The sequence below is a fragment of the uncultured Ruminococcus sp. genome, assembly GCF_946415235.1.
GTDB lineage: Bacteria > Bacillota > Clostridia > Oscillospirales > Ruminococcaceae > Ruminococcus.
In genome coordinates this window covers 1-57,671 of sequence record NZ_CAMKRR010000009.1, presented here as the reverse complement: position 1 = coordinate 57,671, position 57,671 = coordinate 1, and the positions used below count along the sequence as shown (strand labels likewise).

Annotated in this window: 40 protein-coding genes (1 of these 40 running past the window's edge); 19 read left to right on the top strand and 21 right to left on the bottom strand. The window is 42.8% G+C overall.

Annotated features, from left to right (window positions below; all coding sequences use genetic code 11):
* Positions 1-2,428, bottom strand: partial view of a glutamate synthase large subunit gene (gene gltB / locus Q0R37_RS04035; protein WP_294751576.1) — the 5' portion only. It extends 2,108 nt beyond the left edge of the window; 2,428 of the gene's 4,536 nt are visible here — the first part of the coding sequence; it begins with the start codon at positions 2,426-2,428; its stop codon lies off the left edge, out of view.
* A 547-nt stretch (positions 2,429-2,975) separates the two neighbouring features.
* Between gltB and Q0R37_RS04030 the strand changes: the two genes are divergently transcribed.
* From Q0R37_RS04030 to Q0R37_RS04015, 4 genes are read left to right on the top strand one after another with little or no spacing between them, the layout of a single operon-like run.
* Positions 2,976-4,571, top strand: a complete 1,596-nt coding sequence (locus Q0R37_RS04030; RefSeq protein WP_294751574.1) for a CTP synthase — start codon at positions 2,976-2,978, stop codon at positions 4,569-4,571.
* Positions 4,572-4,586: 15 nt separating this feature from the next.
* Positions 4,587-6,674, top strand: a complete 2,088-nt coding sequence (locus tag Q0R37_RS04025; protein WP_294751571.1) for a glutamine synthetase III — start codon at positions 4,587-4,589, stop codon at positions 6,672-6,674.
* Between the two features lie 5 nt (positions 6,675-6,679).
* Entirely contained in the window at positions 6,680-7,528 is an 849-nt protein-coding gene (dapF, locus tag Q0R37_RS04020; RefSeq protein WP_294751568.1) for a diaminopimelate epimerase, read from the top strand.
* Positions 7,515-8,714, top strand: coding sequence for an LL-diaminopimelate aminotransferase (locus Q0R37_RS04015; RefSeq protein ID WP_294751565.1), 1,200 nt, complete (start codon positions 7,515-7,517; stop codon positions 8,712-8,714). Before dapF ends, Q0R37_RS04015 begins: the two co-directional genes overlap by 14 nt.
* Positions 8,715-8,751: 37 nt before the next feature.
* Here the strand turns inward: Q0R37_RS04015 and Q0R37_RS04010 are convergent, their stop codons facing one another.
* Both Q0R37_RS04010 and Q0R37_RS04005 read right to left on the bottom strand, forming a co-directional pair.
* A complete protein-coding gene (locus Q0R37_RS04010; protein WP_294751562.1) occupies positions 8,752-11,574 on the bottom strand; it encodes a glycoside hydrolase family 11 protein in 2,823 nt (940 codons plus the stop codon).
* A 258-nt stretch (positions 11,575-11,832) separates the two neighbouring features.
* Entirely contained in the window at positions 11,833-13,527 is a 1,695-nt protein-coding gene (locus Q0R37_RS04005; RefSeq protein WP_294751559.1) for a hypothetical protein, read from the bottom strand.
* 686 nt (positions 13,528-14,213) lie between these two features.
* On the opposite strand from Q0R37_RS04005, the gene Q0R37_RS04000 reads away from it, so the two are divergent.
* The gene (locus Q0R37_RS04000) at positions 14,214-16,466 is read left to right on the top strand and encodes an immunity 26/phosphotriesterase HocA family protein (RefSeq protein WP_294751557.1); all 2,253 of its coding nucleotides are present in this window, start codon (positions 14,214-14,216) and stop codon (positions 16,464-16,466) included.
* Positions 16,467-16,606: 140 nt separating this feature from the next.
* Here the strand turns inward: Q0R37_RS04000 and Q0R37_RS03995 are convergent, their stop codons facing one another.
* Entirely contained in the window at positions 16,607-17,347 is a 741-nt protein-coding gene (locus Q0R37_RS03995; protein ID WP_294751554.1) for a GNAT family N-acetyltransferase, read from the bottom strand.
* 182 nt (positions 17,348-17,529) lie between these two features.
* Here Q0R37_RS03995 and Q0R37_RS03990 point away from each other — a divergent pair, with 182 nt between their 5' ends.
* From Q0R37_RS03990 to Q0R37_RS03970, 5 genes are all read left to right on the top strand, one after another.
* Positions 17,530-18,189, top strand: a complete 660-nt coding sequence (locus Q0R37_RS03990; protein ID WP_294751551.1) for a response regulator transcription factor — start codon at positions 17,530-17,532, stop codon at positions 18,187-18,189.
* Positions 18,190-18,270: 81 nt separating this feature from the next.
* Entirely contained in the window at positions 18,271-19,185 is a 915-nt protein-coding gene (locus Q0R37_RS03985; protein ID WP_294751548.1) for an ATP-binding cassette domain-containing protein, read from the top strand.
* Complete coding sequence (locus Q0R37_RS03980; RefSeq protein ID WP_294751546.1) at positions 19,178-19,921, top strand: hypothetical protein; 744 nt, start codon at positions 19,178-19,180, stop codon at positions 19,919-19,921. Before Q0R37_RS03985 ends, Q0R37_RS03980 begins: the two co-directional genes overlap by 8 nt.
* Positions 19,922-19,934: 13 nt before the next feature.
* Positions 19,935-20,801 (top strand): HAMP domain-containing sensor histidine kinase, encoded by an 867-nt coding sequence (locus tag Q0R37_RS03975; RefSeq protein ID WP_294751543.1) that lies wholly within the window; start codon positions 19,935-19,937, stop codon positions 20,799-20,801.
* A 297-nt stretch (positions 20,802-21,098) separates the two neighbouring features.
* Positions 21,099-23,339 (top strand): GGDEF domain-containing protein, encoded by a 2,241-nt coding sequence (locus tag Q0R37_RS03970; RefSeq protein WP_294751540.1) that lies wholly within the window; start codon positions 21,099-21,101, stop codon positions 23,337-23,339.
* Between the two features lie 120 nt (positions 23,340-23,459).
* Here Q0R37_RS03970 and Q0R37_RS03965 read toward each other — a convergent pair whose 3' ends face one another.
* From Q0R37_RS03965 to Q0R37_RS03950, 4 genes are all read right to left on the bottom strand, one after another.
* Positions 23,460-27,134: a glycoside hydrolase family 9 protein gene (locus Q0R37_RS03965; protein WP_294751538.1), complete on the bottom strand. Its 3,675-nt coding sequence runs from the start codon at positions 27,132-27,134 to the stop codon at positions 23,460-23,462.
* A gap of 289 nt (positions 27,135-27,423) precedes the next feature.
* The gene (locus Q0R37_RS03960) at positions 27,424-27,759 is read right to left on the bottom strand and encodes a hypothetical protein (protein WP_294751535.1); all 336 of its coding nucleotides are present in this window, start codon (positions 27,757-27,759) and stop codon (positions 27,424-27,426) included.
* A gap of 384 nt (positions 27,760-28,143) precedes the next feature.
* Positions 28,144-29,298, bottom strand: coding sequence for a hypothetical protein (locus Q0R37_RS03955; protein WP_294751532.1), 1,155 nt, complete (start codon positions 29,296-29,298; stop codon positions 28,144-28,146).
* Positions 29,295-29,870 (bottom strand): sigma-70 family RNA polymerase sigma factor, encoded by a 576-nt coding sequence (locus Q0R37_RS03950; protein ID WP_294751529.1) that lies wholly within the window; start codon positions 29,868-29,870, stop codon positions 29,295-29,297. Before Q0R37_RS03950 ends, Q0R37_RS03955 begins: the two co-directional genes overlap by 4 nt.
* 332 nt (positions 29,871-30,202) lie before the next feature.
* Here Q0R37_RS03950 and Q0R37_RS03945 point away from each other — a divergent pair, with 332 nt between their 5' ends.
* Complete coding sequence (locus tag Q0R37_RS03945) at positions 30,203-30,757, top strand: sigma-70 family RNA polymerase sigma factor (RefSeq protein ID WP_294751526.1); 555 nt, start codon at positions 30,203-30,205, stop codon at positions 30,755-30,757.
* Positions 30,744-33,050, top strand: coding sequence for a dockerin type I domain-containing protein (locus tag Q0R37_RS03940; protein ID WP_294751523.1), 2,307 nt, complete (start codon positions 30,744-30,746; stop codon positions 33,048-33,050). Before Q0R37_RS03945 ends, Q0R37_RS03940 begins: the two co-directional genes overlap by 14 nt.
* 66 nt (positions 33,051-33,116) lie before the next feature.
* Here Q0R37_RS03940 and Q0R37_RS03935 read toward each other — a convergent pair whose 3' ends face one another.
* The 4 genes from Q0R37_RS03935 to Q0R37_RS03920 form a co-directional block, all read right to left on the bottom strand.
* Entirely contained in the window at positions 33,117-36,023 is a 2,907-nt protein-coding gene (locus Q0R37_RS03935; RefSeq protein ID WP_294751520.1) for a carbohydrate-binding domain-containing protein, read from the bottom strand.
* A 209-nt stretch (positions 36,024-36,232) separates the two neighbouring features.
* A complete protein-coding gene (locus Q0R37_RS03930; protein ID WP_294751517.1) occupies positions 36,233-36,700 on the bottom strand; it encodes a GNAT family N-acetyltransferase in 468 nt (155 codons plus the stop codon).
* Positions 36,701-36,736: 36 nt separating this feature from the next.
* Entirely contained in the window at positions 36,737-37,249 is a 513-nt protein-coding gene (locus Q0R37_RS03925; protein WP_294751514.1) for an ankyrin repeat domain-containing protein, read from the bottom strand.
* A 17-nt stretch (positions 37,250-37,266) separates the two neighbouring features.
* Entirely contained in the window at positions 37,267-37,662 is a 396-nt protein-coding gene (locus tag Q0R37_RS03920; RefSeq protein ID WP_294751511.1) for a DUF3795 domain-containing protein, read from the bottom strand.
* A 161-nt stretch (positions 37,663-37,823) separates the two neighbouring features.
* Between Q0R37_RS03920 and Q0R37_RS03915 the strand changes: the two genes are divergently transcribed.
* Together Q0R37_RS03915 and Q0R37_RS03910 are read left to right on the top strand one after the other, a co-directional pair.
* On the top strand, positions 37,824-40,364 hold the full coding sequence (locus tag Q0R37_RS03915) for a LamG-like jellyroll fold domain-containing protein (protein ID WP_294751508.1): 2,541 nt from the start codon (positions 37,824-37,826) through the stop codon (positions 40,362-40,364).
* A gap of 110 nt (positions 40,365-40,474) precedes the next feature.
* The gene (locus tag Q0R37_RS03910; protein ID WP_294751506.1) at positions 40,475-41,083 is read left to right on the top strand and encodes a helix-turn-helix domain-containing protein; all 609 of its coding nucleotides are present in this window, start codon (positions 40,475-40,477) and stop codon (positions 41,081-41,083) included.
* Between the two features lie 85 nt (positions 41,084-41,168).
* Here Q0R37_RS03910 and Q0R37_RS03905 read toward each other — a convergent pair whose 3' ends face one another.
* The 3 genes from Q0R37_RS03905 to Q0R37_RS03895 form a co-directional block, all read right to left on the bottom strand.
* Complete coding sequence (locus Q0R37_RS03905; RefSeq protein WP_294751503.1) at positions 41,169-43,058, bottom strand: GGDEF domain-containing protein; 1,890 nt, start codon at positions 43,056-43,058, stop codon at positions 41,169-41,171.
* 164 nt (positions 43,059-43,222) lie between these two features.
* The gene (locus Q0R37_RS03900) at positions 43,223-44,413 is read right to left on the bottom strand and encodes an EAL domain-containing protein (RefSeq protein WP_294751500.1); all 1,191 of its coding nucleotides are present in this window, start codon (positions 44,411-44,413) and stop codon (positions 43,223-43,225) included.
* Positions 44,414-44,645: 232 nt separating this feature from the next.
* Positions 44,646-46,775, bottom strand: a complete 2,130-nt coding sequence (locus tag Q0R37_RS03895) for a cellulase family glycosylhydrolase (protein WP_294751497.1) — start codon at positions 46,773-46,775, stop codon at positions 44,646-44,648.
* A 195-nt stretch (positions 46,776-46,970) separates the two neighbouring features.
* Between Q0R37_RS03895 and Q0R37_RS03890 the strand changes: the two genes are divergently transcribed.
* From Q0R37_RS03890 to Q0R37_RS03870, 5 genes are all read left to right on the top strand, one after another.
* A complete protein-coding gene (locus Q0R37_RS03890) occupies positions 46,971-49,169 on the top strand; it encodes a substrate-binding domain-containing protein (protein WP_294751494.1) in 2,199 nt (732 codons plus the stop codon).
* A gap of 145 nt (positions 49,170-49,314) precedes the next feature.
* Positions 49,315-50,334, top strand: a complete 1,020-nt coding sequence (locus tag Q0R37_RS03885; RefSeq protein ID WP_294751491.1) for a lysylphosphatidylglycerol synthase transmembrane domain-containing protein — start codon at positions 49,315-49,317, stop codon at positions 50,332-50,334.
* A 99-nt stretch (positions 50,335-50,433) separates the two neighbouring features.
* Positions 50,434-50,955, top strand: coding sequence for a MotA/TolQ/ExbB proton channel family protein (locus Q0R37_RS03880; RefSeq protein ID WP_294751489.1), 522 nt, complete (start codon positions 50,434-50,436; stop codon positions 50,953-50,955).
* Positions 50,952-51,542, top strand: coding sequence for a hypothetical protein (locus tag Q0R37_RS03875; protein ID WP_294751486.1), 591 nt, complete (start codon positions 50,952-50,954; stop codon positions 51,540-51,542). Before Q0R37_RS03880 ends, Q0R37_RS03875 begins: the two co-directional genes overlap by 4 nt.
* A gap of 10 nt (positions 51,543-51,552) precedes the next feature.
* Positions 51,553-51,978: a hypothetical protein gene (locus tag Q0R37_RS03870; RefSeq protein ID WP_294751483.1), complete on the top strand. Its 426-nt coding sequence runs from the start codon at positions 51,553-51,555 to the stop codon at positions 51,976-51,978.
* A 39-nt stretch (positions 51,979-52,017) separates the two neighbouring features.
* On the opposite strand, the gene Q0R37_RS03865 is transcribed toward Q0R37_RS03870, so the two are convergent.
* The 6 genes from Q0R37_RS03865 to thyX are packed head-to-tail and all read right to left on the bottom strand — an operon-like array spanning position 52,018 to position 57,550.
* Complete coding sequence (locus tag Q0R37_RS03865; protein ID WP_294751482.1) at positions 52,018-53,241, bottom strand: U32 family peptidase; 1,224 nt, start codon at positions 53,239-53,241, stop codon at positions 52,018-52,020.
* Positions 53,228-54,766, bottom strand: a complete 1,539-nt coding sequence (gene mltG / locus Q0R37_RS03860; protein ID WP_294751479.1) for an endolytic transglycosylase MltG — start codon at positions 54,764-54,766, stop codon at positions 53,228-53,230. Before mltG ends, Q0R37_RS03865 begins: the two co-directional genes overlap by 14 nt.
* Positions 54,759-55,319 (bottom strand): 5-formyltetrahydrofolate cyclo-ligase, encoded by a 561-nt coding sequence (locus tag Q0R37_RS03855; RefSeq protein WP_294751477.1) that lies wholly within the window; start codon positions 55,317-55,319, stop codon positions 54,759-54,761. The genes mltG and Q0R37_RS03855 overlap by 8 nt, the downstream gene beginning before the upstream one ends.
* Before the next feature lie 2 nt (positions 55,320-55,321).
* Positions 55,322-55,864 (bottom strand): DJ-1 family glyoxalase III, encoded by a 543-nt coding sequence (locus tag Q0R37_RS03850; protein WP_294751475.1) that lies wholly within the window; start codon positions 55,862-55,864, stop codon positions 55,322-55,324.
* A 13-nt stretch (positions 55,865-55,877) separates the two neighbouring features.
* Positions 55,878-56,768, bottom strand: a complete 891-nt coding sequence (locus Q0R37_RS03845) for a phosphatidylglycerol lysyltransferase domain-containing protein (RefSeq protein WP_294751472.1) — start codon at positions 56,766-56,768, stop codon at positions 55,878-55,880.
* Positions 56,769-56,773: 5 nt separating this feature from the next.
* The gene (gene thyX, locus Q0R37_RS03840) at positions 56,774-57,550 is read right to left on the bottom strand and encodes an FAD-dependent thymidylate synthase (RefSeq protein ID WP_294751469.1); all 777 of its coding nucleotides are present in this window, start codon (positions 57,548-57,550) and stop codon (positions 56,774-56,776) included.
* Positions 57,551-57,671 lie beyond the last annotated feature (121 nt).

The following is a 57,671-nucleotide window of genomic DNA, read 5'->3' as shown; positions in this document are numbered from 1 at the left end:
AAAGGTGATCGCTCTTTCCGCTGCGGAGCTTGTGACTGCCTGCGCTCTTTACTTCGCTGCTCACATGGAGTCCCAGCGGATCATAAGCAGCTGTGTGGAGAGCCTCTGTGCGGCGGCTTATATCAGCAAGTCCGATACCGCCTATACGGCTTACAGTACCTGCAAAGCAGCTGTCGATAAGCTCCTGTGAGATACCAACTGCCTCAAAAAGCTTGCTGCCCTGATAGGACTGTATAGTGGAGATTCCCATTTTTGAAGCTATTTTTACTATACCGTGGAGTATAGCACTGTTGTAGTCGTCCTCGGCAGCATAGAAATCCTTGTCGAGAGAACCTTCTTCGATAAGTGAACGGATAGTTTCGTGTGCAAGGTACGGATTTACAGCACACGCACCATAGCCGAGAAGTGCAGCAAAATGGTGTACCTCTCTTGGCTCAGCCGATTCAAGGATCATGGCAACTGCCGTGCGCTTCTTTGTGGAAACGAGATGCTGCTGGAGTGCTGAAACTGCAAGGAGTGATGGTATCGGGCAGTGGTACTCGTCAACACCGCGGTCCGAAAGGATAAGAATGGATGCACCGTCGCGGTAAGCCTTGTCAGCTTCGATGAAAAGACGCTCGATAGCCTTGTCAAGAGATGTTCCGATGTAGTAGGTTATCGGGATAACTGCGCTTTTCAGCCCTTTACGGTCAAGGGCTTTTATCTTGAGCATATCCGTCTCTGTAAGGATTGGGTTTTCGATCTTGAGTACATGGCAGTTTTCGGGACATTCTTCGAGGATATTTCCGTCCTTGCCTATGTATACGCTGGTGTCGGTAACTATCTCTTCACGGATAGCGTCAAAGGGCGGATTTGTTACCTGTGCGAATAGCTGACGGAAGTAGTTGAAAAGGGGAGGAGACTGCTTATCAAGCGGAGGGAGCGGTATATCGCTTCCCATGGAAGCAATGGGCTCAGCTCCTTTTTCAGCCATTGGCAGAATAGATGTGCGGATATCCTCGTAGGAGTAGCCGAAAGCCTTGTGGAGCTTCGCAAGCTCGTCTTTGGAGTAGGTCTGAACTCCCTTGTTCGGGATATGCAGATCATGGAGACGTACAAGGTTTGCATCGAGCCATTCGCCGTATGGCTGACGTGATGCATAAGTATTCTTGATCTCGTCGTCCTCTATGATACGTCCCTGCTTTGTGTCTGCAAGGAGCATTTTTCCCGGACGGAGACGGTCTTTTTTCACAATATTCTCAGGTGCGATATCTATGCAGCCCGTCTCTGATGAAAGAATAAGAAACCCGTCGCTTGTTATGCAGTATCTTGAAGGACGGAGGCCGTTCCTGTCGAGAACGGCTCCCATAACGTCACCGTCGGAGAAAAGAATGGAAGCAGGACCGTCCCATGGCTCCATCATTGTAGCATAGTACTGGTAGAAGTCATACTTTGCCTTGGATATGGTCTTGTCATTTTTCCACGGCTCGGGTATAGTTATCATAACCGCAAGAGGAAGCGGCATACCCGACATTACCATAAATTCGAGAGCATTGTCAAGTCTCGCGGAGTCGGAACCGTTTACATTTATAGCAGGAAGTATCCTGTGCATATCGTTTTTCAGCGTTTCACAGGTCATTGTCTCCTCACGGGCGAGCATTTTGTCTGCATTGCCTGTAATCGTATTGATCTCACCGTTGTGAACGATAAAGCGGTTCGGGTGAGCCTTCTGCCAGCTTGGATTAGTATTCGTCGAGAAACGCGAGTGCACCATTGCTATAGCAGATGTGAAGTCCTCACTGCGGAGATCGGCATAGAACCTTCTCAGCTCGTCAACGAGGAACATACCCTTATAAACTATAGTACGGCTTGAAAGGGAACATACATAAGTATCCTCGTTTGACTGCTCGAACTCACGTCTTGCAATGAAGAGCCTGCGGTCAAAATCGAGACCTCTTTTGCAGTTTTCTGGACGCCTTAGAAAAGCCTGCATGATACACGGCATACTGCTGAGCGCTTTATGACCGAGTATTGAAGGAGAAGTAGGCACTTCTCTCCAGCATATAAAGTCCATGCCGTTATTGTCGGTTATTTTTTCAAAAAGCTTCTTTGCACGGTCGCGTCTGAGTTCATTCTGCGGGAAGAAAAACATACCTACACCGAAGTCACCGTTTTCACCGAGTTCGGCACCCAGTTTTTTTATCTCTTCTGTAAAAAAGCTGTAGGGCATCTGCACAAGTATTCCCACGCCGTCACCGGTTTTGCCCTCAGCATCCTTGCCTGCACGGTGCTCAAGCTTTTCAACTATAGTAAGAGCACTGTCAACGACATATCTTGATGCCTCGCCCTTGATGTTTACAACTGCACCTATTCCGCAGTTATCATGTTCAAATCTCGGGTCGTAAAGGCCCTGCTGCACATATGGAGCTTCCCTCCTGAAATTATCCATATCATTCACTTGCCTTTCCGATACGGAGCGCCATTGATCCGCATCGCATAATAAAAAAGACGTCCATACAGACAGTAAGCCTGTACGAACGTCTTTGTTGCTAAAAATATCTTATCACGTTAAAGTGGAAATGTCAATAGGAAAATTGGTTATTTCGGCGCTTTCGTGAAATTTATACAGTTATTATATGCTAACTATTAAATAAAAATATGCGATACGTCAAATTTCAGAAAAGCTATTGACAAATCTCCCACAAAGGTCTATAATGGCATTGTAAACAGCAAGGGAGCTGCGGATATGGTATCCGTAGCTCTCTTTTTTGGTTTAAGCGCTAATTCCATACACAAAGGGGTGTATGAAGTCTCAGGACTTCTGCACCCATTTGTTTTTTATCAAGCCATGCATGATACTTACATCGTTCCGCAATTCGAAGGAGCATGAACGTTCATAAGCTGTTAAGGGCGTCTGCGGATATTATTAAACCTGAATCTCCCATACTCCGCAGACTGCCTTTATCATAAATGTATTTCAAGGAGCATAAGTAAAAATGTCAAAGTTCATTTTTGTAACAGGCGGAGTTGTTTCGGGACTCGGAAAAGGTATTACGGCAGCTTCGCTCGGAAGACTTCTCAAGCAGCGCGGCTACAAGGTCACCATTCAGAAGTTTGATCCTTACATCAATGTTGACCCGGGTACAATGTCGCCTTTCCAGCACGGTGAGGTTTTTGTCACGGACGACGGTGCCGAGACCGACCTTGATCTCGGTCACTATGAGCGTTTTGTTGACGAAAATCTCTCTGTTCACTCCAATGTAACAACAGGAAAGATTTACTGGAACGTCATTACAAAGGAGCGCCGCGGCGACTATCTCGGGGGAACGGTGCAGGTCATACCGCACATCACCAACGAGATAAAGGACAGAGTTTACAGTGCTGCAAATGAAGCGAACGCAGACGTTGTCATCACAGAGATCGGCGGTACTGTCGGAGATATCGAATCTACGCCGTTCCTTGAAGCTATAAGACAGGTCGGTACAGAACAGGGACGTGAGAATGTATGCTACATACACGTAACACTTGTACCATATATAGCAGGCTCTGAGGAGCTTAAATCCAAGCCCACACAGCACTCCACCAAGGAGCTCCTCTCAATCGGAATACAGCCCGATATAATTGTATGCCGAACAGAAAAGCGCATCCCTGATGATATGGCTGAAAAGATCGCTCTTTTCTGTAATATACGCAAGGAGGACGTAATACAGAACCTTACTGCTCCGTCGCTTTATGAAGTGCCATTGTGGCTCGAGGATGAGGGACTTGCACATTCTGTATGCCGCCACCTCGGTATATCAGACAATGCTCCCGACCTCACGGAATGGACAGAAATGGTCCGCAGGGCTGAAAACGCTCACAAGACAGTTACAATAGGACTTGTAGGCAAATATGTTGAGCTCCACGACGCATATCTCTCGGTCGCAGAGGCGCTGAGGCACGGCGGTATTATAAATGACGCAGCAGTTGAGATAAAGTGGATAGACTCTGAAAACGTCACCGCCGAAAACGCCGCCGAGATCTTCAGGGACTGCAACGGAATCATCGTTCCGGGCGGTTTCGGTCACAGAGGTATCGAGGGTATGGTGGAGTCCATACGCTACGCACGAGAGAACAAAGTTCCGTTTTTCGGAATATGTCTCGGTATGCAGATGACGGTCATCGAATATGCACGAAATGTATGCGGACTTGCAGGTGCTGATTCTGCCGAGTTCGGTGAAACTCCGTACCCTGTGATTGACATCATGGACGAGCAGAGGAACATTTCCGAAAAAGGCGGCACGATGCGTCTCGGACTTTATCCATGCAGGCTTGCAGAGGGTTCACGCTGCCGTAAGATCTACGGCGAGGAGCTGATATACGAGCGGCACCGCCACCGCTATGAATTCAACAACGCATACCGTAAAGTACTTACTCAGAACGGACTTCACATCGCGGGAATGTCACCCGATGAAAAGCTTGTTGAGATAGTGGAGCTTCCTGATCACCCGTGGTTCGTCGGAGTGCAGTTCCACCCCGAATTCAAATCACGTCCGAATAAACCACAGAAGCTCTTTGCTGACTTTATAAGAGCTTCTCTCGAAAATAAATAAATGGAGGAAATAAAAATGGAAAAGGTAACAGATTATTTTGGTTCAATGGTATTCGATGAGAGAGTCATGAAAGCAACCCTCTCAGAGAAGGTCTACAAGTCTCTGAAAAGGACGATTGACAGGGGAACGCCCCTTGATCTGTCCGTTGCAAATGTTGTTGCGGCAGCCATGAAGGACTGGGCTATCGAGAAAGGTGCAACTCACTATACTCACTGGTTCCAGCCAATGACAGGCGTTACAGCCGAGAAGCACGACAGCTTTATCACTCCTGCACCCGACGGAAGAGTTATCATGGAATTCTCGGGCAAGGAGCTTGTAAAGGGCGAGCCTGATGCTTCGTCATTCCCTTCGGGCGGACTCCGCGCTACCTTTGAAGCACGTGGATATACTGCATGGGATCCGACTTCATATGCATTCATCAAGGACGGAACACTTTACATACCTACCGCTTTCTGCTCATATACAGGTGAGGCTCTCGACAAGAAGGTTCCGCTTCTCCGCTCAATGGAAGCACTCAACAAGCAGGCACTTCGTGTTCTTAAGCTGTTCGGAAACGAAAGCGTCAGAAGCGTCCGCACATCGGTAGGTCCCGAGCAGGAATACTTCCTCGTTGACCGTGACATGTACAAGAAGAGGAAAGACCTCATAATGACAGGACGTACCCTTTTCGGTGCAATGCCTCCGAAGGGACAGGAAATGGAAGATCACTATTTCGGTTCCATAAAGTCGAGAGTATCCGAATTTATGGCTGATCTTGACAAGGAGCTCTGGAAGCTCGGTATCCTTGCAAAGACAAAGCACAATGAAGTCGCTCCCGCACAGCACGAGCTTGCTCCTATTTACAAAACTACAAATATTGCTGCCGACCACAATCAGCTCACAATGGAGGTTATGAAGAAGGTAGCCGAGCGTCACGGGCTTGTTTGCCTGCTTCACGAAAAGCCATTCGAGGGCGTAAATGGCTCGGGCAAGCACAACAACTGGTCCATCTCCACAGATACGGGCGTAAATCTTCTTTCTCCCGGAGAAACACCTTATGAGAATGCACAGTTCCTGCTCTTCCTTGCTGCTGTTATCAAGGCAGTTGACGACTATCAGGATCTACTGAGACTTTCAGTTGCTACAGCAGGCAATGACCACCGTCTCGGTGCAAACGAAGCTCCTCCCGCTATTATTTCAATATTCCTTGGTGATGAGCTTACAGCTATACTTGAGGCTATCGAGAATGACAAGCCCTACGGCGGTACAGCCAAGGAGAAAATGAAACTGGGTGTTGATGTGCTTCCTCAGTTCAGCAAGGACACAACAGACCGTAACCGTACATCTCCTTTTGCATTCACAGGCAATAAGTTTGAGTTCCGTATGCTTGGATCGTCCAACAGCATATCATGCGCCAATATCCATCTGAACGGTGCAGTTGCGGAGGTATTAAAGCAGTTCGCTGACAAGCTCGAAGGAGCAAAGGACTTCAACAAGGCTCTCCACGAACTCATAAAGAATACCATCAAGGAACACAAGCGCATAATCTTCAACGGAAACGGCTATGATGACAAGTGGGTCAAGGAAGCCGAAAAGCGCGGACTTTCCAACCTGAGGACTACTGCCGACTGTATGCCTAAGATATGTGACAAAAAGAATATTGAAATGCTCACATCACACGGTATCTTTACGGAGGCAGAGATCTATTCACGCCGCGATATCATGCTTGAAAACTATGTCAAGTCTGTAAATATCGAGGCACAGACCATGGTCGATATGGCTCGCAAGGAGATAATCCCTGCTGTAGCAAAGTTTGCTGCTGATACGGCTTCTGCTGTTGCAGTCAAGAAGAGCGTATCAAAGGCAGCCTGCAAGTACGAGACCAAGCTCGTTGAGGAGCTGTCAGTCCGCATTGATGAAATGGACGATGCAGCTGTAAAGCTTGAAGCAGCTGTTGCAAAGCTGAAAACCATCGGAGATATAATCAAGGAATCAGAGTTTGTACGTGACAAGATGATCCCTGCAATGGATAAGCTCCGTGCAGCAGCCGACAAAGCCGAGACAATAACTGCGGAGGACTATTATCCATTCCCTGCATACGACAAACTTCTTTTCGGAGTGTGATATAAATGAAATTCAACAAAATGCACGGCTGCGGCAATGACTATGTTTATGTCAACTGTTTCGAGGAGAGCGTAAGCTCTCCCGAGCAGCTTTCAAGAGCAGTAAGTGACCGCCATTTCGGAATTGGCTCCGACGGTCTTGTACTGATACTTCCGAGTGACACAGCCGACTGCCGTATGCGTATGTTCAATCCCGACGGCAGCGAATCGGAGATGTGCGGCAACGCCATACGCTGCGTTGCAAAATACGTTTACGACAAGGGCATCATTCATAAGCCTGTTGTAACTGTTGAGACTCTTGCGGGAATAAAGACTATCGAAGTCCATACCGATGAGAACGACATGGCACGTACTCTTACCGTTGATATGGGAGCTCCTGTCACTGAAGCGTCGGAGGTTCCTGTTATAGCCGAAGCATCGCCTGTTACCGATCTTTCACTTTCAGCATACGGCAGGGAGTTTAGGTTTACCTGTGTTTCTATGGGAAATCCCCATGCTGTAACATTTATCGGTGAGAACGTCAGCGGCTTTGAAGTTGAAAAATTCGGAAAAGTTTTTGAATGTGACGATCATTTCCCTCACAAGGCAAATATCGAGTTTGCGGAAGTTGTTTCTCCCAATCACCTGAAAATGCGTGTATGGGAGAGAGGTACAGGAGAGACGTTTGCCTGTGGAACAGGCACCTGTGCAACAGTCGCTGCGGCTTGTCTTAAAGGGATATGCCCGCGCAAGCCTGTGAGAGTAGAGCTTCTCGGCGGTGAGCTGGTGATTGAATGGAAGGAAGCGGACGGACATATTTATATGACAGGTCCTGCTGAATATACATTTGAGGGAGAGTACTATGGCAAGGTTTAATGAGAGATTTCTTGATCTGAAAGAAAGCTATCTGTTCAGTGAGGTGGCAAAGAGAGTAAGCACTTTTAAAGAAAAGCATCCCGAAAGGGATGTTATCAGGCTTGGTATCGGCGATGTTACACTGCCTCTGGGCAAGTCGGTAGTTCAGGCTATGCACGCAGCTGCCGATGAAATGGGCAAAGCCGAAACATTCCGCGGCTACGGTCCCGAGCAGGGATATGACTTCCTCAGAAAGGCTATAGCAGGACATTACAGGGAACTCGGCGCGGACGTTGACGAGGACGAGATATTCGTATCAGACGGTGCAAAGTCCGATACAGGAAACATAACTGATCTGTTTTCGGCTGACAATACCGTACTCATACCCGATCCGGTTTATCCTGTTTATGTTGACACGAATACCATGAACGGCAGAAACATCGTCTACATTAACGGTTCAGCGGAGAATGAATTCCTTCCCATGCCCGACAGGAGCATCCATACGGATATCATTTATCTCTGCTCTCCAAACAATCCAACAGGCGCCTGCTATAACAAGCAGCAGCTGCGTGAATGGGTGGATTATGCTCTTGAAAATGACGCCGTTATCCTCTTTGATTCAGCCTATGAGAGCTTCATATCTGACGATGAGCTCCCGAGGACGATATACTGCATCGAAGGTGCAAAGAAGTGCGCGGTGGAGTTCTGTTCGCTTTCAAAGACAGCGGGCTTTACAGGTACTCGCTGCGGATATACAATAGTTCCAAAGGCTATAAAGTCACTTTCACCTGACGGAAGGGAAATGAGCCTCAACAAGATGTGGAACAGACGTCAGACTACAAAATTCAATGGCGTTCCCTACATCGTTCAGAGAGCTGCAGAGGCTGTTTTCAGCGAAGAGGGTCAAAAAGAAACAAAGGCTATGACTGCCTGCTATATGGAAAATGCCCGTATTATATCCGACACCATGAGTGAACTTGGCATCAGGTTTACAGGCGGGATAAATTCGCCGTATATATGGTTCGAGTGTCCCTTCGGTATGGACAGCTGGACTTTCTTCGATCATATGCTCGAAAAGGCAGGAGTGGTAGGTACTCCTGGTGTGGGCTTCGGCAAGAACGGTGATCACTGGTTCAGATTAACAGCTTTCAACAATAAAGAAAATACCATTGAAGCAATGAAAAGGTTCAGAAAGCTGTTTGAATAGCATAAAAAATGTGCCTCCGTAGGGAGGCACTGTTTTTTTACCATAATTCTATTTCGGGGTTATATTTCGCAAAAAGCTTATCGAGTATTATAACGATATCATACATATCTGCTTTCGTCGTCTTTTCGGTACCGTCTTTGTAGGTGATAACCGACTTGAAATTGTATCCGTCCATAACCTGATAATAAGGGGGATTTAATTCGTAGTCCTGAGCCATTATCAAACCGTATTCTTCTTCGGTTATTTCAGTGATGATCGGATCTGCGCCTTTTAAGCCCTTTAAATCATCATAATACATGAAGAATTTGCCTTTATCCTCATATACCTTCCATGTCTTGTTTACTCCTTTGTATCCGCCTGTTTCGTTGATACTTACAGCAGCAGGCGTTTTTATCATCAGGAGAACTTCTTTCCTCATCTGACAAAGGTCGAACACATCAAGCTTATCATCGTTATTAAGGTCAGCAGCTTTCCAGTTTGCGATCATAGCATTTTTTGCACTGAGCAGCCATCTCTGCAATGTAACAACATCTGACAGACTGAATACTCCGTCATCGTTGGCATCACCTTTGATTACTTCATCTGTATCGGATGAAGTATTATACGGTTTATATTTTTTTACGGTTCCGTCCTTGTATGTCACGGTTATATCAAATTTTTCAACAGAAACAGTACCTGCCGAGTGGTTTACTTCCGCACAGATAGCAAGATCACTGAGAATATCCCATGTATCGCTGCCGAAAGCTTTACTGTATTCGGCGATATGCTTTGTGATATCAATTGAACCGCTGAATGAAGCAGTCTCTTCGCCGTTAACGGGAGGATCGTTATCAAGGCTCCAGAACTGATTTATGAGAGCATCTTCGTTGCTTATGAAGCCCAAAACAGTAAATCCGTTCAATTCATCCTTTGAATTAACGTAAAGATCATAGATATTGCCGTGATCTTCGATGGAGTTATCGGACGAAATAGGTTTTATTCTTTTTTTCAGGTTAGGTGTGTTTGCGAAGTAAGCAATGTCGATGTATAATTCATTCCTCGAAGCGTCAGGTATCGGGAGCTTTCCGCGCAAATATACCGCTGTCTCGTCGTAAGTCTGTCCGTATACCTCAACAGAATCGACAGTTACGCTGTAATCCGCAACGATACTTTTGACCTCTGAGAGATCAAGACCGCTGCCGTCAAAATGCTTTTCCGCTAAAGCTGTGCAGCCTCCGAATTCCGTATTATTCCAGCTGAAGTCAAACAGACCGTTTTTGTTGGACTTAATGGTAAAATCATTCTGACCGTAGAATTCGGGAGAGTAATTATACGGTCCGTCGGGGAAGTGAGTAATATCCAGTTTAAGAGAGTTTACGGAAAGAGAACCTCCGAAGCCTTCGGAATTAAATGTGTAGGAAGCTTTTTTTATTGTATCGGCTGAAAGGCCGTATTCCTCAAGATAATTTAATAAATCAGATATTTTGATGATATTATAGCATTTATATGGTATATTGCAGGCTATCTTTTCTCCGCAGATTTTAAAAGTGTAATTATTGTAGAAATAAAAATCATTTTGATAATTTGTTATCCAGTAATCGGTGTGTTTTTCTTCGATGCTTCCGTTCTTTACTGTATATGAATAAACTCTCATTTCCTGCTTGCGGGCGTCATATATAGTATCGGGAAGGTCTAAAATATTTTTGTTTGTAAGTGAAGCAATAAGCTTTGGCTCTATGCCTTTTTTACTGTATAAAGCAGCTATCTTATCTTCGCCGAAGTCTGTGGCTGTATCAGCAAGATACAGCTTCTGAGAGTTGTTCATCTCGAGCTCGAGTATACCGTCGAAGCTTTTGCTGTCTGTATCATCGCCTTTCAACTCAAATGAAAAGTCGTTTTTGAAAATAATAAGATCACTTCTACCTATTTTTTCAGGCTCATCAAGAAATGTCTTTGTGATCGTATTTGTACCATCCTGCCATCTGTAGTCAAATTCCTTGTTGATGGAGGATTGATCCGGGCGTATATCTATTTTGGACGGCCTGCACGAAGAGCTGTAGGTGTAAGTATAGCCGTCTTTTTCAAAGGTGCCTGATACCCGAGGGTGGTCATTCTGTGTCTGATATTCAGTTATCTCGCAGCTGTTGAGCTTTGCTGTGCCGCTGCACCTGTAGGATTCCACATTCAGGGAGAGCCTGTCAAGGTCACCTACTGCCTGTCCGAGTTCTTCAAGAGCGTAAAAATGTGCACCAACGTCTATCTGACCTGAATAGCTGTTTTTTTCGCTGTCAGGATCGGAACTGCATTTCATTTCTCCGCCTCTGCGGACGCTTAAGTATACAGGATATGAAAAGGAACCGTCAATAGTGTGTCCATATCTTTTCTGAGTGTAAAGATCATAAGTCTTGCCGTCAATATCAACGCTGCCTAATGAAGTACAATTCTCCATGGTTCCGTAGCTCGGCAAATTATAACCACAGTCCATAAAGAAGAATTCAGCGGCAGGGTCTTTAAGGTAACCATAAGCACATACATATGTGGAGGCAACGTCTGAAGCTTCATTCTGTACAGGAGCAAAATTCACCGATAAGTCGTAGTCTATTTTGTAATTGTTTGAAATCGGCTTTTGATATATCAGGCCTTTAGCAAAGAAGCAGTTGCCATTTGCGTCCCATTCCGCATCAAAACCGCCCTTTTTATCAATATCGAATGAAACAGCATTATCATTCGAGTCGGTCCAGTATTCATAATCGTAGCCTTCGTATGAAGTGATTTTATTATTTACGGCATTTGCCGTGAGCGGTACTGTTGGTACAGCAGCCGCAAAGCATATGGCAGCAGTTCCCGCAGAAATAATGCGTTTAAATACACTGAATGTCATAAATACACCTCCGAGGTAAAATAAAATGTCAGGATACAATTATCCACTATAATAATTTTACATCATTAAATATAACAAAGCAAGCCAATTATTGTTGGTATTTGACATTGTGAGTCTGAAATTGCTTTCTGTAGAGTGTCGGTGTGTCAAATATACTGTAATAAAAAGATGTATGAAGTTCTTATGAAAAGAAAGGCTGCGTGACCTTAATGGTCACGCAGCCGAAATTTTTAGCAACATTCTGAATGTTTACCTTTTTCAGTTAACCTTTACTTCTGTCTCAAATGAACCGTTATTGTCTGTATCTACAGCAACTCCGATAGTATTCTCGTCTTTTTCATACAGGAATACCTTAGGATAATCGGTAGAAAATGTTACGTTAGCTTTGGCATCGTCATTAAATGCGTTTGCGGAAACATTTTTAAGATTTGTAGCTTCGAGTATATAACCGTTTTCTGCTTTTCTGAGAGCTGCATCATTTACTCCGCAGCCCTTGACTGTAAAGCTGTACCAGTCTGTGACCTTGTATCCTTCATTGAGAACGATACCGAGCTCATAATCTGTGTTTTTACCGTTGACAGCAACACAGTCTTTAGGTGAGAACTTAGCAGCTGCTCCTGAAGAAGAAGCTGCGCTGAGCAAGCTGTTTTCATACGATAAAGCAAGATCAATTTTCTCAGGCTCCTGAAGCTTTAATACATAGCTTGCGGCAGAATCTCTCAACGCAAACATGAGCGAGCTGTTTTTGAAATTGTTATCTCCCAAAGCAGGCATAACCTTGATATCATCATCTGATGCGATATTATCGGAATATCCGACGCGAATATTTGATGACTTGGATATATTATATTTGCTCTTTATAGGTGCGGATTGTAGTGTGGGGATAAATTTGCCGATCACACCATCTTCTGTTCCGTCGATATATCCGTGATGATTTATAAAATCAATATCGTTTGTTATTAATCCGAGATAATCACCGTATTTTGAGCTTAACTGATAACCTGGGATAGCCCATGAGCCGTCTGAAGTGTCGAAATACAAGCAATAATCTTCATTGAAATCTATGAAGTTATTATCATATATTTTTATTCTTCCGTTGTAAGTGATACCCTCCTTAACGAATGTATCATATTCAACGTCATATGCCACAACGGCATGACCTGCCTGATAAAGTCCGTCAAAATAACCATAGAAACACAAAAGTGTAGAAGCTCCGCCTTCTACGCTGCGGATAAGCTTATTGAGCTTGTATGGCTCGGATAAATAAAGAGCAAGTGTCATTTTCTGATTATCATAATCAGTAAGCTGCAGTGAGAAATAATAATTGATGAGAGACTTGACTTCATCTGAAGGAGGACCTGCGATATCGTGGAGGAAATCAGCATTGTCCTGCCATTTCTCAGGCTTAAGGATTCCGCTGCTTGCAAGTACGGAAGTAGCTGCCATACCATAGCATGAACCTGCCCATGTACCGTTCTGGACATTTTTTATTATACGTGTCTTCTCAGTATATTTTAATCCATCCATGAGCTTGTTCCAGTAGTCTTCCCTCATGTAGTATGTTTCGCCGAAGTTATCGGGGGAGTTTCTGAAAGACCAGTTATCTGCTCCGTCAACGAACTTATACTTTATATTATTGTTTGGATCAAGGCGGCGAAGCTTGTCGATAAGCTTGCTCAGATCCGATTTCAGTAAACCGTTTTCGTCAAACTGACATAACAGACCATTGATATATTCATAGCCGTTTTTGGTGTAAGAGCCGTCAAGATGCTTGTACATCCATTTTCCTGTTGCTTCGTCCTTGAGCCACTTGCCGCGGATGCTTTCGTTATAGGCATACGCAGTCAGCTTACCGTCAGCGTTTTTTGAAGCACTTTTTGGAATACCCCCCATTGTTTGTGATGCAACAACAGCTAATGCCATTACTGCACTGATGATTTTCCTTTTTTCCATACCAATTCTCCTTTGAAAATATTATTAAAGCTGTAATAAAAATATTTATCAAGCTTTTAACCGTTAGTTATGAAGTCCTTTCAGCCTTACCCGCATAAAAAACACTTTTGATATAACTGCATGAAAGAAAGCAAAGCCGAAAAAGTACAACAGTTTTTACGATAATATTCATATTGTTCTAAGTAATTCGATTTGTTGATTTTTATATCTGTCTTAAGTATGAATACATCTTCATATTGACATTATGTAAAGAATGCCATATAAAATCTTTATATATATATTATCACATTTGTTCATTCAAGTCAATATTAAAGTAAAAAGTTCCTACAAAAAATAAAGAAATTAAACAGCCTGAGCCTGAAATATTACAAAAGGACTTTCTAAATACAAAAAATACGTTAGGATGTGTTAACAACTTTACAAACATTAAAAATAATATGATTTGTATATTTCTTTAATATGTTTATATATAAAATTATACATAGCTCTGTCTGTACTTTAATATGTTTTTAACAACCGTTCATCTTTCATCAGAAACTATACGGGGTTAGAGGAGCTATCCTTGACATTACAGCACTCATATGCTATAATTCAGATAAATTATAAAAGCATTTTATTATTTTGCAAAGTTGTGTCAGATAAACAGTATAATTAAGTAATAAAAAAAGTCAAGGGAGGCTGCGGTTATGATCGACAAGAAAGCATTGGCATTTCTGAAAAAATACTACCTTTCATATATGCGTGAGGGACAGCCGTCGGAATGTGAAAAGGCAAATGCTGTAAAAAGCGGCGTCCTTGTACCTGATTCTGCTGTGACACACAGTGAGATCATAGCAGAGATCAAAGCACTTTCAAAACAAATATCACTTGAAGCTGCTGCAAAGGCTTTCCTGTACAGTCTTTCGAGCGGAGATATGAGATACCGTTCTGCACTTTCAAGTCTTGTGTGGTCGAAAGCCCTCCCAGAGCATGAAATGATATCTGACGGTGGGAAAAAGACAGAATGGAGCTCTCCTGTTTGTGTTGTCTGCGGGTGCAGCCACGGACTTGATACCAAGGAAAATGTTGACTGGAACGATTATAATGTTTTTCGTTATCTTCCGCCAAAGCAGTATGGCAGGGAGCCTGATTATACCTGTGCCGAATATGTGCTTAATGATCTGCGTGAGTTTGTAAAATTGCCTGCTGTTGAGCCCTGTGATGAGGACTACCGCATACTGAACGGTATATTTGCCTGCGTTAAGGGAATGAAGCCTCATAACATGGATACTGCCTTGCTGGCAGAAATACGCAAGAGAAAATTCTTCGATGCTACGGGTAACGCTATCCACTGTATATTGGGCATACTTTCCGTCTGCGGTATATTGGAGGGGGCTGAGAACAAGGGATTTCTCCGCGGCTATGTAAATTATACCGAACACGGCATGGGCAGGGACGGTCTGACCTTCTATCCACTTAATTTCTGGCGAGGAAAAGACGGCGTGAACTATCAGGCGGTAAAAGAGATATTCGGCAGCTTCAGCGGCAGCAGACTTGATCCCCGGAACGCTGTTGTTTCTGTAAGTGAAAGCATAAAAGCTCACGAAAAGAAAACGGAGTCAAAAGCGGAGCAGTATTTTAACGATGGAGTTTACTGCATAATGCTCAGTGATGAAGAACGGCGTTATCTTGCGCTTGATCCTGTTGATCCGAGCTGGGAAAAAGTGTCCGTGTACAGCGTGACAGGCTGCCTGAAAAAGCGAACAGTTCTGTTTTATGAGGGCAATATCATCGTCAAGGTGATATATGAAGAATACTCTGTAAAAGATGATGGTTCATATATTAGCAGAAGCTACAATGAATTTGATACACGTCTTGAAACAGATAACAGAACCATGCTGCTGCCGCTTACTTCAAGAGGCAGAGCAAAACGTGTTACGCCTACAAATGTTATGGCAGTAAAGCCGTTCGGATGTGAGTTCTTTATCTTCCTTCAGAATGAAAAGAGCTATATTATTGTAAGAAATCTGAGAAACAATCAGGAAGTCATGATCGGAGAAAAAGACCGTGTGCGTAAGATAATGTCCGATGAGGATTTCCACGAGTTTATGCGATATTATATCCCGACCTGTCCCGATGATTATTTTGAGCGTATCGCAACTGTAAGGAGCATGGAACATCAGACGGTAAAATTCAGGGCAGGAGATATATTCCGCTGCCAGGTCGACAGGCGGCATTATACATATGGTCTGATCTTAGGCAAAACAAGAGAGATCGAGAAATGGAAGGAGCTGCCCGAAGTGCACAGCTTCCGTTATATTATGATGCAGCCTGTGATAGTGAGAATGTATGACTTTGTGACGACTGATAAGGATATGACCGAAAAAGAGCTTTCAGGCATGGCACTGTGTCCACCAGAGCTTTGCTCCGACTGTGACATATTATGGGGCACACATCCCATAGTTGCACATAAAGAGCTTGTTCCCGATGATATCCAGTTTCAGCTCCAGCTTGCGAGACAGATAAAAAAGAACGAGCATTTCAATCCGTTTACGGCGGAAGTTTTGGTCAAGATGTCTCCTAAGGAACCTAAACCAAAGATGAATAACCCAAGAGCATTATATGTGGAGTGGGGATTTGTTTCGTTTGAGATACCGTGGGAGAATGTCTCTGACGATATACGTCGGTTACTTGACGAGGGAAAGTATTTTGAAGGCGGAGTGTCATTGGGTATCCGTGGTGATTTATGCGGAAGGACACTTGATGATATACTTAAAGAGTCACCTAAACATATGATAAGGCATAATCTGCTGCTGCCCGAGAACAGGGATAAATTCAACCTTGTCATGAACTTTCTCGGATTGCCGAATGATTGTACAGTTGACGATTTTGCTGATAAATACGGCGGTATAACAAGGCAGCAATATATCGGACTGATTAACAGACAAAGCAAAAAATGACGGATAAGGCAAGAATATCGTGAAGTTTAGAAGATGAGGTTAGCTCATCGTGCTGATACAAAAAACTATCATATGAATAAATGTTTTATCCCCCTCACATTATGTAGCAGAAAATTTCATAATGTGAGGGGGAGATTTTATTATCTGAATTTTTCAAGCAGATCATAGATCCCGTCTTCTGAAAGAACACCGCGTTTAAGCTCTTTCGGGAGAAGCCCTGCTTCATCTGCGGCAAAGTCTCGCTTCCATGCAGCGCTGCCGTAATAATCCGAAAGCTGCCTTAGCAGCTCGGGAGAACCATTGTCAGCCTTTTTCATTACATTTTCAAAGTAAGTGATACGCCTGATCTGCTCCTGTATTGAAGCAGGAGTTGCGGGCAGTATCTTTTCAAACGCGAACATATCATACATTCCTTCTTCATTATCGTCAGGGAAGCAGTGATGCTCATTAAAATACTCAACGATATGGAAGCCGCAGCGGTTTACATAGAAATGTATGTTGCGTTTTTCAAAATACGGAGTAACAGTTCTCCAGACCGTGACTTCGTGATACATCTCTTCCACAGCACACCATGCCGCATAGCCGATGCCCTTGCTGTGGACAGAAGGTGAAACAAAGAGAAGCTCAAGCTCTCCCTGATCGTACTCTGTTTTGACAACAACACCGCCGAAAGCAGAGCTTCCCTGCATTATACGGTACGCTTTGCCCTCATCAATGGCGTTAATTATCGTTTTACGTGAAATGATTTCGCCCTCTTCTTCAAAGTGGTCGTCACGCTTGCCGAATTCCTCAAGTGCACCGTAATTGAATGCTTCCTGATTATCCTTTATAAACTGCTCGCAATCTGATTTTTCAAGGGGCATAAGTTGAATTTCAGTCATTATCTTTATCCTTTCACTGAGTATAGAAATAAACTCATGTAATATCGCTTTATTAATGATATCAGAAGTATATCCTTTTGTCAATGCTTATGTCATATATATAAACAAAAAGCAAATTCAGCAGCTGCTTGAAATCTGAGTTAATAAATGTTATAATATTAAACACAGGAAGAGGTGTATATATGCCAAATATAATGATAATAGATGACGATCAGAGCATAGGTGATATGCTTGCCAAAGTCCTCGGTGATGAGGGCTATACCATTTCAAGAGCTTATTCGGGAACAGAGGCGGTAATGCTTTTATCGCAGAACAAACCCGATCTCATACTTCTTGACCTTATGCTGCCCGGGATATCGGGAGAAGAGGTCCTTAAGAAGATAAAGGATATCCCCGTGATCGTGGTAAGTGCAAAGGCAGATACTGCCGATAAGGTCGAACTTCTGCTCAGCGGAGCAGCTGATTATATAACCAAGCCCTTTGATATACAGGAGCTCCTTGCAAGGATAACGGTACAGCTTCGCCGAAGGAATGAAAGTGATGAGATCAGCATAACAGCAGGCGAACTCACCCTTATGTGTGATACCATGACCGTTTTGACAGGTAAGGGTGAGGTTCGGCTCACAAGAACAGAATGTGCCATACTTAAGCTGCTGATGCAGAATTCACATACAGCTGTCGGGAAAAGTACGATACTTGAAAAGATAAGTTATGACACACCTGACTGCACCGAGCGTTCATTGAAGCAGCATATCAGCAATATACGCCACAAATTGCAGGCGATCAGCGGAAAGGATCATATCGAAGCTGTATATGGTATAGGCTTCAGACTAAAAACTTGACGAAATCTTGACGATCTCTTGTCCGCTTTCTTGACTTTTGTGTGCTATACTGTTTACAGAAACACAAAAGGAGGTCTTGCAATGGATTATGTACTGAAAACAAATAATATATGCAAGCAATATAAAAAATGCAAAGCTCTTGATGGTCTGACAATGAATGTCCCGAAGGGTTCTGTCTACGGTTTTGTAGGCAGGAACGGTGCGGGAAAGACTACTCTTATCCGCATTGTCTGTGGTATGCAGATGCCTTCCGACGGTGATTTCGAGCTTTACGGAAACAAATATTCAGACGGGAATATCAACAGTTCAAGACGCAGGATCGGCTCTGTAGTTGAGACTCCGTCCATATATTCCGATATGACGGCAGAGGAGAACCTCAGGCAGCAGTATCAGGTACTCGGACTTCCCGATTACAGCGGTATTCCAGAGCTCTTGAAGCTGGTAGGACTCGGAAACACAGGAAGCAAAAAAGTGAGAAACTTTTCTCTTGGTATGCGTCAGCGCCTCGGAATAGCCGTTGCGCTCTGCGGAAGCCCCGATTTCCTTGTGCTCGATGAGCCTGTAAACGGTCTTGATCCCGAGGGTATCGTGGAGATACGAGAGCTTATACTCAAACTAAACCATGAGAAAAAGATAACTGTGCTTATTTCTTCACATATACTTGACGAGCTTTCAAAGCTTGCCACACATTACGGCTTTATAAACAACGGCAGGATGATCCGTGAGATGAGCGCTGAGGAGCTGGATGCTTCATGCCGAAAGTGTATGAGAGTTACAGTTACCGATACCTCTGTACTTTCCACTGTGCTTGACAGGATGGATACAGAGTACAGGATCAACGATGAAAAGACCGCTGATATCTATGCGAAGCCCAATATTACACAGCTTTCTCTTGCACTTGCAAATGAGGGCTGTGAGATACTGAATATGGAGGAGCATGATGAAAGCCTTGAAAGCTTCTACATCTCTCTGGTAGGAGGTGCTGACCATGTTTAAACTGTTCCATGCTTATTTCAGCAGACTTGGTAAATGGAATATTTACCGTATTCTTGCAGTTCTCATGCTTCTGGTCAGTATCGGAGCAGCGGCAGTACACAAAGACAAGCCGTCTATATTTCAGCTCCCTTACATTGCGTCATATCTTGTTTTTCCGCATTATGTCGGCATAATCATCGCACTTTTTAATTATCCGCTGTTCACAAACGGAACTATACGCAATCAGATAACAGTCGGACATAAGCGCAGCAGCGTGTATATCGCAGACTGGGCGGCATCAGTTGTATTTTCTGTGTCGCTGTATCTGATAATGGCATTGAGTCTGATAGCGATAACTGTAAAATTTGGCAATACAGAAGGCATTGTTGCGAAGAATGTAGCAGAGGGCGTTGTCCTAACGACATTCCATGTGATATTATTTGCAACTATATCACAGCTGTTCTGCGTTGTATTCAAAGGCGTGAAGAGCTTCCTCGCAATATATCTCGGCAATCAGGCACTCATACTTTTAAGTGCCGGTGCGTCCGCGATAAACGATTTTCCGCAGAAGCTCGGATATTTTCTGCCGACGCTTGTTTGTATGAATATCAAGAATTGCGATGTTCCCGAAGCTATACTTACAAACGGAGCCGCTGTAAATTACAGCTTCCTGCCCGCTTTGGGAGTTATGGTGCTTGAAACTGCACTGGTATTTACCTGCGGAATGATATATTTCAGAAAAACCGATCTTAAATGACGGAGGGATTATTATGATATACAGTCTGTTGGCAATACTGCTCATCGCGGCAGTTGTCAAGATAATATTGCTGAAAAAAACGGCAAGGGAGATAACTGATGAATTTGCTGACAGACTGAAAAATGATACCAATACACTTATAGATGTATCTTCTCATGACAAAGATATGCGTGATCTTGCTTCAAGTATAAATGATCAGCTTCGCGTACTGCGAAAAGAACATCTTCAGTATCATCAGGGCAACACCGAGCTGAAAAAGGCCGTAACGAATATTTCCCATGACCTTCGTACTCCTCTGACAGCGATCTGCGGCTATCTGTATATGATAAAGAAAACCGATGACAGAGAGCTTATCGACAGCTATCTTGAGATAATAGCCGAACGAACAGAGATTATGAAGCAGCTGACAGAGGAGCTTTTCCGTTATTCCGTAATAGTATCGGATGAAGCAAAGGTTGAAATACAGAAGGTCAACGTCAAACAAGTGCTTGAGGACTGCATTATGGGATACTGCGGAGCTCTGGACGAGAAGGGGATAGTTCCAAAGGTCGATATCACCGTAAATACAATAGATCGTATGCTGAATAAAGCTTGTCTCGAAAGAGTATTTTCAAATCTGATGAACAACGCTATGAAGTACAGTGACGGCGATCTTGAGATAACACTTTCCGATTCGGGTGAGATCGTTTTTGCGAACAAAGCACAAAATCTTTCAGCCGTCGAGGTGGAGCGGCTATTTGACAGGTTTTATACTGTTGAGGCGGCAAGGAACTCCACAGGACTCGGGCTTTCGATCGCACGAACACTTGTGGAGCATATGGGAGGAACTATTTCCGCCGTATACGAGGATCAGAGGCTGGAGATAAGGATAATACTATGAAAGAGCTTTTTATATGAAAAGCTCTTTTTTGTACCTAAGCTTATAATTGTCTTAACATACAAACCAAAGCTTCATGCTTTGTATGAAATGCCAATTATTTTTTATACTTTGTAAACTTTTATAATTTTAGATTGAATTAATTGTGCAAAAATGGTAGAATTTATATAAGAATTAATGGAATACAATATCTGTGATTGATTTAAATCGTTTAATTCAGCACATTGTTTTACAATTAATATATTTATCTGTTTTATGGATATTCTTTATAATTTTTATAAAATGGGAGGGGAAGACAATATGGATTTTCAGAAGTTTGCGGATTCGTTTTTTTCACCTACCTGTATCGTATCTGTAGAGAAGAAAGCTGAAAGGGGATACGGAGATATACGTTTTGTTGCGGGTAATGAAAAATATATCGAAATGATAGAGATGCGCCTTGAAAATGATGATTTCCATGTTGCTCCCGATGCGGGAAAAAAATTTGTCCCGAACACGTTATATTATAAGTATTTCCCGAAAAATCGCAGCTTTGAAGATGCGTGTTTTCGCGCTGCGGTGCAGAAAACGCCTGTACATACCTATGTATACCTTAATAATGTCGATATATGGCTTGATATTTACGCAATGCCGATAGACTTTGAGGACGGTAATACCTTTTATTGTACCTATACCGCCACTACAAATCAGAATGCTGATGTTGTCCTTGATACTCTTTATACAGCCCAGACATCAAACGATGTTCTCAAGACCTGTATCAAGCTTCACAGGTCCAACGACCTCGAAGAGGCGATGGAAGGAGTAATTACGGAGATACGTCAGATATGCAACGCGGAAGGCTGTACTGTGCTTTTGCTTAACGACAGTGACAGGACATTTTCTATCCTTGCAACAGACTTCAGAGCAGAAAGTCATCTGAAACGTGTTACGAATTTTTCAAACTTCTACGATATTGCGACTTCATGGAAGAGCATGATAGGGGAGGAAGGCGACTGTATCATTATCAAGAATAAAGATGATATGGATTATGTCAGCAAGATAAATAATCCATGGTATCTTACTCTTGTAGAAGCAGGCGTTGAAAGTGTAGTACTGTTTCCGCTGAGGCAGGGGCATGAAGTCCTCGGATACATATGGGCTACAAATTTTGATACGAACAAAACTATGCGTATCAAGGAAACTCTCGAACTCACTACATTTTTCATTTCTTCGCATATTGCACGTTTCAAAGTGATAAAGCGTCTTCAGTATATGAGTTATACCGATGCTCTGACAGGGCTGCCGAACCGTTTTGCGTGCACTGATTACATTGCTGATCTTATCAGGCGTGAAGAAAGGTTTACGGTTGTATCCATAGATCTTAACCATTTTAAAAGCGTAAACGTGACATTGGGGCTCGAGGCAGGAAATAAGGTGCTCATAGAGATCGCAAAACGCTGGAAAGCAGTTTCTGATAATGCAGCTTCAGGCTCTTCTGATTATGTGACACGAATAAACGGCGATGAATTCCTGCTTATAATCTTTGGATACAAGACTCAGGAAGAGGTCAGAAATACGATAATATCATATGCAGATGCACTCAGCGAACAGCTTGTCGTGGACGGCTGTGACCTGTATGTTACAGCAAGCTTCGGATATGCCGAATATCCGACTGATGCTGTTACGGCAGATTCACTTATTTCAAATGCCACTCTTGCAATGAATGCCATAAAAAAAGCCAACAGCAGCGATCATATTTTGAAGTTCTCGTCTGATGCCGTAAAAAATGAACGTACACTCGAAATAGAGAATAAGATAAGGAACGCCCTTGAGAATGACACTATTTTCTTCAACTTGCAGCCGCAGTACGATATGGCTCATAAGCTCCGCGGATTTGAAGCCCTTGCCCGCATGAAGGACTCTGACGGCAACTTTATTTCTCCTGGAGAGTTCATACCGATCGCGGAAAAAGTCGGGCTTATTGACCGCGTTGACAATATGGTGTTTAAGAAATCATCGGCTTTTTTCAGCAGTCTTATCAAAAAAACAGGACTTGACCTCACTTTGAGCCTTAATGCGTCGGTAAGACATCTTATGAAGAATGATTTTCTGGATGAAATCCATTCTCTTATTGATAAAAGCGGTATCTCTCCGGAGCATTTCGAGATCGAGATAACCGAGTCCATACTGATAGATTCGGCTGACAAGGCTCTGCAATGCATAAATAAGCTCAGGGAAATGGGCGTAAAGCTTGCGATAGATGACTTCGGAACAGGATATTCGTCGCTGAGCTATCTCAATAAGATACCTGCAAATCTTCTTAAAATAGATAAATCCTTTATAGACAAGATCAATGCCAACGAGTCCTCGAAGCAGTATGTTGCAGCTATCATATCAATGGGTCATATTATGGGGCTTGACGTGATCTCAGAGGGTGTTGAAGAAGAGGAACAGCTTGAAGCGCTCCGCAGTATAGGCTGTGACTACGTACAGGGCTATATATGGGGACGTCCCATGTCGGCAGAGGACGCCGAAAAGCTTGTAAATTCTTTGGGAGACTGACAAAAGCTTAAAGACTATTTTTCAGAGCAAATATAAGTGTATGACAAAAGGCTGTATGACCCGATCGGTCATACAGCCTTTTATATTTATTGATTTTTTGTGTTGATAACGGGATAAGTTTTATGATCTGATCTCGCTGCCGCCCCATTCAACAACTGTGAAGCCTTTTCTTTCAAAGCCTTCAAGCTGCTGAGGTTCGGTCTCGACTGCCTCTTCGAGAGGAACATAAGCCATGAATACACGAAGCACACTGTCAGGTGTCGGAGTGATGTTCAGCTTCGCAGAATTCGTATAAGCATCACCCTGGAAAGAAATGAGGTTATACTTGTTATGCTCCATTAAAGGCAGCCAGTACACGATGAATTCGTTCATTTCTTCCTCTGTTAAGCCCATATACGCGAGTTTTTCCTTGAGGAAGTTCTCTGTATCGCTTCCCGCAACACAGAATCCCTCTGAGAAGTCAAATCTTGTGCGGCAGTTTACTGCGTCCCAGAAAAGATACTTGTGATGTGTTCCGTCAGCCTTGTTGAGAAGCGAACCGTCAGGTAACGCTGTTACGTCCCAGCCGTTATTGTACTTCGGATAGGTTGTTGAGAGATCGGCTTCTGTCAGCTCCAGCTCCACATGAACATCAGTCTCCTCTTCAGGATAAAGGTAAATAACAGGCTTCTTGGCGACCGCAGCATAATATATAGTACTATGACCGTTTATTCTTGTTTGTATCCAGCCATACTGACCTTTGTATTCAGTAAACAGCCAGTCATTGTTGCCCTCCTGATAGCCTATTTCATTTAGGTGTGCATTATTAGGGATTGTAGTGATGACTTCATAGCTTTCATCAGGGCCTTTATACAGTTTCAGACCGTCCCAGTCAACAGTACACGGCGTACCGTATTCAAAGCGCTCGTCAGGCTCGATGTAGTCCTGTGTATTTTGGCTTACAAGTGCTTTTTTCATAAGTGTCAGGTCGAATACATCAAGCTTATTATCTTTGAAGAAATCAGCTGCCTTCCATTTTGTGAGCTTTGCATTCGGAGCAGCAAGCAGCCATTTTTGGAGAAGTACGACATCAGCGACATTGAATTCACCGTCAGCATTCACATCGCCTGTTGCGGCAGGCTCGTCAACTGTGTCCGAAGCCTCGTCCTGCATGAATGAAACCAGCCATGCAAGTGAAGCATTGCAGCCGAGAGAGGTCGAATTCGTAGACCATGCCTCAACAGAATCAGCATAGTACCTCTCAGACGGATCAGCGGAAGTTCTGTTGTCGTTAAATCCGAGGGCACGCATATACTGATCCATAGGCATTGCGTTAGGACCGCTTACAAGTACGCCGTCAGGCGCCTGCGGCAGATAAGGATCCAACTCATTCAGCCAGTATCTGTGAGACGGATTTTTTACATGATACGATCCGCAGCCTGTTACATAGGAGAACGCCAGAGGATTGTTTCCGAAGATATAATCCATGCCCTTTGCCACACCGTTAAGGTATTTGCTTTCTCCTGTAAGGTCGTAGGCATAAGCCATAGCCAGCATATTATTTACAGCGCGCTGATTGGAATCGGTCTCAAAACCATGATAAACTATGTCATAAAGGTCTCCGCTGTATGCCGCAAATCCGGGACCGTCATACTTATAGGGTATGCCGTAGCCCTGATAATCTTCTTCATTGATGTATTCATCTGCTGTGTCGAGCAAGGAGCCGTTCAGTGTTTTGTACTGTTCATCGGGGATCAGAGGTTTGTTGAGCAGCATGGAAAGTGAACCTGCGGATGCTGTTCCATCACTGTTGAACAGTGTAAATGAGGGCTCTCCCGCTACACCGGTATTAATACCGTTTCTTGGCTTTACCTTGAATGCGTCTGAATAGTCGGAAAGGTCCTTTAAGTAGCTCTCAGCGTCTGAGTCGTCCACTTCCTTTGCGGTGATGTAGAGCTCGCAGGCTGCCCAGTAAGCGTCGTCCTCTATATACGTGTCACCTGACGGGCCTGTTCTTTTTATTGACGATGGCTCGTACAGTGAAACTTTATTGCTTTCTTCATTAGGGCTTGCCAAATAAAACTGTTCTTTGTAAGCCCGATATGCTTCCTTGGCGCTTTTAAGAAGCTCTGCTGCGTATTCCTTGTCATAGGGCTCCCAGAGTCGTGCGCCCTGTGCCGCACAGGCAGCGTAGTTCAGAGTTGCAGCAAATGTCGGGGGCTGAACGATATAGCATGCATGGTACTCATGCTCATAATCCTTGGGGAGAGGTTCAAATTCAACGCCCTTTATGCCGTTATAATACAAACCTGCATATTTGCCCCATGTTTCTTCATCAGGCTGTACCTTCATCTTAGACATATAGTCAAGCTCATATCTGCATTCGTCCAAAATATCGGGTATTTTGTTGCCCGTTTCGGGAATAACGACTGTACCCGAGCCGTCTGCGAATTTATTTGCGCTTTTTTCGATAAGCGCTGCACGCTCATACAGATTTTGCAGTGTCCAGAGTGCGATGCCGCTCTCTTTCATGCTCTTGTCGAAATTAGCTCCCGAGAACCAGCCGCCGCTCGTATCAATTCTTGAAGAGCTGTTCTGCTCTGCCATTTTTACACTATCGAAATTGCATGACTGCCAGCTTGTCTGTACAAATCCAACGGATTCATCACGGTCGTAATTATGTGCAAGTTTGGATTTATCGCCTGATGTGATATATTTGGACTCGATCTTAATGCCGCCGCGGTTCTGATAGAAATAATTGAGTGCATTGGTCAGCAGATCATTTTCTTTATCGCTGTAGATATCATTTCCTATCCTGAACGGGAACGATCTCCATTCTTTGCCTTTAATGCGAATGTAGTATTCGCCTGTTTCGTTGAACTCAGTAAAGTCGATCTTGCACACGGTGTCGCCCGAGTCGTAATCCTTTACGGCAAATGATGTTTCGCCTGTGTAAACTACCTTATCGTCAGCTGTGCTTACGATCTCATAGACATAGTGCTCATTACTTTCAAGCTCTATGGTAGGCATATCGTGGACGATATCGCCTTTATTATCTCCGAGTGTTGCGATTTTTTCAAGTCCCTGATAGTATCCGAGCTGATTGACAGAGATGTAATTATATCCCAGACCGCTGTATTTTCGGGTTGTATAGCCGAATTTAAATGTATTCTGAGTGGATATGTCGTCTGTCAGATCTTCAATGGACATATCATCGAACCACAGTTCATCTCCTGCCTGAGCATTGCCCTGATACTGTGTACCCTTTGCATACTGGAAGCACCACTCAACAGCTTCAAGATCACTTGTAGGCTTGAATATACCCTCAAATGTCTGCCACTCTGTAGAGAGCTTTACAGCTGACATATACCATTGACCTCCCATATGAGGTCCCATATGCATAGCATTGGTTTCACCGTCAAGCTGAAAATACTCTTCATCGCCCTTGATGTTTCCGATCTTTGAGCAAAGCTCAAAGCCATTTCTGCTGCTCTTTGCCTTAAAGCTTACTTTGTACTCATGTCCTTTTTGGAAGTTAAGATTTCTGTGCCTGAACTGGAGATCCCACTTTTCCTTATCAGCTCCTTCGGGCACCTGTATAAGAATGCGGACAGTTCCCTCAGAAAGCTCGAAATACTGCTTTGCAGGACTTGCCTCTGCAGTATGCCACGGAAGGATCTTATGGTCGAATGTAGTCTCTCCCAACACTTCATAAGCGGAAGCTTGCAGGGGCTTCAACGTACCGACAGTTCCAGGCATCACCATTGCAGATGCCAGTAATCCTGCAATGATCCTTTTTGAGAAATTTTTTTGCATGAAATACCCTCCCTTGTTTCACGTAAAAATGTTACAGCCAAATCAGATACAAGCTGTAATTATATGATAGCATAATATTTCCTTAATTGCAATACCTGACTAAAATTTTTGAGCTTTTTATGTTGATTTATGTGAGATAATAATATAAAAAGCAGCTCCGTTATGAAGCTGCTTTCATTAGATACCGGTATAATGATTTTGGAATAAATGATACAAAAGAGCTTGCCATCATTCCGAACCCCATTAGACAGCAAAACCGCCTTATCAGTCATAAGGCGGTTTTTCCGATTCAATTAATTCTGCAAAACACATGAGAGAGCGCACTGCTGAGCTCATAATACTGCTCAATGAGCTCATAATGCTCGGTATATTCAGCAATTTCCTCTCTCAGATCGCGCGGCTGCTCGTCCTGATCAATCAGAATACTGTCAAGAGTATAATTGAAGTCGTGATCCATTGTAAAGATAAGAACTCCACAATCATCACACTGTTTCTCAAGTCCGTGAGTAACGAACTCCTTGCTGACCGGCAGGTAAAGGCAGTCATAGTCATCGTCGTACATATAGGTGTTTCTTCCTGTAACAACGTCGTCATAGATCTCGCCTAACATTGAAAATAATCTCATAAAAATGCCCCCTAAAAGAAATAAATTATGTATTTATAATACTCTCTATATCGTAATTTGTAAATACCTTTTTGAGAAAAGTCACATTTTGTTAATCATATTCGTGATACTGCTACAAAATCTACTAAACAAATTGTATATTTATCCTATTTGTTATGATATGTTTGACAGAGTTTTGTGGACAAATTACGGATAACTCGTAGTTTGCAGTATGTTTAATATTATCACACTTATACTATATGGATATTTTAAGAGCGAATTATACTTGTAATAAACATTTTTCAAATTTTATAAAGCTTTCTTATGTCCGTACAAATTTTTAAGGACGCATACATATTTTATGACTTATTAGAGCAATTATTCCGAAAAGCTGTTTGACCGCGGTTACTCTGCAGAATTTGTGTCGTTATAAACCGTCCAGTTCAACTTCACGCGTTCATAGGCTTTATATTCATCGCAAAAGCGCTTGAACATCAAAAGTTCTGTATCGGATAAGTTCTCTTCCGTCAATCTGCCGTTTTCATAATATCTGTAATATGTGTATTCGTGTAACGGAGTAATGGTATTATCAGAATCCATGTATATAATAAATGATTGAGCCCCTGCCTGGTGTCCGAGCATAGCTATAGTATTTGGGGCAGTTAATACATCAATATTATCAATTGTTACATCATGTACTTTCTCACTGCCGTCAATGTTATGACCGTTGAAGCGCGCCGAAACATATTCGTTTCCGTCGTATACGTACATATATTGTTCCTGGAGAACATACCTTTTTGTGATAAACAGTTCGGGTACTGAATCAGCGTTTACGTCATAGAATGCATAGCTGAATGTAAACTCCATCTGTGGATTAAGGTTTTGGAACTCCGTATTATCACGTATAAGCCCCCTGACTGCTCTGACAGCCGCAGCTTCCAGCTCTTCCTGAGAGATATCGGTGCGGTCTGTATGAGGATTTTTGTACGGTGCTGATACAGCTGTGTTTGACTGCGTCTGTTCGGCAGTAGTTTCTGTAACAGCGGCTGTTGTGGAAGCTTCTTCTGCTGTTGTGCTTTGTACTGAAATATTTGCAGTTGTTTTCGTTTCCGTGAGCTTTGATGTTTCAGCGGAATTGACCGTTGAAGCCGCCGCAGAAGTGCCTGTAACAGTAGTTGTTGATACAGTGGAAGTCATTTCAGCTACAGGGTTTTTGATATCGGGAGTAATATTTTTCTGACGACTGAACATAGCTATGCTTCCGACCGCCAGTGCGACTGCTGCTGCTGAACATAAAACGATATAAATGATATGCGGTGCTTTTCTGCGATCATACATCTCAACCCCTGTTACGGAATCAGCCGATTCGTTGTCTGCATCCGCTGCAGTCTGCGAAATACTGAGCTTTTTCTTCTCGTTTTCATATTTCTGCATTGTATTTTTGAGCATTCTGTCTCGTGCGCTTTTATCAATATTCATTTTATCTGTACCTAATTGCTCTATGGTGTTTATATCGGAGTTTTCGAGGACATCAAAGCCTATTTTTCTATTTTCGCTCATATATTTCCCTCCTTCATATCGTAGCCTTCATCAGCAAGAAGAGCCTTAAGCTTTTTCAGGGCTCTGCTGCATCTCATTCTCACTGATTCGGGGGACATTGAATGTTTATCCGCTATTTCCTTAGAATTCATATTATAATAGTACTTCTGTATTATAATGTCCGAATCGGGCTCTCCGAGGCTTTTTATAAGCTTTAAGAGCGTATTCTTCAAAACACTGCGTTCTGCATTCTCCTCGATACATTCCGTATCTGCAATTTCCGATGTCTCGTTTTCTATATATACTGTATTGCAGTTACGGACGAGCTTTCGGTACCTCTGTACAGCCGTGCGGTTTGCAATAGTTCCTATAAGGCCTTTCAGATCGCCGCTGAAGCTTCCGTTATGGTCATAGCTTATAAAAACAGCTGAAAAAACATCACCCACACATTCCTCAACATCTTCACGGCTGCCGCAGCTGCGAAGTTTGTTGTAAACTATGGCATAAACATAATTCAGGTATTCATCAAACAGTTCAGTCTGGGCTTTTTGCGGATCATTGGCGTATATTCTGCGATATTCTTTGTCAGTCATAGGACCACCCCTTTGTTTTATTAAAAAGCCTGGCGCGCTGTAAGTGCTTTCATAATATATACTTGCTGTGACGCTCAAAAGTGTAACACATTTTTTTGGGAAACTTATTTTATTATATACCATATCCGTGTATTTTTCAACCTTATGATAGGATACAGGTTTGGATGTTGATCAGTATTAAACATTTTTGAAGTATGTGTGATTGACAGTCTCTCAATATGGTGCTATTATATAATTGAGAAAAAAGGAAAATTCATGTGCGTAAATTTTACATTTCATACGTCTAATAGATATAAAGCAAATTTGCCTTAAAAAAATAAGGGGGTAATCTAATGGGAAACGATGCAGAGCGCTACCGCCGTTTCCTTGATGGTGATGATAATGGATTAATAGAAATAATTGACGAATATCATGAGGGAATGTCGCTTTACCTTAATAGTATAGTGAACAATATGAGCCTTGCTGAGGATATAATGCAGGATACCTTTGTTAAGCTTGCTATAAAGAAGCCTGCCTTCAAGGGCAAATGCTCATTTAAAACGTGGCTGTTCACTATCGCAAGGAACTGCGCTATCGACCATCTTAGGAAGAACAAGAAATTATCAGATTTGTCTCTTGATGAACAGCTTAACATATCCGATGTAACAGATACTGAAAAGGAATTTTTCATGGAAGAGCAGAAAGCAGAGCTTTATAAAGCGATGAAACGGCTTAATCCTGATTATTATCAGGTGCTCTACCTCATGTATTTTGAGGACCTTGATACTTCGGATATCGCTAAGATAATGCACAAAGCCAGACGACAGGTCAGCGATCTTATTTTCAGAGCGAGAAAGTCGTTGAAAACAGAACTGGAAAGGAAGGGCTTTATATATGAGAGATACTAAAGACATCGCCGATGCCGTATTCAGGATACGGGATGAGCATCTTGAACAAAAGAGATTAAAACATATACATATTAAAAAAGCCTGTGCGGCTGTTTCAGCTGCAGCTGCTGTCAGCGTATTAACAGCGGGAGTTGTGCACTTTTCATCGTTCGGGAACAAGCCTGCTGTAAATGATACGGATAATATACTGATAACAGACGATACGACTGTGTCAGTGTCTGAGATCATAACTACAGTAAATGATACTTCTTCTTTTCCTGTGACGACTTATACAACAACTGTTAAGGCGTCGGGAAAGGTCAAAGAAGTAACAACTGTTTCTTCCACGGCAAAAGGTACGTCCTCAATGATATCATCTGCTTTGACAAAAGCAGCTTCAGCTGCCGAAACAACAGCTGCTTCTCAGACACAAACGACAGATATGGCTGATATCAATGAAAATGATTGTATGGAGGTAATCAGAATGAAAGTAAATAATGTTAAAAAGTATCTTGCTGCTCTTTCAGCAGCAGCTCTTGCATCAAGCGGAGTTAATATGAATGCATACGCAGAAGAACTTTATACTCCGAATGAGCTTGATCCGCTGGCAGAGTCTGTCAATTACATTGATGAGAATCCGATGCTCTTTGACTTTGACGGCAGCGGCAAGACAGATCCTTTCGACGCTTATGCGCTCTTTACCTATGTGAACGAGCCTTCATCGCTGCCCGAAGGCTATGCGGAAAGATGCGAGGCAAAAGGAGATGTAAATAAGGACGGAAAGATCGACTCTGCCGACAGTGCTCTTATCAGTGAGATGTTTATTTACAAATTCTCTGAGGAGCAGTTCAAAGCTTATTATGATTCCTATAATTATTTAACTCCATGGATTAAAAATTCTTATGAATATATTACAAGAAGTGTCTCTGATGACGCTCCCGAAGACGTAAAGGAAAAGCTGAAGATCAACGAGTTTATTGACTCGTGCTATCCATACGGCTCCGAGGGAAATATTAACAGCTTTGTTGAGCTTTGCTTCAAAAAATATCTTAACGGTATAGAATGGGAAGATACCTTTAAGTACAACGACGCATACTACAAGAGATTTGCTGATGACGCCAGGAGCAGGAATTACAGCTTCGACGTGAATGAAGACGGCATAACAGACCTGAGAGATCTCTATGATATCTACATCTATGATGTAGCCTCTGCCGATGATTTCCAGACCAGCTCTATTGTGAAAGAAGAGTATTTCATGCGCTTCAATACGATAACCACGGGCGAAGGAATACTGTGTCAGACCAATTACAATTTTGATGTGAAGCTCAGAGAGCTTCTCACGCTTCCCGAAGATGAAAAGCAGAAGCTCTGGGACAAGTGCGAGCCGATCTATGACTATGTATACTCCTTTATAGATTATAAAAAGTTCGGCCCGGCTCTGGGCAATGTGACGGTATTTGACATGATAGGAAGATATATCATGAACAGTACAGAGCTGGATTATATCAATACGACAAGTGTGTATTATATGCAGTACCGCAGCAATTTAAAGCTCTGCGATATACCTGTTGCTCATCAATTCGTCAACAGTTTGCTGTCGATAGCAAACCGCTATTTTATAAAGTCAGGTGTTGATCTCACAGGCCAGAAGGAATCCCCGAAATTGTATACTGCTATCATGGACTATGAATATATGAACAATAATGATGTCCTCATAGCAGTAGACAAGAAGGCAAAGGCTGACTGTGACAGCGGCCTTACAAGTCATCTTTATGATATAAACAAGGACGGAAAGATAGACGGATTTGATTCATATTCTTTCATGCTTTATATATCAGACCTTCGCAATGGTATAACCGCTGAAAACAGTATTCTTCCTGCAGATCAGTGGAACTTTATAGATACGCAGGTCGATCTTGACAATGACGGAATCGCAGGCACGTTTGTTGATTTCATGATCTTTATGTATGTGGATGACTTGTACAATGATATACCTGATTATCAGCTGGATATATACTACCTTGAACTTGTTGAGAAGAAAGGCTTTACAGACCTCAGCGATATCAGACCATATATCGAAAAGCTCTGCAAGGACAAGGAAGCGGGAGATGTTGACTTTGACGGCAATGTTACAGCCGTTGATGCAAGCAAGGTACTTAATTACTACGCACAGTCTTCTGTAAATGCAGAGGTAAGTACTGTAACAGAAGCACAGATGCAGTATATGGCAGACCTGAATACAGACGGTATCGTAGACAGTGTAGACGCTGCTTCCATACTCAGCACTTATGCAAAAAATTCGGTTCAGGGCTGACAGAACGCTAAAGGAAAAGCCATGTAAGGAATAAACCTTACATGGCTTTTTAGTTTTTAAATCCGATTAATCTTTGAGAGCTTCAAGGATTATTTCAAATCTCTTGATAAGGAAGTCAACAACTGAAGTCTGACCGCCGCCGAACATACCGCCGCCGAAGTCCATATCACCCCAGTCCATGTCGCCCCAGTCCATGTTGCTCCAATCCATGTTTTCCCAGTCCATGTTAGCCCAGTCGAAGCTTGCGTCTCCGCCGAAGCCGCCCCAGGCACCGCCTTCACCGTTGGCATCTCCGCCGCCGAAGTCGCCCCAGGCACCGCCTTCACCGTTGGCATCTCCGCCGCCGAAGCCGCCCCAGGCCCCGCCTTCGCCGTTAGCATCACCGCCGCCGAAGCCGCCCCAGTTGCCCCAGGCATTGCCTGTATCTTCTTCACTGTACTGGAGTCCTTCTTCGCTTGCTGAGGTGTTTGTATCGAAGTCCTCGATAGTGAATTCAAAGCGCGGATCAGCTTCTACGTGTGAACGTATCTTCTTTGAATAGTCAGCAACATACTTTTCGGGATCACTGTAATAGTTGATGATGTCCTTTACTATGTCAACATACATATCATAGTACTCAGGTACCTGAAGAAGCTTGGCAAGAGGACGATCCTCAATAGTTGACTGATAAAGACTTGTCTTAATGTCGGAAGTTACCGAGTTTGCACCGCCTGTGAAGTTTCCGAGACAGAGGTTGTAATCCCAGCCTACAAAGTGCATCCTGCCTCCTGAATACATGAGGTAGTAGTTATGAGCAAGTGAGCCGTTATAGCTGTCGTAGTTGCAGAATATTGAGTTTACGGCAAAGCCCTTGAGGAAGCTTGGTACGTCGATAACGTCCTCGATAAACTTGTAGTCTGTTGGTGTGAGCTTATTGATAGCTGTTTTTACATCCTGGATATGTGAGTATTCATCGTCAGTTCCGAATTTAACATCGAATCTGTCCAGAGGCATATTCTCCGTGAATGAGCAGTAGCTGTCGCCGCCAAAGCCGCCCCAGCCGCCGTTTTCGTTTCCTGTTTTTTCTGTTGCCTTGTAGAGAACGGAGTCATCATCAACAGCATAGCGCTCTGCAAGTGTAGTACCCGGCTGCTCTGCAAGGAGATAGAAGCTGTAGAGGTTACCGTTGAGGTACATATCTGTGTGAGCTGCATGAGGAGCAACACCGCCGACCTCGTACATTGCGTTGTAGCAGATTATATCTCTGAGGCATGAAGCGTCCATGAGCATATTGTTCATGCAGAACTCTGTCAAGCCGTGATAGTTGTTTTCCTTATCATATTTGTCGAGCTTCAGACGGAAGCTGTATTTGCCGTCCTTAGCCATCATAAGAGAGCTGTTTCCCTTCGCTCTGATACCGGCGTTCCTGATAGTTTCACCGTCGATAACAACATCACAAGGAGTCCATTCTTCCTTGCTTGCTGTTTTCAGGAGATTATCCCATACAGCTTCATCTATCTGAATGTCTATCTTATGTATCTTTTCCTGGCTGAAGAGCTCCTCATAAAGCTGCTCCTCGTTATCCATATCGTTGTTTACTTCTGTGTACTTGGCAGGCTTGCCGCTCTTGAAGGTGCTGCCCTCACTGTGCTTCATCTTGATTCCGCCTGCGAATACCTTAAGCTCGCCTGAAGCGATATCAGGTGAAGAAACGATAGCATACTTATACTTCTTGAGAGTATTCTTCTCAATGAGGACCTTGTTTGATGGATCGGTTACAGAAATAGGATTGTTTTTGCTCCATTCCTTTGTAAAGTCGAGCATAAGTGCTGCCTGTTCCGTTGAAGCAAGGGTTTCACACTGATTATCGGAAGCTGTAGCAACTACGCTGCCGCCTGTGATATTTACGTTGCCTGCGGCTGTAAGTCCCTTGTCGCCGAATGCAGCGATATCGCCGCCTGCGATAGTGATGTCTGTTTCAGCCTGTATAGCGTCCTTGCTTGCCTTTATAACTATAGTACCGTCTTCAATGACAACCTCGCCCTTGGAGGACTTGATACCGTCGCCCTTTGAAACGATATTGATCGTGCCGCCCTTTACCGTAACGGAGCCCTTGCCCTTGATAGTATCGGGAGAAACGTCCTGAGCCTCGTTGAGAGTATTTACGTTAAGGATACCGCCTGTGATCTTGAGATCGTTGTTGCAGACGATAGCAGGCTGGATATTTGCATTGATAGTGAGAGTACCTGTGCCGTTGTCGCCGCCCTTGATGGTAAGATCGTCCTTGGCTTCGATAACAGCGCTCTCGGCCTCGTCGCCTGTGTAAGCCGATGTGCCGTCAGAGATGATGTTCTCGGTTCCGTCAGCTGCTGTGATCGAGGTCTTGTCAGCATTGCTTACAAGGATAGCAGGAGCACTGCTGCCTGTGATGTTTACGCCTTTGAGAACAAGCTTAACTGTATCCTTATCTGTCTTTTCGTCAGGGATATCAACGCAGATCTGACCGTCAGAGAGAGTACCGTCGATGGTAAATTCGCCCGAGTGTGTGATAGTTACCTTGGAACCGTCTGCAGCTGCATACTCACCGTCGATCGTGATGCCTGAATCACTGAGGTGGATCTTGGTCTTGACCGTTTCCTTTTCATCCTCGTCTGATGAAGAATCACTCTTGTAAGATTCGGGCAGTGACTTTATGTTGCCCAGGAGATAATTCTGTATTGAGAGGGCGTCATTTGTGGTAAGACCGTTACCGTTCTCACATACATCGGCAAAGTCGATTCCTACCTGTGTGATGTGCTTTGAATCAGTACCGTTTACTCCGTATTTTCCGGGGTTAGCCAGCGACTGCATTATAAGCACAGCGTCAGACATATCAACTGTACCGTCGCAGTTTGCGTCGCCGTAGAGAGTGTCAGCGGCAGCTGCCGATGCAGCTGAGACACTTCCTAAGACAACAGCTGACAGGATACCTGCCAGAATGTGTTTTTTGCTCATTTAAATCATCCTCCTAAAATAAAATGCAAGTACATTTATATGTATGATTGTATAATAGTTTTTGAAGCTTAAAATAACCTTAAATCATAATATGTTAGTAAGGTTTCAACAAAACTCTATTGATGTTTTTGTGGATTATTACAATGAATTCTAAATAAAAAAGCAGCCGAAAAGGCTGCTTTAAGCTTCGTTTGACATATATATTTGTATCAGTCCTGATAAGATGCTGCGATCTCTTTTGTTTCGGCAATAACAAATCCGTTTTTCAGATACAGTGAAAGCGCCGTCCTGTTAACATCAGCGACGCGGAGTTTTATTCTGTCAGTGTTCTTCTTTTGCAGATAAGCTATTGCGAATTTAAGAAGCTTAAGTCCGCAGCCTTTGCGCTGATATTCGGAGGATACAAAAAGATCGTCGATCTCATTACCATAAACAGCAACCGAACCGATGATGTTCCCGTTGTCTTCAAGAATAAAAATGCTGTCCTGAATTTCAGCAAGTTCATCACTGCTTTTGCAGCATTCACGGGGCAGTCCCAGCGAGCTTCTCATCGGATAGAAGCAGTCCTCGTAGATCTTCCTGTACTTTTCATAGTCGTTACAGTTATAATTTCTCGGACAGACAGCTTCATTTACTGGACCGCCTTTATATTCCAGCGTGTGTACAAGAAATCCCATTTTTATCTCCTTGAAATAATATTGATCCGCCTTAAATCAGAGAGACTGACCCTTGGCAATTTCATACAGCTTTTTCCTGTAAGGCAGGTTTTCCATGAGCTCTAAAGGAGTCTTTCCCCAGTCGTTCTTATGATCGACTATGACCTTGCCGTGAGAAAACCACAGATCATAAAGCTCATGCAGCTCCTCATCGGTATATTTCATGTTTATTATGTATTGCAGCGGAACACGGCCTTTTTCGTCAGCTTGATTTATGTCTGCTCCTTTAGCCATAAGGATACGGCAAAGCTCGACAGTCTGAGGGAGATCATGCTTTACTCTTGATAAAAGGACATGAAAAAGGTTCTCGCCGCACTCATTCGTACCGCAGGCATCGGTATCTTTGTTCAAAAGGAACATACTTATTTTATACCGCTCTTCGGGGACGTTGTTGGCCAGTGAATAAAAAAGCAGTGATTTACTGTTATAAAGCTGCTTTTCATTTCCTTCACTGTATGTCTTCAAAAAGTCATCGTATTTTTTTAACTGTGCGATAAACTCTATATTCATTGCTTTCACTCACTTTCTTATCTGCCGTTTCTGATAAATTCCATCAGCTTCTCGATATCGTCGAATTCGTCATAGTCTCCTATAATGCCTTCACGGTGATATACTATCCCGGCCTTTTCATTTTTTTCAAGGCAGTCAAGCAAATATTCCTTGCCGTATCTGCGTGCAAACTCTGTAAATGCCAGAGCCTTTATTTTATCCGAGAACAAGCCTTTCCTGCATTGACTGTCAGGACATTCGTAACATCCCATGACATCTTTTGATATGCAGCATTTCCTGTTTTCACACCATTCTGCGTCCTTGCACCAGTCAAGCTCAAGAAAACCATCCTGACCGCAGCCCTTGCATTTAACATTTTCCGAACATAAACAGCAGGCAAGTCCACACCTTGCTATGCCCAATTCACGTTTCAAAGCTTATACCTCCTTTTTATCAGCGTATATTTTATGATAACATTATACCATAAATATGAAAGATATGTAAAGATAAATTCCATAGAAATATTGCAATATATTCCTTGCCGTGATATAATATGCTTGACAGAAAATAATAAAAAAGGAGTTGAACTACAGAAATGAATGTTTATCTAAAAAGCTTATTTAAGCTCTTTGCCGCTGCTGTATGCAGTTCGGCAATGCTGCTGACAGGCACCAGCTTTAAAGGAAACGCAAATAATTATGTATCGGCTGAGTCGGTCGCCGTATCAGATGATATCGGACTTGTCGGAAACCTTTTCTGCATTGCGGACGGTAAAAACGCAGATCATGCGGAACTACAGTGGGCAACGACTCTTTCAGCCGACAAATATACTCTTTACCGCTCGACAGATCCCGAGAGCAATTTTATCAGTATCTATGAAGGAAACGGAAACTCATTCTGTGACAATGATATGGATATGGGAACAACTTACTATTATCAGCTAAAAGTCACATCAAAAGGCAAGGAGCTTTGTTCCTCGGTAAAGTCGCTTACACCATGTGTTCTGCCTTCGGGATTGAATACGTATGACAATCAGAAGGGAAGCAGCCTTAAATATGATACAAACGGATATAAAGTCGGCAATACCTACTACAGCTACTCTTTGAAAAAACATTCGGGGAAGGACGACATATACCTTGCCGAGACTGTTTCAAGCGACGGTATACACTTTGGCAGCGAGAGAAATGCTGCTGACAGTTCACAGAATTCCGCGCTTGCAAGCTGCAAGATAGAATCAGTCCATATAGACTATATTCCCGAAAAGAACAAGGTCGTTGTATGGGCGCACTGGGAAAAGCCAAGCGGATACAGTGACGGCAAGGCGCTTGTTATCACAGGAACTCCGGGCGGACAGTTTACCGTGCATCATGTGTACAATCCGCTCGGTATACAGGTACGTGATATGGCTATATTTTTTGATGATGACGGTTCGGGATATCTTATCGCAGCTGCCAACAAAGAGGGGCAGGGAGCAAATGCGACCATGTATATATTCCGAATGAACGACGATTACAGCGATGTTACTGAGGTAGTGACCACACTTTTTGAGGATCAGTACCGTGAATTCCCGAATCTTATAAAAAAAGACGACTATTATTTTCTCTTTACCTCTCAGGCGGCAGGCTGGTATCCGAGCAGCGGTGCATACAGCGTGACAAAAGATCTTAAGGGGGAGTGGAGCGAGCTCCGCAGCATCGGAAACACTTCAACTTTTTCGTCACAGTCCGGCTGGATAGTAAATATGCAGGACAAGAATTACATCATGCACGCTTACCGCTGGCTGAGATCTTCATCAACGAGCGGAACAACACTTTGTCCGCTCTATTTCGACAACGGCTTTGCGTTTTATGATTATTGTCCTTATTTTAAGTATAATACAGCTACGGGAGAGCTTTATCCTGTTCAGCAGGGTGAGCTGCTTTCACAGGACAGACCTGCTTCATCATCACTTGCTGCAAAGAGCAGCAGTTCACCCTCCAAAGCCTTTGACGGTTCGTATCAGAGCTCTTTTACTGCTATAGGAGATTATAAGAAATGGCCTTTTTATTTGCAGGTAGATCTTGAAAGGGTATGCAAGCTTTCCAATATACAGACCTCATGGTATATCTGCAAGGGCTCTGAGGGTTATTATACCTATACTGTTGAAGGCAGCCTTGACGGAGTGAACTGGACAAAGCTACTCGACCATACCGATAAAAGCAGTGAGACCGTAAATAAAACATACGGCTTCAACAGTGATATGCTTTCGGGCAAAGCGCGGTATGTGCGGCTTAATGTTCAAAACGCCACACTTCAGAACAATCCCGACAATAACTGGTATACACCTACAGTTTACGAAGTAAAGGTTTTCGGAATTCCTGTAAGTGAATGTGATAAGCCAAAGCCTTATGTTGACATAGATTTTGAAGGCAGTCTTGGCAATCTTAGTCTTAATGGAGGAGTATCCGTTATACAGGATCAGCAGAAAGGAAATGTGCTCTGTTTCGACGGAAGCGATGAGTCATACACCGTGTTTCCGACGGGTATGCTTGACGGCTGCCGTGACTATACTGTAAGTATGGATATCAGATCGGAGTCCGATGGCAATTTCTTTACCTTTGCCGCAGGAAAGAACGATGAAAAGTACGTTTTCTTCCGTGTTGCAAAAGATCTGTTCAGATTTGCCGCAACTACTGATTCATGGCGCGATGAGACAGAACTTGTGTACGATCTGAACGGTACGGAATGGCATAATTATACACTTGTTGTGAACGGGGCGGATACAAAGCTTTATATTGACGGCAGGAAAGTCCTGCATACGACCGAAACGCACGGCCAGCTTGCCGATATGGGTTCGGGAACGAGCTGTTATCTCGGTAAGTCGTATTACTCGGATGACAGTAACTTCAAGGGAAGCATTGACAATATAAAGATATACAAATGCGCTCTTACATCAGATGAAATAAGCGGGAAAGCCGAGGCAGAAGGTGATGTTAACGGTGACGGAGAATTTACTGTCGCTGACCTCGCAGTAATGCAGCGTTTCCTTCTCGGAAGAGGCAGCCTGACAAACTGGCATAACGGAGATCTTTGCCGTGACAACAGAATAGATATTTTTGATCTTTGCCTTATGCGTAAGCTCATCATAAATGATTAAATAAAAAGAAAAAAGTCTGTATAAAATATCTTATACAGACTTTTTTCATCTCTACTGATCGTAGATTGACTGTGATATTATTTTAAGCTATAATTATAAAAGAAGGAGCTATGAAACAAAAAAGAGGTGATAAAATGGATCAGGAAAAGACGGGAGAGCTCATAAGGACCCTCAGGAACGAGCTCAAACTCACACAGAAGCAGCTTGCGGAGAAACTGAATGTCAGCGATAAGGCTGTTTCCAAATGGGAAAGAGGGCACGGATGCCCCGATATATCCATCCTTTCAGAGCTCGCAGGCATACTGGGGACTGATATCAGTGTTCTATTATCGGGAAATATTGAAAGTAAAGAAAGCGAGAAAGGTAATATGAAAAAGATGAAATTCTATGTTTGTCCGAAATGCGGGAATATTATCACAGCAACTTCGGATGCGTCCATAATCTGCTGCGGCAGTAAGCTCACTGCATTAGAGCCGAGAAAAGCCGAAGAAAGCGAGAGGTTAAAAGTTGAAGATATAGGCGGTGAATTGTACATACACACCGCCCATGAAATGAAAAAGGAGCATTATATCTCGTTTGTAGCATATGTCAGGGATAATACAGTGACAGTATTTAAACAGTATCCCGAGTGGAATATACAGATAACCATGCCTGTTTACAGATCAGGCAGACTTGTCTGGTACTGTACAAAGCACGGTATGATGTATCAGGAACTGTAATGTTCGGAGATCAACGCTGTCGCTTAATTCGTTTTATTGATAAAAAACATCAATACATAAAAAATGTCCCCGAAAGGGGACATTTTTATTTTCTTCTGCCAGGCTTGGACAGTTTCTGTTCATACATTCTTGAGTCGCTTATTTTGATATAATCCTCGAGCTTGGCGTTTGAATCGGTTTCAATCAGGAATGAACCGAAACTCAGTTCGATATTATAAGGTTTATTGGAGTGGCGATTGTGCCTTTCTATAGCGCTTTGCAGACGTTCAATAAATCTGTCGAGCTGCCTTTGCGAATACTTCGGTGCAAAGATATAGAACTCATCACCGCCGGCTCTGCCTGCAATTTCGCCAGAATCACAGCACTGATTGATGATCTCGGCGGCCGATTTGATAGCACGGTCGCCCTCGTAGTGACCGTAATCGTCGTTAATATGCTTTAGACCGTCCATATCTATGACCATGGTGCAGACTGTTCTTCTGGAGGTGAACTGACGTATAGCCTCCCGTGAATGGTCGTCAAACCCGCGTCGGTTGAGCATACCTGTAAGACCGTCACGAATACTGAGGTTTTCAAGCTTCCCGATAAGCTTGCTGATCTTATCGTTTTTATAAAGAGTTTCAATTGTCATTGCCATATTAAGGAGCCAGACATTATAGAACTCGTTGAATATCTCCTTGCTGTTCATTTCTATAACCGCATAACCGAACATTCTTTCAACACAGTGAACGCTCATGACATAAAAGACGTGAGGCTTATCCGATAATGATTTCGGTATAAGCGATGATACATTGAACGAATGCTCTGACTCGGTATATTCATTCTTTTTATCTATCCACACGGCAGGAGTGAATTCACCTGACGGGCAGAGGAAATCACTGTCGCTGGAAAGCTTTCCGCTGGTATCCTTATGAAGCATAAGGAAGAATGAATTGTAATCGCCGAAATTTATGGAGGTCTCGATGAAGACATTGCCGAGCATCAGCAGGCTGTCGACCTTATTGAGCTTGAGAAGAGCCGATTCCGCATCGTACAGGTTATAGCTGAAGTTACGGTTTATCTCATAGACTCTGTTGACATTTTCAGCTTCAAATTTATAATCGAGCTTTGAACAGCCGCATGACTGATTATATATTGCCTTTGAAGAAATATTCAGGTCCATATCAAAGCCTTTTTTGTTCCAAAGGCTCTCAAAAAGAGCAAGAGACTTACGTGCGATCTGAACTCTCTCTCTCGTTGCCGAAGTAAGATGAGGAAGGAATTCCTGTCCCTCAAAGGTACCGTCAAAACCCGAAATAGCAATATCATCGGGAATACGTATACCTCTTTTTTTCAGAGCAGTGATAAGTGCTATTGCCATATAGTCATTTGCACATACGATAGCTTCCGGAACTTCGGGCTGAGAAAGGAAGTAATCGGCGGCTTCTTCTCCCTTATGGAACCAGAAATCACCTTCAAACATACCTACACCGTTTTCGGGCAGGCCTCTTTCAGTCATAATTGTCTGAAACTCCTTAAGTCGTATCTGAGCGTCGGGATGACTAAGGTAGCCTGACATGAATCCGATCTTTGTAAAGTGGTGATGATCGATAAAATGCTCTATAAGCATTCTGATACCGCCCGTATCATTGAATTCGATATTATAAAAACCATCTACATGAGTACTTATGGATATAACGGGGCATGATGCTTCTTTAAGTTTGTGTATTACCTTTTCCGCCATACCCTCAACATTGTAGCCTTCGCCGTCAAAAATTATACCGTCAAACTGTCTGAGGTCGATCATATCTATCAGGTCAAACTCGTAGTCGCCGTACTGTGCGTTTTTATTGCCTATTTTGCCGAGCGAGTTGATGTATACTATGTTGATCTTCAACTCTTCCGCGGCAATATTAAATGTTCTGCACAGGTCCTGTCTGTATCTGCTGGTGAAGCTGCATCCGAAGAATGCAATAGTTCTCAGTTTTGCGTTCATAGTATCAATCACCTCGGTCTGAACGAACTATTTCTCTAATATAATAATATCACAATTTTAATATAAAGTCAATAATAAAATTAAGCAGAATTGACATTAAATGTTCAAAAATTGCTGTAATTTTGTAAATAAAAGTAAAATAGCGGATTTTAAAGCAAATATTATCATTCGTCGGGAAGATTGTCGCATAATGTTATTGTAAGGAGATCGTCCGACGAGTCGCTTTTAAGGAAATATACAGTAGTTTCTACACGCCGATAGATGCCGTCGTCTCCCAGCTGACGAGTAACAAGGCGTATCTCAGACTTACCGTTTGCATAATCGCGTATTAGATTTGACCTGTCAAATGTTGAGGCAAAAATATCTTTATCATCGGGATACATTGTCTGAGTCCCATGAAAGATCAGCTCATCAAAAATACCTGCCGACGGGCAGCTTGTTGACGTAAAATCCTGATATGCCATCATATAGAATGTATTACGTGAAAGATTCGAGAATATAACAAGGGGATATCGGCGGAAAATAACTCCCATAAGAAGATTTATCGCGCTTGCGGGGCTTTGCAGCTGCAGTATATCGGCAGGTTCCTCCGCATTTTTATCAAGCTTGCATATTGCAAGATAGTCCTCCTCCGGCATAGGCTTTGCAAAGATATAGCCCTGTATCCTGTTGCATCCGCAGGTACGCAGAAATGCGAGCTGCTCCTTTGTTTCCACGCCTTCAGCGATCGTACGCATATGCAGACGGTGAGCAAAATTGAATATACTCTCAAGAACTATACGCTCTTTTTCGTTCTCACAGTTCTGACTGAGCAGTGATTTGTCTATTTTCAGAACATCTGCGGGAACATCCTTGACGAACTGAAGTGATGAAAGTCCGCTTCCGAAATCGTCTATAGCGATCCTGAAGCCTGCTGATCTTGCAGAATTTATCCACTCAAGTATCTTCTGAGCGTCATTAACCATTGCAGATTCGGTAATTTCTATTTCAATTAGCTTATGAGGCAATTCGTAGCTGTCAACGATCTTAGAAAGCTTTTCCGTGAAGTTTTCCTCATAGATATGACGTCTTGAGAAGTTAATGGAAATCCTGTGGCGCGCATATCCTTCCTGTTTGCAGAGTGTATTGCAGACGAGCTCAACAATATGCCAGTCGATGTCCATGATGAGGTCGGTTTCTTCCGCAACGGGAATGAAAAAGAAAGGTGATATGAGCGAACCGTCAGGCTTGATCCATCGTGCGAGAGCTTCCGCACTTTTGATCTTGCTTGTGACAGTATCATACTGAGGCTGATAATAAGCACATATTTCGCCTTTTTTAAGAGCAGCCCTGATATCTTCGGAAGTAAAATTCATTAGATCACTCGCTTTCATTTAAGTTAGTAAGAAAGGATAAAAGAAATACTTAAAAGTTAAGATCAAGCAGTATTCCTCATATATTATGATTTTTTATATTATAGCATATTTTTACTGTATTTTCAATGAATGATGCTGATAATTTATAAATAATTAACATATTGAGTGCAAAAATTAAAAGGCTCTCAAGTCAATGAAAGCCTTTTAATATAGTGGAGGGTATATTCAAATCTCAATAAGCAGGGAATTGTTCCAAAAGGTTGAGACAGAACTTCTGTATCGCAACAGCATCGTTGTTTGTAACACCGTCACCGGTCATATAGCAGTCTGCGTTTTTCAGGCCAAGCTCAGTAATATGCTTTTCATCAGTTCCGTTTATACCATAGCGTGAAGGATTTGCGAGCTCCTGCATGATAAGAACAGCATCTGCAAGATCGATCTGACCGTCGCAGTTTGAATCACCATACTTGATGTTTTCGGTTTTTTCCGTGGTTGTGGAGGTCGATGACGAAGAAGTCTCAGTGGAAGCAGCAGCAGTAGTAGTAGTAGTTGTTGTTGTTGTTGTTTCGGAGGTGGTCGTTGTGGTAGTTGTTTCGTTTGAATTTCTGTCCGAAACGATGAATGCTTCAAGACTTTCAGCACCTGATTCAGCAGGATCTATCTGTTTGCCCGATTTGTCGGAAGCGTACCAAGCCTGAAGAATAGCTGATTTCTGCTCTTTTATAATTGAAACGAGCTTTGCGATGGTTTCTTCATATGTAATAGCAACTGCTTCTGTCGAAGAAACGTCCATTATCTGCTTTGGTGAATTGATATCAATGGTGATAGTATCGGACTTATTTGTTTCCCACACATATGCTACCCAGTAATTCTTGCCGTCAATTGAAGGTGAAAATCCGAGACAGCCGTTCATAAAGTTTGTATTGCTTGAGAATTTTACTTCAACAAAGGCAGTCTCACCGATAGCTTTGCCGAAGTCGACTCTTCCTTCCGAACCTTTCTTGCCGTATATCTTACTGCTGTCGGAAATAGGGGCAGTCGTGGTAGTTGTTGTGGTAGTTACAGGCTTTGAAACAGTTGTAACGATAGTTGACTGAGCGTCGCCTCTTGCATATTTATTTATTGCCTGAACGATCTCAGGCTGCTTCCATGTGCAGTTTGATCTGTCAAGGAGCATAAAGCTGATATCGTCCCACCAGCAGCAGGTTATTCCTCTTGAGGATGCATAAGCTGTGAAGTAGGAGGCACAGTCAATACGGGGCTGTACGTTGCCGCCCTTGTCACGAGCACCGTATTCACCGATATATACGGGGATACCCTTTGAAGTGTACTGATTGTACACCTTGTCGATAGCCTGCTGTATCTCTCCCGTATCGGTATTTATATTGAAGTAATTGACGCTCTGAGAATCGCTTTCCTCTGCAAGTGCAAATCCATAGGGGAGATATGCATGGACGGCAACTATCAGTCTGTTCTGAGCTGAATCCGCAGGAAGCTTGAAATTCTCGTTAGTAGCACCGTCTACGGAGCAGTCATAACCCGGAACAGCTACATATCTTGTACCGTTATTGCCGCCTGATGAACGGATAGTATCAAGTACGTCCTGATTGAGCTTGTTTATAGTCTTGATAGCGTCGATACAATCGCCGTTTGAAGGATTTATCCACCATTCATTCTGATGTCCGACAAGTCTTGGCTCGTTCATAGTCTCAAATATGAGCTTGTTGTCATAGTCCTTGAAGCGGTCGGCTATCTGTGACCATACAGTTGTCATATACTTTTTTGACTGCTCATAATGAGCAGAATCGGGATACATATATTTCAGATCGTTATCATGGTGAACATTGAGGATCACGTACATACCGTCGTCAATAGCGTAATCAACGACTTCCTGAACTCTGTCCATCCACTGCTTGGTTATATTATAGCTTCCGTCAACGTGATTGTGCCATGAAACGGGAATCCTTACAGTTCGGAAGCCTGCGGCTTTAACAGTGTCTATCATTTCCTTTGAGGTCTTGTAGCCGCCGTTCCAGCAGGTCTCTATGCCCATTTCACTGCCTACCCAGCCTGTATCATCGATTGCGTCCAGCGTGTTTCCGAGGTTCCAGCCGAGTCGCATATCCTTTACGAAATTGATACCCTCTGTGTTTGGGATATCCTTTGAGGGAATATTCAGCTCCGGGATCGTATATGCGCCCGCACTGACGCTGCTGCTTTCAGCGATCGGGCTGTTTATATTTACAGCAGCCAGAGCCACAGCTTTTTTATCACCGCTGCGATCTGTAAACGCCGTCAGCGATGAAGCAAGGGTAACAACAGCGATAAGAGCTGTACATCCTTTTTTTATAAATTTATTCATTGTACTTCGTCCTTTCATTTTTATTAAATGCACGGTATTGAAATAAACATTATTATGATTATATTATATAATATGCAAGTGTATAATTCAATGCTGTATCAAATTACAATTATGTACATTTCAGCTTTTTTGTGTTGATTTCAGAATTATAATATAGTATAATGGGAATGAAGAATATTGTACAGGAGGTGCGGTATGCGAAAAAGACTGGCTCTTATAACGGCAAACACTGATACGCTTTATCAGACGAGCATGATAAAGGTAATGTCCGAGCAGTCGGCTATGCTTGGCTACGATCTTATAGTTCTTACTCATTTTGTCAACTATGATGACGGGGGAGACTATATGAAGGGCGATGAAAATATCTATTCGCTCATATTTCAGCTCAAATTCGACGGAGCAGTTGTGGACCTCGGCTCGTTTTACAGCGGTGCTCTTGCTCAGAAACTTGATAATATGCTGAAGGAGAAAACCATCCCTGTAGTTTCACTCGACTTTCAGAGCGGTCATTTTGAGGATTGTCTCCAGAACGACAGGGAATGCTTCCGAAAGCTGACAGAGCATTTTATAAAAGTGCATGGATTTACGGATATTTACTGTCTTAGCGGTCCCGAGGGCGAAGTACATTCGGAAGAGAGAATAAAAGGATTTAAGGACGCTTTGAACGAAAACGGACTTTCAGTTTGTAATGACCATATCTTTTACGGCGATTTCTGGATAGGAAAGGCAATTGAATTTGCTGAGAAAATAGTTTCGGGAGAGCTGAAAAAACCGCAGGCAATTGTCTGCGGAAGCGACTACATGGCTTTACAGTTGTGCCTTACACTTATAAAAAACGGTATACGCATACCCGAGGAAATATCGGTCGGCGGATATGACGGAAACCCGGACGTTAACTATTATCAGCCATCCCTTACTTCATTCAGCGGTGCATATCTTGAAAATGCAGTAAACGCTGTATGCAGGCTGCATGAGCTTATAAGCGGAGATAAGAAGCACAGGACTGTACATACTCACCCGTATCTGCGGATAGGAGCGAGTTGCGGATGCAGGGAGAGTCTTGCACAAAATGCAGATATCAGCCAAAAAATGCTTGATAAGGCTATGAGAGCCAATATTTTCATGCACAGCAATTATTCCTCTATCATGAGCAATGTAAAGGATATCAGAGAATTTTCGGAAGCAATGCTGAGAAATATGTACCTTCTCGACGTATCAGGGGATTTCTTTATATGTCTTTGCGAGGATATGTTTGCGGACAATAAGTCTGAGATCTCGGACAGAAAAAGCGGCTATACCAAGAAAATGAAGTGTATTGTCACTCATGTTGATTATAAGGGTGATCCTACTCCGAAGGATTTCAGACTTGAAAGCATTATTCCCGAAAAAGATATCGTACCCGAGCCGAGGACGTATTTTTGTACCCCTCTGCATTACCTTGACAACAGTTTTGGCTACTGCGTAAGGAGATACAGCTATAAAGAAATAGTCTTCGAGCAGTTTTACGGTGAATTCTGTCAGATCGCCGCTGACAGCATAGAGCGGATTAGAATGCTTGAACATGAGAAGTATCTGAATGATAAGATACAGAGACTTTCCGAACGCGACATACTTACTGGACTATTCAGCAGAAAAGGCATAATATCCCATATGGAGAAGCTTGACGGCGATAAGGATTACTTCGGTGTACTGTACAGTATAGAGGATATCGAGCAGACAAGGCGAAGTCTTGGTGAGGAACATCAGAAAAAGATATATGTTTCCTTTGCACAGGCAGTAAATCTTTCCTGCATCAGAGGTGAGCTCGCTGCAAGGATAAGCAGGGACGAATTCCTTATAATAGGGGAGTGCGACGGTTCTGAGTTCCCGGGGCAGCTTTTCATAAACACGCTCAAATCCAACATAAAAATGATAGAAAAGCATCAGGAAATACAGCTTTCGCCTATGATATCACATTTTACAGCTGTTACAAGCAGCATATCTGCTCCCGAGGAGCTTATAAGCGAGCTTGTACGCAAGCTTGAGGACAGCCGTGATCCTCAGAGATTTGCGGGAAATATCTATATGTCGATAATTCTTGAACTGCATGATAATATCTACGAAGAACCCCAGCTTAACTGGAATGCGGCGGATGAAGCTGAAAAGCTTCGTCTCAGTCAGTCATATTTTCAGCATATTTATAAGAAATATGTCGATGTAAGCTTTAATACGGATGTTATTTCAGCAAGGATAGCCCTTGCGGAAAGACTTCTTGTAAGCACTAACCTGAACGTATGTGAGGTCGCAGAAAAGTGCGGATATACAGAGCAGTCGTATTTTATGAAGCTTTTTAAAAATAAAACGGGAATGACCGCACTTGAGTATAAACGTAAAATATTGAATAAGAAATCATAAATATTGTTAATGCTATCAACTATATGTACGTATATCCATGAATATTGACATTAAAGAAGTGTTATGATATAATTAAAGTTGCTAACTATACATTTCTGATCATTCGCGCGGGGGTGACATTATTAAAAAAATAATGAAATATGCGTTGAATGTCGGTCTTATTCTTGTTATAACGTTTTTTACGCTCCATCTCATCTTTAAAGAGCAGGAGCTCCCCGAGATAATCCGCGATCTGAAAGGTGCAAAGCCGCGGTGGATCGCCTTGGGAGCTTGCGCTGCCGTACTGTTTGTTGCAGGTGAAGCGAGTATCATACATTATATGCTCAGGGTGCTCGAACAGAGAACGAGCTTTCTTAAATGCCTTAAATATTCGTTTATCGGTTTCTTTTTCAGTTATATCACGCCTTCGTCCACAGGCGGTCAGCCGATGCAGATGTATCATATGAAAAAAGACAAGATCAAGATCGGATATTCCACGCTTATCATGCTTCTTATTACTATAGCATATAAATCGGTCCTTGTTCTTATGGCGCTTGGATTTCTTGCGTTTAATTTTGATGTAGTGAGACAATACGCCGGAGATATGAAATGGCTGATCGTTCTCGGGTTTGTTCTTAATCTTTCGTTCATAGCTGCTCTTCTGCTGATATTTATAAAGCCCATTTGGGCAAGAGCTCTTGGCATAAAGGTCGTTGATCTGCTCACGAAGATCAGGATAATGAAAAGGAAAAACAAGGAAAAATATACCGAAAAGCTCATAAGGATATGTGATACCTATGCTATGGGAGCTGATTATATCAAGCGTAACCTTTCTGTTGTGTTCAAGGTCTTTCTTATCACAGCGGCGCAAAGGATTTGTCTTTTCAGTATTACGTGGATAGTTTACAGGGCATACGGACTGAGCAGTACGAGATTTATTGATATCCTGACACTCCAGATCCTTATTGGAGTTGCAGTGGAAATGCTTCCGCTCCCCGGGGCGGCAGGTATTTCTGAAGGCTGCTTCCTTCTGGCTTTTACCGATATATTTGGCGTCGAACTCGTAAAACCTGCGCTTCTCATCAGCCGAGGACTTACATTCTATCTGATACTTCTTCTCGGTGCTGGAGTTACCTTTGCAGTGCATATAATCAATATGAAAAGAGAAAAAAAGCAAACCGAATAAGCTCATTTTGCTCCGCTTTGGCGGAGTTTTTTATTGTTATTCGTAAAATATCTTGCATTTTGTTGTTTTATGCTGTATAATAGGAGATGAGGTGATATAATGAATATTATCGCAAAATTATTAAAAAGCATCATTTCATCTGACATGTATATATTGATTTTTGGCTTTATAACATTGTATGTTGTTTTAAAAGTTAATAAACTAAGAAATCTTGTTGATAATGATATATTTGATTGGGAAGAAAAAAGTGACGAATTATCAAATAATCCTGAAAAAAACAATAAAATATTCGATAGCTATAAACATTTAAACAGAAGTTATACAGTTTTTATAACCTTGATTTCTATTTTCCCTCTTTTAGGAATGTTTGGCACAGTTATTGCACTTCTTAGTATTGATATGAATGATACAGCGGCGATTAATGCTGCACAAAGTAGTTTTTTAGATGCTTTGACTTCGACAACATGGGGCATTATTTTTGCCGTTGGTTATAAAATTGTTAATGCTTATTATTTTGCTGATGTTGAGGATTTAATACAGAGACTTTTGTCTTTAAAGAAAAAACTTATTAAATATGGTATTGATGAATCACTTAAGAATAAATCAAGGTGGAGAATATGAAAATACGTGAGGTTATTCTTGATTTTACTTCTTTGCTTGACGTAATAATGATTATTCTTTTCTTTTTTGTTTTATACAGTACAATTGACACTGAGGAAGTAACTAATAAGGCCAAAAGAGCAGAAGCTTCGTATAATGAGCTTATTGAGGAAAACGAAAGAAAACAGCTTGAAAATGAAAAGGAACAAGAAGAATGGCGGGAAGAGGCTTCAAAGGAATGGAACCGAATAGAATCAATGGATGAAAATGCTGCTGCTAATCAGCAAGCATTGAATTCATTTGATAAAGGAGAGTATTTTGATTTCCGCCTTGAAGTTATCGATAAAAGTGATAACTGGAACTTAACTATTACGTATGGCAAAAAAATGCGTTGTGAAATTAATTCCAAAGAAACTGATGATATAAAAGGTTCAATCAAAGATATTTTGAAACAATCGGGATTTTCAACTGATGATACATATCTTTGTATTCTTTCATATAATGGCGAACAATACGGCACAGCAAAAGCTTTTAGAGCAATTGATGAAGCAATAGATGATATTCAGCGCGAATATCCTAATCTATATTTTTCAAATTTAAACAAGTGAGGTAATTTATATGAAAAAGTTTTTAGCAATAGTTTTAGTTGTAGCGTTAATAGCAGCCGCTATTTTGCTGCTATTACATTTTAAAGGATTTGGAGGCTTTGGAAAAAAATCAGAGAAAGGTGAGGAAAAAAATGATACAAGCGTATCAGAAGTAGCTGATAAGACCGAACCTATCACATCAGAAAAAGTAACAGAAAAGGAAACAGAAGGGAAAACAAATGCAGAGGTAATCAGTATATCAATTTCAAAGAATGAATATGTTTATAATAACAGTATGCTTTCTTTTGATGAACTTATAAAGGAAATATCTTCAAAAGAAAAAGATGTTCAGATTGAAGTAACAATTGACGATACCGCTGCAAAGAATACAGTGGACAAGCTTACGGACCGACTTGATGAGCTTGGCTACAAAAACTACAAAAAGATAGAAAAATAAGTGCAAAAAAGGCTGATACAATATGTATCAGCCTTAATTTTATGTAGTTTCTTTTCTGATAACAGTGCCTTTGGGGAAAACGAGATCAGATCTGAATGAAAACTTCATCATTGCATGGTTTGCAGTTTCGATCTCTTCGCCATTTTCATCATAAAGCTTGTCAAGTACAAGTTCAGCAGGCTTCTGTGAGGGAGCAAGTATTTCTACCTTATCTCCCGCGAAGAAACGGTTTCTCTGAGAACAGTATACAGTGCCGTTTTCACAGCTTTCAACTACCGCAACAACGTCATAATTGCGGATATAACCGCTGTTTTCGTAGTACTGTGATTCCTCTGGAACTCCGAAGAAGAATCCGTTGCAGTACTTCCTGTGACTCACTTTATATACTTCATCTCTAATCCAGTCAGGGAGAATGAAGTTATCAGGAGCCTTGTAATAATGATCGACTGCCATTCTGTACGCATTGGTTACAACAGCGACATAATATGCAGATTTCGCCCTGCCCTCGATCTTAAGACTTGTAACACCTGCCTTTGCAAGCTTGTCTATATGCTCTATCATGCACATATCCTTTGAATTAAGGATATATGTGCCTTTTTCATCTTCAAAAACAGGGAAGAACTCGTTCGGACGCTTTTCCTCCATAAGGTGGTAGCCCCACCTGCATGGCTGAGCACATTCACCGCGGTTCGCGTCCCTGTTCACAAGGTACTGTGACAATAAGCATCTTCCCGAAAATGAAACACACATTGCACCGTGCACGAAGGTCTCGATATCGAGATCGCTGCTTGTTTTAGCTCTAATTTCCGCAATTTCATCAAGCGAAAGCTCTCTTGCAAGAACTACTCTTTTCGCTCCCATATTGTATAATTCCCTTGCGGTAACGTAATTGACGATGCCGGTCTGAGTGGAAATATGAATCTCCATATCGGGAGCATATTTCTTTATCAGGGAAAGCAGACCGATATCAGCAACTATAAGCGCATCTACCTTAGCATCTACCGCCTCTTTTACGAACTGCTCAAATAAAGGGATCTCATTGTTCCTCGGGAGCGTATTACAGGTAAGGTATACTTTTATATTGCGGTCATGAGCAGTCTGTACAGCATTGCACAGCTGCTCATAATCGAAATTCATCGGTGAAGCGCGCATTCCGAACTGCTTTCGTCCGAGGTATACAGCGTCAGCTCCGTAGTCGATGGCGGCGTTAAAGCGTTCTTCATCGCCTGCGGGAGCAAGGACCTCAAGATTATTCAGCTGCATTAGCTTCCTCCTGTTCCTTGAGTATTGCCTGTTCAGCTTCGTATGCCGCTACAGCAGCCTTGACCTCTTCCTCCTTTGCATTGTGCTCATCAAGAGTCTTTGTGAAGAAGGTCTCACGTGTATAGATATTTGCAACGAAATAGAAATCGTCAGTCTGCATTTTCTGAAGAACAGCGTCAATAGCGTCAAGTCCGGGATTTGAGATAGCTCCCGGAGGAAGTCCCTTGCTTATATACGTATCGTAGGCATCGATCATTTCCTTGTTGGGAACTGCAAGGCGCGTTTTTATAACGTACTTGGAATAATTTGAAGTCGGGTCAGACTGGAGGAAGCCTGCTGTTTCGGCTTCTGGCTTTTCGAGACGATTCCAGAATACACCTGCTACATGGTTCATATCCTCACGGAACGGAGCTTCCTTCTGAACGATCGAAGCAAGAGTAATGAGCTGATCGAGTGACAATCCGAGTTCCTTCATTCTCTTGAGGCGGTTATTGTCGCTGATCTTTTGATTGAAGTTATAGTATATTTTCTGGCATACCTGTTCGGGCTCCATATCCACAGTGAATGTATAGGTATCGGGGAATAAGTAGCCTTCCATTCTGCCGTCCGCAAATTTCAGAGGATTGTGATCCTTTGGGAGTTCCTCTTCAAAATCAAATCCGTAACCGCCCGCATTGAAAGCGTATATGAAATCAGAGGCGTTGCAGACTCCCTGTTCCTGGAGCAGATCCGCAGCTTCAAAAATATTGATTCCTTCAACAAATGTAATGGTAACAGATTCCTTCTGCTCCTCGTCCTCATAAGTTGTAAGATTTTTTATTATAGTTTCGTATGCCATATTCGGGCTTACGAAATGCTCTCCTGCGAGATAATTGTCGGAATCGTTCCTTAATTTTGAGAAAAGACGGAAGCATTTGGGTGAATTGATGATACCCTCGTCGTAAAGGAGCTGCGAGACGTCGTCAGATGTGGCACCTTCGGGTATGGTTATCATTTTTGTGGAATCGTCCTTGCCTATTCCGAGCACATCCTTGCCGAATGCGATTATTACGAGCGAAAGGCAGATGGACAGACCGAAAATGAAAACAGTCAGGATGAGTACACCCGGAAGTCTGTTGCTGCTCTTTTTCTTCTTTTTCTTTTTGTGGTGAGCTGTATTGCGTTTTACAGCTGCAATATTGCGAACAGGAACGTCGTCGTTGCTGATGTGATATTGAGATCCCGGACGCTGAGACACCTGAGGTCTTTCGTGGGAGCCTTCCGAAGCGGCTCTGCCGACAGGACGAGGTGAGCTGCTTATATTTCGCCTTACGGGAGCAGGAGCTTCGCTTCTCCTTTCAGCGGCAGCAGCCGATATATCGGGAGTGTCGGCAAATTTTCTGCCGAAATCCTTTGTGTCCGAAAGCTGATCATCATTTTTTTCAGCGGTATCGGCAGCAGGATTTGCGTTATTATTTTCAGACTCTGCTTTTTCTTTGTCAAGCTGATTGAGTATGTCATTTATCATATCGTTATTATCAGTCATTGCAGAGCACCGTCCTTTCTTCTGTTACAATAAGATCGACCTTAAGGTCATGCTGCATGAGCGGCAGCTGCTCAACGATCAGTTCTTCATAAGAAAGCCCGATCGTATAAAGGTTCGGGTGAGCGAGGATAAATTCATCATAATATCCTCCGCCGTATCCGAGACGTCCGCCGTCCTCGGTAAAAGCAAGCCCCGGGATGATACATACGGTATCATTAGTCATTTCGGGCTGGGGAAGAGCACTGTCAGGCTCAGGGATACGGTACATACCCTCGTGAAGATCAGCGACCGAGCCAATCAGATGAAATGTCATAGAGCGCTCGGGACCGCATTTGGGGAGGGCAACATTTTTCCCTATTTCTATAAGCTTGTCTATCAGCAGATACGTGTCGACTTCCGAGCCGAACGAAGCGTAAAGCATTATGGTATCCGCTTCAAGTACTTTTTCTTCCTGCAGAAGACGCTCCGTGATATCCATATCCTTGGATACCTTATCGCGTATTTCCGCACGAAGATGTGAAAATTCTTTTCGTAATTCTTTTTTATTATCCATAATCAGTCACATAAGATAGCATTACGCTGTCGGCGGCTTTCTTCCTTTGAATGAACTTTTTCCACAAGCTTGAGACCGAAGTCCACAGCAACGCCTGCGCCTCTTGCGGTAATGAATATGCCGTCCTCGGCAACACCGCTGCTTCCGATGTTTGCACCCTCAAGCTGAGTTTCAAAGCCTTCGTAGCAGACAGCAGTCTTTCCTCTGAGGAGTCCCTTGTGTCCAAGTATTGATGGAGCAGCGCATATAGCACCGATATATTTTCCGTTTGAAACACAGTAATCTATGGCAGCCTGTACATAGTCAGACTTCTCAAGATTGAGAGTTCCCGGCATGCCACCCGGAAGAACTATCATTTCAAGCTCGTCTGTGAGAGGGGCTTCCTGAGCTATAGTATCAGTCACAACGGATATACCGTGTGAGCCCACAATAATATTGTCGCCTACGCCGACTGTTATTACCTTTTTCCCTGCGCGTCTGAGCAGATCAATAGGAGCGATAGCTTCCGTCTCTTCAAATCCGTTTGCGAGAAAAACATATATCATTTTATTTTTCCTTTCATTTAAAAGTAACTGTATATTTTTTGAGGAGAAAGGCGGGGTGATAGGACTGCTTTGCCTTTCGAAGACCCTCTATCCCGAGATCCTCTTCACGGTTAATATATTTATATCCGCTTGCCGCAGATCCTGCAAAGCAGTTGTTTATACCTGCGTATATACCGTTGAAGCGGGTATCGGCTTTTTCGATGTGTACGCAGAATGTATCGTTATTAAGTCTGTCTCCGATAGTAAATGCCGCGACATTTCCGTCAATACGGATAACACCGCCCTGAAGTCCGAGCTCTCCGAAATAATTGAAATATGTGTTGATGGCATACTGTTCGGCAACGAATGAATGGTCGGTTTCAGCAGATCTGCTGTTATATTCCAGAGTACTGAATGTGATACAGTCATCAAAGTCTCTCTCTGTCATAAAAGAGTAATCCGCACCAAGCTCATTGAATCTTGCAAGGTGATTTCGCTTGCTGTGATACTTTCTGCCGCGAAGTGTTATAAGATCATCGGAAAGGTAGATATAATCCCAGTCGCCGTCGTCTGTTTCCGTGTAAAATCTGTCAGGAAACAGCTCACTCAGCATATTCAGCGATGTATCTGTGATACCTGCGATCCTGAGCGGCTTTCCAAGAATTTCCGAATATTTCATCATTTCGTTTATGACATCTCTGTAGTCTCCGCTGCCTGACGGCAGAAAGAAACGGGGAACACCGTCATCGGAACGGAAGGAACAGCATATGTAAAAATCCTTATAAAAGGAGATCTGTGAATCACCAAGGCGTTTCCATGCCATATTGTTTGAGAAACTGTATTCACAGCCCATGAACTGAGAAGTATTCAGGGCGGCTGTAATACGTTCCTTGTCTGTAATGGCTATATCTCTGAATTCAAGCATTTTACTCAGGATATGTTCTCTTTCATAGCAGAGAAGTACTCTTTGACCTCGTTTATCTTCCCGCAGGTCATTTTGCCCTCGGGACATTTTCCGCTGACAACACATGACGGACCTGCATGAGCGAATATATGGGGAGCGACTTTTAGGCACTGCCTCAGCATCTCGTTGGCAACTTCTCTTATTTCCCACTGAGCACGGCTGCAGCAGCGGTGATTGAAGAAATTGAAAAGAGAGCGTATATTCATTGTCATAACGATCTTTGTTTCACAGGCGTTTGGCAGGACAAAACGTGCGTCCTCATTTGCGAGCTTTGAAGCTTTTGAACGGGCTGCTTTCTCATCCATGCCCTGTGCGGTGAATTCTGCAGTATGCTTTTCCGTAAGCAGAGCGGCAAGCTTCTCGTAGCTTTCGGTAATCTCTCCGATTATCCTGTCGAATTCGCTTTTAGCTTCGGGAATATCCGCGATAGACGGGGGAGTGATGAACTCAAAGCCCTTTTCGCTTACATAACGCTGGCTTTTCTGTGAATAAGAGGCGATACGATGTCTGACGAGCTGATGGCTGCAGGCTCTTGAAATACCTTCGATACCGAAAGTAAAGCTTACGTGCTCCATAACGCTTCCGTGACCGATAGAAACGATCATATCAATGAAGCTTTCGACCTTTTCATCTGTAAGACCGTCCCTCAGGGATTCGATGTCACTGCTCGAATAGCAGAGCTTTGCTGCCGTTGCCACAAGCTTTTCTGCGTCGGGAGTATATGATAAAAGTTTGACTTTCAAAACAGACACCTGCCTTATTAAGAATAATACACATATTAATATTGTATCATTTCAGAGCTGTTAAGTCAAGGAAATTACACAAAAAATATTTAATATAAATGTTTTAATAAGTTGAAATGGT

Coding starts and splice junctions, on each gene's coding strand:
- Q0R37_RS04030 (WP_294751574.1), top strand. CDS start 2,976: ATGTCAAAGTTCATTTTTGTAACAGGCGGAGTTGTTTCGGGACTCGGA.
- Q0R37_RS04025 (WP_294751571.1), top strand. CDS start 4,587: ATGGAAAAGGTAACAGATTATTTTGGTTCAATGGTATTCGATGAGAGA.
- dapF (WP_294751568.1), top strand. CDS start 6,680: ATGAAATTCAACAAAATGCACGGCTGCGGCAATGACTATGTTTATGTC.
- Q0R37_RS04015 (WP_294751565.1), top strand. CDS start 7,515: ATGGCAAGGTTTAATGAGAGATTTCTTGATCTGAAAGAAAGCTATCTG.
- Q0R37_RS04010 (WP_294751562.1), bottom strand. CDS start 11,574: ATGACATTCAGTGTATTTAAACGCATTATTTCTGCGGGAACTGCTGCC.
- Q0R37_RS04005 (WP_294751559.1), bottom strand. CDS start 13,527: ATGGAAAAAAGGAAAATCATCAGTGCAGTAATGGCATTAGCTGTTGTT.
- Q0R37_RS04000 (WP_294751557.1), top strand. CDS start 14,214: ATGATCGACAAGAAAGCATTGGCATTTCTGAAAAAATACTACCTTTCA.
- Q0R37_RS03995 (WP_294751554.1), bottom strand. CDS start 17,347: ATGACTGAAATTCAACTTATGCCCCTTGAAAAATCAGATTGCGAGCAG.
- Q0R37_RS03990 (WP_294751551.1), top strand. CDS start 17,530: ATGCCAAATATAATGATAATAGATGACGATCAGAGCATAGGTGATATG.
- Q0R37_RS03985 (WP_294751548.1), top strand. CDS start 18,271: ATGGATTATGTACTGAAAACAAATAATATATGCAAGCAATATAAAAAA.
- Q0R37_RS03980 (WP_294751546.1), top strand. CDS start 19,178: ATGTTTAAACTGTTCCATGCTTATTTCAGCAGACTTGGTAAATGGAAT.
- Q0R37_RS03975 (WP_294751543.1), top strand. CDS start 19,935: ATGATATACAGTCTGTTGGCAATACTGCTCATCGCGGCAGTTGTCAAG.
- Q0R37_RS03970 (WP_294751540.1), top strand. CDS start 21,099: ATGGATTTTCAGAAGTTTGCGGATTCGTTTTTTTCACCTACCTGTATC.
- Q0R37_RS03965 (WP_294751538.1), bottom strand. CDS start 27,134: ATGCAAAAAAATTTCTCAAAAAGGATCATTGCAGGATTACTGGCATCT.
- Q0R37_RS03960 (WP_294751535.1), bottom strand. CDS start 27,759: ATGAGATTATTTTCAATGTTAGGCGAGATCTATGACGACGTTGTTACA.
- Q0R37_RS03955 (WP_294751532.1), bottom strand. CDS start 29,298: ATGAGCGAAAATAGAAAAATAGGCTTTGATGTCCTCGAAAACTCCGAT.
- Q0R37_RS03950 (WP_294751529.1), bottom strand. CDS start 29,870: ATGACTGACAAAGAATATCGCAGAATATACGCCAATGATCCGCAAAAA.
- Q0R37_RS03945 (WP_294751526.1), top strand. CDS start 30,203: ATGGGAAACGATGCAGAGCGCTACCGCCGTTTCCTTGATGGTGATGAT.
- Q0R37_RS03940 (WP_294751523.1), top strand. CDS start 30,744: ATGAGAGATACTAAAGACATCGCCGATGCCGTATTCAGGATACGGGAT.
- Q0R37_RS03935 (WP_294751520.1), bottom strand. CDS start 36,023: ATGAGCAAAAAACACATTCTGGCAGGTATCCTGTCAGCTGTTGTCTTA.
- Q0R37_RS03930 (WP_294751517.1), bottom strand. CDS start 36,700: ATGGGATTTCTTGTACACACGCTGGAATATAAAGGCGGTCCAGTAAAT.
- Q0R37_RS03925 (WP_294751514.1), bottom strand. CDS start 37,249: ATGAATATAGAGTTTATCGCACAGTTAAAAAAATACGATGACTTTTTG.
- Q0R37_RS03915 (WP_294751508.1), top strand. CDS start 37,824: ATGAATGTTTATCTAAAAAGCTTATTTAAGCTCTTTGCCGCTGCTGTA.
- Q0R37_RS03910 (WP_294751506.1), top strand. CDS start 40,475: ATGAAACAAAAAAGAGGTGATAAAATGGATCAGGAAAAGACGGGAGAG.
- Q0R37_RS03905 (WP_294751503.1), bottom strand. CDS start 43,058: ATGAACGCAAAACTGAGAACTATTGCATTCTTCGGATGCAGCTTCACC.
- Q0R37_RS03900 (WP_294751500.1), bottom strand. CDS start 44,413: ATGAATTTTACTTCCGAAGATATCAGGGCTGCTCTTAAAAAAGGCGAA.
- Q0R37_RS03895 (WP_294751497.1), bottom strand. CDS start 46,775: ATGAATAAATTTATAAAAAAAGGATGTACAGCTCTTATCGCTGTTGTT.
- Q0R37_RS03890 (WP_294751494.1), top strand. CDS start 46,971: ATGCGAAAAAGACTGGCTCTTATAACGGCAAACACTGATACGCTTTAT.
- Q0R37_RS03880 (WP_294751489.1), top strand. CDS start 50,434: ATGAATATTATCGCAAAATTATTAAAAAGCATCATTTCATCTGACATG.
- Q0R37_RS03875 (WP_294751486.1), top strand. CDS start 50,952: ATGAAAATACGTGAGGTTATTCTTGATTTTACTTCTTTGCTTGACGTA.
- Q0R37_RS03870 (WP_294751483.1), top strand. CDS start 51,553: ATGAAAAAGTTTTTAGCAATAGTTTTAGTTGTAGCGTTAATAGCAGCC.
- Q0R37_RS03865 (WP_294751482.1), bottom strand. CDS start 53,241: ATGCAGCTGAATAATCTTGAGGTCCTTGCTCCCGCAGGCGATGAAGAA.
- mltG (WP_294751479.1), bottom strand. CDS start 54,766: ATGACTGATAATAACGATATGATAAATGACATACTCAATCAGCTTGAC.
- Q0R37_RS03855 (WP_294751477.1), bottom strand. CDS start 55,319: ATGGATAATAAAAAAGAATTACGAAAAGAATTTTCACATCTTCGTGCG.
- Q0R37_RS03850 (WP_294751475.1), bottom strand. CDS start 55,864: ATGATATATGTTTTTCTCGCAAACGGATTTGAAGAGACGGAAGCTATC.
- Q0R37_RS03845 (WP_294751472.1), bottom strand. CDS start 56,768: ATGCTTGAATTCAGAGATATAGCCATTACAGACAAGGAACGTATTACA.